We start from the raw sequence: 57,671 nt of genomic DNA on the forward strand, positions 1-57,671 counted from the left end.
GACACATCAAGGGGGCCACCCGATTCTCGGATCGGGTGGCCCCCTTGATGTCGTCCGGCCCGCCGCTGCACGGCCACGGACCCGTCGCCGGATCCGTGGCCATGGGGCTGGGTGGGGTGCGGTGGCCGAGGTCAGCCGGCCCAGACGTCTTCGTTGTAGCGGCCGGACTCGATCATGCCGGCCAGCCAGGCGGCTGCGTCCTCGTCGCTGGCCCCGGTGTACTCGCGGTGGATCGCCATGAACGCCTCCCTCACGGCGGGCGCCATCCGCCGACCGTCACCGCAGACGTACACCCGGCCGCCTGCCTCCAGCGCTGCCAGGACTTCGTCGCTCTCGCGCGCGATGCGGTCCTGCACGAAGCGGGCACCGTCCTCGGGGGCGTGCATGAAGGTGGGGCGCATGCTGGCGGCGCCCGCCGCGTCGGCGGCCTCGAACTCCTCCCGGTGGAGGTAGTCCACGTCCGGGTGGTCGCATCCGAAGTAGTTGAGCAGCGTGCCGGTGGACTGGTTGTGCAGCCGGTCGAGGACGGCGCCCCGGAAGGGCGCGACGCCGGTGCCGGCACTGACCAGGACGACCGGCACCTCCGGGTCGTCGGGCAGTCGGAACGACTCGGCGCACGGCAGCACCCGCGCCTGCACGGTGTCACCGGCGTTCACCGTCTGGAGATAGTGCGAGGCGATGCCGTGGAAACCGCCTTCACCTCGCCGGTGCGGTGCGGCGAGCAGCGACACCATCAGGTCCACCTCGCCGGGCGCGGTTTCGGCGGAGGAGGAGATGGAGTAGTGGCGGGGCCGCAGTACGGGCAGCAGCTCCAGGAAGTACTCGAAGGGCAGTTCGCAAGCGCGGTACTGCTCCAGCAGGTCGAGCACGCTGCGCCCGGCGTCGGTGACCTGCTCCCGGAAGGTGTCCGCGTCGGCTGCGGCGAGTTCGGCCAGCGGCCGCTGCTCGGGCGGGCATTCCGTGTGCTCGGCCAGGACGGCGACCTGCTCCGGGGTGGCGGGGTCCTGGAGCTCCACGAAGTCGGTGAGGAGCCGGCGCAGGGTCAGCGGGCGGTCGACGGGCAGGGCGGCGCGGGTGCGGCGGCGGGTCCCGATCCGGACGGTGCGGTCCAGGTCGAGTGCGAAGCGGCCGGCGACCCGGCGCACCAGTGCCTCCGGGTTGCTGGGCAGGACCGCCAGGTGGTCGCCGGTGCGGTAGGTCACGTCCTCGGGCAGGCGTAGCTTCAGGAAGCGCTTGGAGCGGCCGAGTTCGTGGTCCATGTCGACCAGTTCGTGTGCGTCGAGCACCTGCATCGGCTGGACGCCGTGCCTGGCCGCCAGTTCGCCTATCACCGAGTCGGTGGCGTCCTGGATCTCGTAGAGGCGCGCGTCGTCCTGCGGCTCTACCGCGGCCGCGAATCCTTCGGCCTCCTCGCCGTGCCGCTCCAGAAGGGCGTTCCACAACTCGTCGGTCCAGCGGTCCACGACGCTCGCGAAGTCGCCGGAGGCGTCGGCCGCGCAGCGCTCCAGCAGAGGGGTGGCACCGGCGGCTGCGAGACACTCGTCGATCAGGGCGGGGACGCGCTGGTAGGTCGCGGCCCAGTTGCGGTCGCCGACGCCGAGCACGGCGTAGGTGAGGCCATCCAGGGAGCCGGGCTCCAGGCCCTCCAGGTACTTCATGAACTGGGCGGCGTCATCGGTGGGCCTGCCGTTGTAGGAGGCGGCCACGATCACGACCGGTCCCTCCGCCTCGCCCAGCTTGCCGGCATGGTCGTCCAGGGATGCGACGGTCGTGGTGAACCCGTGCTCGTCGCCGTCCGCGGCGAGATCGCGGGCCATACCCGCGCAGGTGCCCAGGTTGGAGCCGTGCAGCAGGGTGAGGGCGGTGCCGGTGGCGCGGCGGACCATGGAGCCGTCCCGGGTGGCGGCGGGGATGGCGGTGCTCACGGCCGCGGCGGGCGTGCGCCGCTCGCCGCTGGAGCGCCGGGCCAGCTTGACGGTGAAGCCGTCGGGCTTGATGGTGAGCGATGACTTGATCTGCAACTCGTAGTCGGTGTGGTCGATCAGCCGGTAGCGGTGCACCAGCAGGCCCAGCATCAGGGTGGCCTCGTGCAGGGCGAACTGGCGACCGATGCATGCGCGTTCACCGTTGCCGAAGGGCTTGAACAGGTGGACCGAGCGCGCCGCCTCCCGCTCGGGCGTGAAGCGCTCGGGGTCGAACAGCTCGACGTTCTCGCCCCAGGCCGGGTCCCGGTGCAGGGACAGGCTGAGCACCATGATGGGCTGGCCCCTGCGTACCGGATAGCGGCCGCCGATGACCGTGTCCGCGAGCGGCTCGACGGTGAAGGCGGGCGCGGTGGGCCACAGCCGCAGGCTTTCGTTGAGCACCTGGCGGATGTAGGTGAGCTTGCCGACGTCGCCGTACTCGGGATCGGGGGTGTCCGTGTCGCCCCACAGGGCATCCACCTCGGCCTGGGCGCGGGCGAGCACTTCGGGGTTCTTGGTCAGGTAGTACAGGGCGAAGGTCAGCGCACCGCTGGTGGTCTCGTGCCCGGCGATGAGAAACGTGATCACCTGGTTGCGCATGTTCGCTTCGTCCAGCAGCTCGCCCGTGACCGGGTCCGGGGTGTTCAGCATCCGGCCCAGCAGATCGTCGGTGCTGGTGTCGCCGGACGCCCGGCGCTCACGGATGATCCTGTCCACCAGGTCCCTCATCGCCTGGTTGTCCCGCTTGAACTGCTCGGTCTGCTTGCGCCGGAACACCTCCGCGCCCGGAACCGCTTCGAGCGTGTCCTGGGCGTAGTCCAGTGCTCGGAGCGCCGCTTCGACGAACGGATGCGCCCGGTCACGGGAGAACGACTCGAAGTCGAAGCCGAAACCGCACAGGCCGATGGTGTCGAAGGTCAGCCGGGTCATGTCCTCGGAGACCGCCACGGGGCCGCCGTCGGCCTGGTCCCACTTGCCGATCAGCGATCGCGCCACGCGGAGCATCGGCTCGTGATAGCTGCGCATCGCCCCGAGCGAGAACGACGGCATCAGCACGTCGTGCGCCTTGCGCCAGTTCGGCTCGTCACCGTAGGCGGTGAACAGACCGTCCCCGCCGATCGGTCGGACCGAGCTCAGGTCCTTGCCGATCGCCTTGCGGAACCGGGTCTCGTCCGAGAGTTCGGTGACCATGTCCAGCCCGCCGACGACGACGAGCTCGTCGCCGAAGGTGCGGATCCGGTAGATCGGCCCCAGCTCCTTGACCTCCTTCATCAGGTGGTGGAGGAAGTCGGCTCCACCGGGAAGCGTGAGGGCGTGGCCGACAAGGGGCAGCCCCGGACGCTCAGGGATGGCCTGGGGCGTTGCGGAGGGCGCCTGAGTCATGAGCGTGCCTTTCGTTGCGCGTCAACAGTCGTTCCGCAACCAAACTAGATGAAGTGGTTCGAGTGACAAAGTCGAGTGACTGTGTTGTACGACATGGTCGAAGTGGGAACTGTTTGGCGATCAGCATCCCGCGCGTACCGCCGCTGGTCAGCCGGGTGCCTCGATGCCTGACGCAAAGGCGATGAGGGGCGGCATGAGCGGGGCCGCAGCCGCCGCGGTGGCGATGAGGATGCGCTTCCACGGCCCGAGCCTCGGCGGGGGCGCAAGAAGACGGTCCACCCGGTCGGCGAGCAGACGACGACCGACGGCGCGGGAGAAGACTCCGCGATGCCGGTTCAGCTCGATGAGGGCCAGCGCGGTCGCGACGTGCCCGCACCGCCGCGCGGCGGTGTCGTCGGCGGCCAGTTCCACGAGCCGATGGGTCCATTCGCGGAAGTGGACGAACAGCGGGACCTTCGTGAAACTCACGGCCAGCGCGGCGGACAGGTGCATCAGCCAGTCGTGGCGGGCTAGGGCATGACTACGCTCGTGGGTGAGGATTGCGTCGAGCTGCCGGTCGGTCAACCGACGCAGTGCACCCGTGGTGACGACGAGCCGGGACGGGCTGCCGGGCAGCCACCAGGCATCCGGGGACTCCTCCTCCAGAACCAGCAGCGGACCGGAGCACGCGGGAAGGCCGGTGGGCAGCTCGGGCGCCCGCTCCGCGAGCCGGGCACGGGCCTCGCGGCGGGCCCGCCGCACCACCCTGAACTGCCGGGCCAGCGCAGCCGCCGTCCATGCCGCGCCTGCCGCAAGGAGCACCGCGAGGGCCGTGACCCAAACGGGGGCGAACGACAGCTTGTCCGCGGTCGCAACACCGGACGGTACGGAATCAATAAGTTGCTCGCGCACCGAACGGAAGGCCGCAGCCGCGCACAGGCCCAGCGCGGCCAGACCGCTCAGCAGGACAGTGACGACCAGACACTGCCACACCCACAAGCCGAGCACGGGTTCCCGTTCCGGCCAGACCGCTCGGTCAAGTGCGCGGGCGACCGGTACGGCGGCCGCCGCGCCAAGGGCGCACAGCAGGAAGAGGCAGCCCGTCATGCCGGCACGCCCAGGGCCGGCAGGTGGGGCGGGCGGGCGGTCAGGGCCGCCGCTTCCAAGTGATGCACGTGTCTGGCGCCCATGTCTCTCGCGTAGGTTCGCCGGTCCTGTGTGGCGCGCTCCCGCGCAGCAGGGCCTGCGCCGGCCGCCCGAAAGCGAGACCAGCGTTCCCGGCCGCGCCGATCAGCGAGGTGCCGCAGTGCGCTCGGTCCACAGCGGACCGGCCTCGCCGGGCCACGCGCGACAGGACCTCAAGGAGTGAGTACGAGCCGGATCGGGTCGTCGATCTTCTTCTCCAGGCGGGCGACGGCGTCGGCCGCCTCCGCCAGGGGCACCTGGGCCGTGATCGAGGGCGCCAGGTCGAGCCGGCCTGCGGAGACCAGACGAATCAGCTGCTCCACGTGATCCTCGCTCGACCCGTAGTGGCCGCGAATCTGCTGATTCTGGAAGCAGAAGTTCACGCTGTCAGCGACGGTATGGGGCTCGGGGGTGAGGCCGGCAAGGACGAGGACGCCGCCGGAGCTGAGAGCTGCGGTGGCCTGGGTGCGGGCAGCGCCGACGCCGGCGAAATCGAAGGCGACCTGCAGGCCCTGCCCGGCGGTTGCCTGGCGCACGGCCTGGGCGAAGTCGGGCGCCGTCGGGTCGAGCGCCAGGTCCGCCCCGAAGGCCAAGGCCCGCTCGCGCGCGCCGGGCAGCGGATCGATGGCGATGATGGGGGCCGCGCCGACCAGACGGGCGATCCTGATGCCGTGGGCGCCGATGCCACCGGCCCCCCAGATGCCGACGGATTGGGCGGGGCGGACCGCGCCCGCTTCGACGATCGCGGCGTAGGGGGTGGAGACGGCGTCGGGGATGATCGCCGCCTGGTCGAAGGGCAGACCGTCCGGCAGCGGGACGAGGGTGTCCTCACGGGCAAGGGTGTACTGGGCCCAGCCGCCGTCGTAGTCCACGCCGCGGGTCAGTGGCTGCCGACATGTGCCGCGGCGGCGCACCACGCAGTCCTCGCACTCCCCGCACGTCTGGCCTGCCTGCAGGACGACCGGCTGCCCCTGCACCCAGGCCCCTCGTACGTCCGGGCCGAGGGTGTGGACGACACCCGCGACCTCGTGGCCGAGGGTGAAGGCGCCACTCTCGCGCACGGCGTCGACGGGGGAGATCGGGCTGATGCTGCCGTCGATCAGGTGCAGGTCCGACAGGCACACACCTGCGGCACGCACCTCGACGAGGACCTCGCCGGGGCCGGGGACCGGCACGGGGACCTCTTCGACGGCGAAGGTGAGGGTGTCCAGGTGAAGGCGGCCGGCAAGCATGCTCGTGTTCATGGGTGAACCTCGGTTCGTCGAAGGGCGTCACATTCGTTCACGCAACATTGTCACTTGATTATGTCGCTCTACCTTGTCGTCCGACTGGGTCAGCGTCAAGCAGGTCGAGCTGGGGCGTTGGCAGAGATGGGCAACCTTTGCCGGCCCCCACGGTCGGCCGCTCGGCACCGACCGCCACCAGGAGGGCCCGCCCGGCCGGACCGGAACACCCGACCCGAGAAGGGGGTGACCGGAGTGCGGCGCACCTGTAAAGTCGAACTCGATTCGACGTTTTGTTGTCGACGCTCGGGCCGCCGAGGGGAGTACAAGGCCGGCAGGGAGCAGCTGTGGAGGCCTCGCCAGGTTCGCCCCGGAGACGGGACCTGTCAGGGCCACGACATGAGCCGGTGGGTGCCGGCGGCGGCCCACGCACGAGGAGTTCACGCGTCCGTCGAGAACCGACCGTGATCACCGTCGACACGGCAAACCGCACCCTCGATGCCGGCTGTCCGAGCGGAAGACGACACGGAAGCCGTCCTGATTGCGAAGTGAGGAACAGCATGGCAAACGCGGAACCCGGGCTCGGCACGACGAACGAGGCGCGGCCCGTACGCGAGGAGAGCTGCGAGGTCGTCGTCGTCGGAGCGGGAATGGCGGGGCTGATGGCGGCCACCACGCTCGCCGGCAAGACCGATGCCCTCGTGCTCGAGGCGTCGGAGCGGGCGGGCGGACGTGTCGAGACCGTCCGGAAAGGCGACTACTGGATCAACGTCGGGACTCAGTTCACCGAGGGCACCGGACCGCTGATCGACGCTCTCCATCGTCACGGCATCGCGATGGGATCACTGTCCGACAAGAGCGCGGCGCTGGTTCTCAACGGCGTACTGGTGGACACGTCCAAACTGTCCGAGCTCATGTTCCGTACGCGGATGAGTCTTCTGGACCGGATCGGCCTCGCGGCGGTCGGCGCCCGTATCGTCTCGTCCGTCCCGTTCATGGAGTCGGACGGCAAGATGGCGAAGAGGGTGCGCGCCAAGCTGGACAGCCGCCTCGCCTCGGATCTTCTTCGGGGCGTCCGATCCGAGTTGGCCCATGACGTCCTCAGGTCATTGACGGGCCAGTGGATGGGATGTGAGCCCGGCGAAACGGCCGCGGGCCAGCTGATCACGTCGGTCGCCATCATGATGACGGACCCGGACAAGGAGTCCAACTTCGCGCTTCCGGTGGGAGGCAACCAGACGCTGACCGACATTCTGGCCACCGACCTCGGCGAACGCCTCCGGCTCGGGGCCGGTGTCCGGTCCGTACGGCCGGACGGGGCCGGCGTCGTCGTCGACTACGCCGACGCGGGAGGCCCGGTGCGGGTGCGCGCGAAGCGGGCCGTTGTCACGGTCCCCAGCGATGTCGCGCTGCAGATCCTTCCGGGGCTTCCGCAGAGCTACCACAACGCGTTCGCCGACATTCGCTACGGCCGCTACGTGATCGTCGGCTTCTTCACCGACGAAGTAGGGCCCCAGCCCTGGGACGACTTCTACGCGGTTTCCACGCCGCAGCTCTCGTTCCAGGCGGTGTTCAACCACGCCGCCGCCATGCGCGGGAAAGGCGCACGGAAGCCCGGCGGTGCGCTGGCCTGCTTTGCCGGAGGCGCACAGGCCGACAACTTGTTCGAGCTTTCCGATGAGGAGATCACCGCTCGGTTCGCAAAGGACCTTCTTTCGGTCTACCCGCAGCTCCGGGGGAAGTTCGGAGAGGGCATCGTGCGGCGGCACCGTCGCGTGGTGCCCTTCTGGGCTCCGGGAAGGCGCGCATCGCTGCCGACGCTGCGAGCCCCTCTCGGGCCGATCCACCTCGCCGGCGACTACCAGCTCCACCTGCCTACGCTCGCTGACGCGGCGACGTCGGGCGAGAACGCGGCAAAGGCGGTTCTCGCGAGTCTGGGGCGCTGACTTCAGCTCTCGGTCGATCTCCCCAGTGGCCTCCACACGCTGATTCACTGGTTGCAGACGGGCCATCGCGCGACGACGGCGGAACGGCTCACAGCCGGACCGTGCGGTGGCCCCCGAGCTCCCGCGAAAGGTGGAAACCGCAACCCGGCGGCTGTGGCGCCGTCGGTGGGCACCTGCAGGGAGGTAGCCGCGTTCGATCATTGCCGACCAGCCGTGCACGGCCTTGCGTGTCAACGTGTTGGTGAAGCCCGGGGCCACGGTGATGAGTTGCTCACCTCGTCAGATGCTGTCCAGGGCGGCGACGAGGCTGGCCACCGTGACCGTGTTGAAGACGAACGCGATGCACGAGTTGGCCGTCACCGTCCGGCGCATCTCCCGGGAGAGCACGGTGACGTCGGTCGTACCGAACGTCGTCATCACCGAGAAGGCGAAGTAGACGTAGTCGATCCAGAGCGGGCTCTGCTCGCCGGGGAACTCCAGAGCCCCTTCACCCTCCACGAGGTTGTCGGCCTGGAAGGCGACCGCGAAGGACACGGCGACGCAGATCCAGGCGACGGCCGCCATGACGAGTGCCACCGCCGCACGGCCGGCCGGTTCGAACGCGGAGCCGAGGTGCCCGGGGCGCCACACCACCGCCACCACGAGTGCGGCGGCTGCGATGAAGACAGACACTCCCGGGCCGGGTGCGGTCCCGTACACGTACCGCTGGAGCACTGTGCCCCGCGCCTCCCGGCGGGCCCAGTCGCGTACGCGTTCCGTAGACGCGGTCGAGAAGGCGACCACCGTGACCATGAGGTACGGGAAGAGGTAGGCGAGTAGTACCAGCACGCACACGTCCGCCCCCGTGACGCGCGCCCAGCTGCCGTCGAGGCCGAAAAGAAGTCCTGCCGTTCCTACGGCGACAAGCGCGCTCACAGTCGAACGGCGGCGTTCGGAGAGCCACTGGTTCCGGCGCCGTCGTGTGGGCGGCTGATTCATGAACGAGCTCCTCGAGCCGTTCGGCCCGTCACGGGCTGAGGCTTTCGTCGACGGTTCACCCAGCCGCGACGTGCGCACCATGGGGGTTGCATCCGCATGCCCTCACCATCTTCCGGCGGGAGCCCGGCTCCCGCCGATTTCGGCCTCCTTCGGCAAGGCGTACGAAGCGTGGTCAAGCAGCCGCGCGCCTCCGCTACCGGCGGGGGTTCTCGGCTACGTCCCGCCGGGGTGTCCTCGTCTCTGCCGCGTCCCGGGCCCTGTGTGACTCGTGCTGTGGCAGGCCATCGACTCGGTCCGGGGCATCAGCCCGCCTCCTACCGGACCGGGAAGCATCCGGGCGGAGCCGGACGGGTGAGGGGCCGGCTCCGCAGGCTGCGTCTTACCCCTTCACGTACTCGTGCGCGGTCCGCCGGGAGCCCTGTTCGGTCCGCGCCGGCGACCTCGTGCTGCCGAGCCACCCGAGGAGGAACGCGGCCGGTACGGAGATCAGGCCGGTGGTGTGGAACGGGTACCAGTCGAAGGACACGTCGGGCCACAGCGCGTACGCGCTCCCCGAGACGGTGGGCGAGAAGATCGTGAGGACGGTGCAGAGGAGCAGTCCCCCGTACACGGACCACAGTAGCCCCCGGCGATTGAACCCCGGCCAGAAGAAGGAGTAGACCAGCACCGGGAAGACGCAGGTGGCCGCGACGCCGAGCGAGAACGTGACCAGGAACTCGACGGGATAGCTGTGGAAGGCGGTGGAGAGCACCAGCCCTCCGAGGCACAGGACGACGACGGTGGAACGAAGCGCCCAGACCTGTCCGGTGTCGGTGAGAGGGCGCCCGGTCCGGGTGAGGACGTCGCGCGTGACGGAGACCGCGGCGGTGAAGGTGATGCTGGACACGGCCGTCAGCACCGCGAGGAAGGCGATGCAGGCGACGAGGGTGATGATCACGACGCGTGTGGTCGATCCGTACCCGAAGAGGCCGGAGGCGAGCAGGATCGGAGCCGCTTGGCCGTTCGCGTCGACCGCGCCGATCTGTCCGCTGCCGACCACGGCGGCCGCCGCGAAGCCGGTCGTGATCAGAAGGAGGTAGAAGATCGTTGTCAGACCCGCGGCGATGCTCGTGGAGCGCCGTGCCGCTCGTCCGCACCGCGAGGCGGCGACGCGGAGGATCAGGTGCGGCATCATCGCCATGCCGAGGATGACGACGATGTGGTCGCTGATCGTGTTCAGCGGGCCGAGGCCCGCGGTGTGCGCCCAGAGCCCCCGGCTCAGGTAGCCGTCGGGCGCGATGCTCTGCTGCACCGCGGCGTCGAGCAGACCTCCGGGGCTCCACGAGAACTTCCGCAGGGCGAGCAGGGTGACCACCGCGAGCGCCACCAGCGTGACGGGGACTTTGACAACCTGGACGAAGCTGGTTCCCCTCAGGTCCGCCACCCCGGCGAAGCAGGCGACGAGGCAGCCCATCAGCACCGTGCACGCCACCTGGGCCGTGTCGCTCGACATGCCGATCAGGAGCGCCGCGCTGATGCCGGCGGCCCGCAGCTGGACCATGAGCACGGGAACCGTGATGACGAGCGTCACCACGGCCGCCGCTGTGCGCGCCTCTCGGCCCGGCGCGCGCAGTGAGAAAAGGCCGCCGAGCGTGTACTGGCCGCTGTCGCGGATCCTCTTGGCGAGGAGGAGGAGTACCCCGAGTGCGATGACGCTGTCGACAGCGGAGGTGAACCCGTCGTAGCCGAAGAGGGCGATCGCTCCCGACGCGGCGAACAGCGTGACGACCGTGATGTATTCGCCCGCCAGGGCTACGCCGTTAAAGACCGGCGGGAGCGACCTGCCGGCCGTGTGGAGCCTTTCCGGGTGTTCGTCCTGGCTCGCGAGAGTGAAGACCCACAGCAGGCACAGGCCGATGAAGACCAGGAAGGTGGTGATCACGGGGCCCCGGGCGGCCGAGCCGACCGGATCGAGGACACCCGCACTCAGCAGGAGTGGAGCCGTCACCGTCTCACCACCCGCGCTCTCGGGCGGGAGACGTACCCGCGTTCCCGGCCGGCAGGTCCTCGGGGGCGAAGAAGCGCTCGGCGGGAGTGTCCGGCCGCACGGACCGGGCCTCGTACCACCACACGCTGACGAGGAAGACGCCGAGCTGCAGGGCGCCCCAGACGACGCCGAGCGTGAGACGCCCGTACACACGGGTTCCCGTCAGCGCGGTGGAGCAGGACAGCACGACACCAATGGCCAGGGGCACCGCGTTGGCGGCCAGGAAGGTACGCCCGACGCGCCGGCCGATCTCATCGGGAGAAGCGCCATGTCGGGGCGCGGGCGGGCCGCCGGGTGGGGCCGGCGTGGAGGGGAAACGCACGGAGACCTCCGTAAAGAGGGTGGTCGGGCGGGCATGAGGACATGCGAGAAAGCCGAGGCGACCCATGGGAACCCATGGCAGGCCCCGGCCGAGATCATCGGGGGCATCGCCAGAGAGGTGGTGTCACACGGCTACGCAAGGCGACCGCCCTCACGATCGGCCGATCGGGCCGAGGAATCGCGAGCGGTGCGTGTACCGGCGAAGAGTTCGATACAGAATCGAGTTCGTGTTTAAGTGTACGCATGGATGATCGCGCACCGTCAACCGCTGCCGACCCAGGACAGGTCGACTCTCCGCCCGGTGGCAGGCTTCAGACGCTGTACGGACAATTGATCTCATGAAGGATGATGTGGATGTTCTCCTTCGCCGCCTTGCCCGAGAATTCAGACCGAGGACGAACGAGTCGGTCGACGCCCTGCTGCTGCGCATGCGCGAGGAGCTTCCCGAGCCGTGGCAGCACGAGGACATCACCACTCTCGCCTCCGAAGAAACGATCGGACACCTCACAGCTTTTCTGGACGTGCTTGAGCACGGCCTCGACGCCGCCGAGGTCGAAACGCCTCCCCCGTCCCTCGAGATCGCCCGCAGGTTCGCCCGCGGCGGCGTTCCCATCAGCACGCTCCTGCGCGCCTACCGACTCGGCCACGTCGGCCTGTTCCAGCTGTTTCAGGCAGAGGTTCCCCGGCTCACCGACGATCCGGAACTGATCAACGCCGTGGCGATGCGACTACTGGCGCAGGGGTTCGTCTATGTGGACCGCAGTTCCGTGCGCGTCGTCGAGGCCTATCAGGAGGAACGCGACCGGCGGTTGCAGCGTCGGCTTCTCCTGACCAACAAGGCAAGCCTGCGGATCGGCACCACCCTGGACATCGGCCGCACCGCCCAGGAACTGGCGGACGTCGGAACCGACGACTTCGCCGATCTCGTCGTCGTCGACCTTCGCACCATCGTCCTCGACGACGAGGACGCGCTCCCTGCGTCGGGCCCGTCGCCGCTCCGCCGCGTAGCCCACCGGTTCGCGTCCGGCACCCGAAGCACGGAGCCGCGCACGCCGCCGGGACGAACGCACACCTACCCGGAGGAATCGGAGCCGGCCCGCGCACTGGCCACCGGCCGGGCCGCGCTGCACCACCTCCCCGGCTCCGAGGCCGAGGCATGGTGGCAGTCGACTCCGGAGAGCGGGGACGAGGCGTACGACCCCGACGGCTTCCACTCGGTGCTGCTGCTGCCCCTGCCTGCCCGCGGAGAAGTCCTGGGCCTCGTGCAGTTCTTCCGTGCGGAAAGCTCGGCCCCCTTCGACGAGGACGATCTCTTCCTCGCTCAGGAGATCGTCGCAAGAGCGGCGGTGTCCATCGACAACGCACGCCGGTACACCCAGGAGCGTTCCACCGCGCTCACCCTCCAGCGCAGCTTGTTGCCGCAGCGCACGGTGGAACAGCCGGCCGTCGTCGCGGCCACTCGCTACCTGCCCAGCGGGGCCAGGGCGGGAGTGGGCGGCGACTGGTACGACGTGATCCCCCTGTCCGGGGCGCGAGTCGCCCTCGTCGTGGGCGACGTCGTCGGGCGCGGTCTGGGCGCCGCAGCCACCATGGGCCGCCTCCGGACCGCCGTCCGCGCCTTCGCCGACATCGACCTGATGCCCGACGAGCTGCTCACGCACCTGGACGACGTAGTCATCCGCCTCCAGAACGAGGAGGGGCAGGAGGCGGGCGAGACCAGCGCCACCTGTCTGTACGCGATCTACGACCCCGTCTCCCGCGTCTGCTCCTTCGCCAGCGCGGGGCACGTCCTTCCGGTCGTCGTCACTCCCCCGGACGGCGAGGACGACACTGCGGGCTCCAGGCCGGTCGAACTGCTGGAGGCACCGATCGGCCCCCCGCTGGGCCTGGGCGGTCTCCCCTTCGAGACGACCCAGCTGACACTGCCCGAAGGCAGCCTGCTGGCCCTGTTCACCGACGGCCTCATCCGAAGTCGCACGCGTGATGTGGACGCCGCCCGTGCGTTGCTGGGCGACGTTCTCGCGGGAGGGCCGACACCGCCGAAGGCGGTGGACCGGGCGGAACCAGCAGAATCACCCGACGAGATCTGCGACCGGATCCTCGCCGCTCTCCTGCCCAGCCGCTCCTCCGACGACGTCGCCCTCCTGGTGGCACGCACCCGGGCACTCGACCCCGGTCACGTCGCTGCGCTGGACCTCCCCTCCGACCCCGCGGTCGTGGCCGACGCCCGCCGCTTCGCGTCCGGCGCGCTGACCGCATGGGGACTGGAGGAACTGTCCTTCACCACGGAGCTCATGGTCAGCGAACTGGTCACGAACGCGATCCGCTACGGCAGCGTCCCCATTCAGTTGCGGCTCATTCTCCAGTCCACGCTGACGTGCGAGGTCTTCGACGCCAGCAGCACCGCCCCGCACCTGCGTCGCGCCCGGACCTTCGACGAAGGCGGCCGCGGCCTGCTGCTCGTCGCCCAGTTCGCCGAGCGCTGGGGCACGCGACACAGCCGCGAGGGCAAGGTCATCTGGGCCGAACAGGCCCTCCCTACAAAGGAAAACGACTGACCCACGCAACTGCGCGCCCGGGTACACCAGGGGCGGGTCAGAGGCACGCACCAACTTCTCCGGCACTTCGTGGCGTCCCGCGAACCACAGTTCCGCACAGCTCGGATGCCGACGGAAGTAGCCGAGGTGCAGCCACGGCGGCATCGAGGACGGTCCGCCTGCGCTCATTTCCGCGGCGCTGCACCGGGGTGGTCCGGGTCGGCAGCAAAGGGGCCACGCCCTTGTCGAACGTGATCCGAGATCGCATCATCGGCGCTCGCACCTTCTCCGCGACCGCGGGGTTGACAGGCCCTGAGTGCGCCCTAAGATCGAACCCGAATCGATATCAATCAATACTCGGTTGCTCGGACAGGCCGGAACATCAGGCATTCGGTCGTGCCCACATGGTGTGGAACCGAGGCGGAGAGCCGTGTTCAGGAGGCATGACGTCGTGGCGACCGGTGCCTACTGCGAGGGGGCGACGCGGCGCGAGGCCTCGGCATGACGAGCCGCTCGGGGGCTCCGCTCGACGCACACGTTCGTGTCGGCGCCGGGCTCGGACGGGCACGACCTTCGGTCACCGGGCGAACTCGGCGACACATACGTGCATCGGCTCCAGCTACTCGTGCGGCACCGGTACCAGCGCCATGGCATCCCGCGCCCGCTTCCTCGCCCGCCAGACGAAGCGGCCCGGTGAAAGCGTGACACCGGCCAGCATGGGTCAACTCGACACACTCACAACGGGATTCACGGACGAAGGAGTACCTACCATGACCACCCCGGGATACGCGGAAGAGCGGTACGCCGGGGTCACCGTGCTCGTCGGAGCCGAGCGGGGCGCCTACCCGTACGCCAACTCCGTCCTTGTACGCGGCACCTCCGAAACGCTGGTCATCGACCCGTCGCTGTCGCTCGTCGGAGCTGCACCGCCGGCGGACGTGGTCCTGGTGAGCCATGCCCACGAGGATCACGTCGCGGGTCTCGGCGGCTACGAAGTGCCCGTCCACGTCCACGAGGGCGACCTCGCCGCGCTGCGCTCACGCGACGTCATGGCCGCCGGCTACGGCCTCCCGCCGGACGCCACAGCGGACACCGAAGTGATCCTGCGCGACCAGTTCCACGTGCGGGACCGGCCCGACGCAGCGGCATTCGCCGACGGAACGGTGTTCGACCTCGGCGGTCGCACCTTGACCGTCGTCCACCTCCCCGGTCACACGGCCGGCCACAGCGGCTTCCTGGTCGAACCGGACGGCTTCCTGTACGTGGCGGACATCGACCTGACCTCGTTCGGCCCGTACTACGGGGACCTCGGGAGCAGCCTCCCGGACTTCGAGGCGTCCATGCGCCGGTGCCGGGAGATCGGCGCCCGCTGGTACGGCACCGCCCACCAGAAGGGCGTGATCGAGGGCGCGGGCGAGTTCTCCGCGCGGCTCGACGCTTTCGCCTCCGTGGTGAAGCAGCGGGACGCGACGCTCCTGGCGTTCCTCGACGAACCGCGCACCGTCGAAGAGATCACCGCACACCGCCTCGTCTACCGCCCCCATATCGATGGCCCTCACGTGGAACCGGTCGAGCGGCGGACCGCGGCACAGCACCTGCGCCGGCTGATCAGCACAGGACTGGTCACGGAGGTCGGGGAAGGACGGTTCCGCGCCGCGTAACGCCTGCGCGAGCACACCGCCCACCGAGACCGGCCCGCCGCCGACAGCGGGCCGGTCGCTCGTGTGGGGTACGCGGCTCGGGCTGCTCACCGCCGACCGTCACCTCGCGCCCCCGCGGTCACCTTGCCGTCGTTCCCGCTTCGGCCGGAACGACAGCCGTGCCTCGCGCTCGGGTGGCCAGGATGGGTTCGGGGAGCACCTCGGCCCGGCCGCTGTCGTCGACGGCTCGGCAGATGATCCGCAGCTCGAAGTCGACGGTGCGGCTGCGCCTTCCCTTCGACGCCAGGCGCGCCTCCACTTCGACGACGTCGCCGCCACGGACCGGGGCCAGGAACTCGACCGACGCGTACCCGGCGAACAGGCTCTCGTGACCGTCGAGGGTGATCGCCAGGTGCGTTCCTGCGTCTCCGAAGAGCTTCAGTCCGAAGGCCCCGTCGACCAGGTTCCCCGCGTAGTGCGCCTCGGAGTGGGCGACGTAGCGCTGGTGTACGACCTTCACGCGATCTCCTTGTGAATACGGCCGAGGCGACGGGCTACGGTCTCGCCGTCCAGCTCGATGCCCGGGTAGCCGCGCTTGGCGAGCTCGGTACACATCCGGCGGTACTTGCCGACTCCGCCCACGTAACCGAGGAAGGTCGTCGGCTTGCCGGTCACGTTCGATCCCCGGTACCAGGAGTCGGTGGTCGCGTAGAGCGTCTGGCTGACCGTGTCCTCGGTGATCTTCACCCAGTCGTCCTGAGCTTCGGCCGTCGGCTCGATGACCTCGGCGCCACCGGCCTTCGCGTGCCCGATCAGATCGGTGATCCAGTCGACGGCTTGCTCGATCGTGACCACGACATTGCTCGCCAGCGCGGGGCTCTGCGGTCCGGCGATCATGAAGAAGTTCGGGAACCCGGCGGCCATGATGCCCAGGTACGTCCGGACTCCGTCGCTCCACGCGTCCTGCAGCCTGCCGGCCTCCGGGGTGGAGACGTTCAATGCGAACAGCGGGCCGGTGAAGGCGTCGAATCCGATCGCGAGCACGATGGCGTCGACCTCGTACGAGTCGGCACTCGTGACGATGCTGTCGCTCGTCATGGTGTCGATCGGCTCGTCGCGCAGGGAGACCACCGAGACGTTGGAACGGTTGAAGGTCTCGTAGTAGTCGGTGCCGAAACAGCTGCGCTTGGCGCCGAGCGGGTGGAAGCGGGGCTCGAGGACTGCGGCGGTCGCCTGGTCCTGGACGATCTGGCGGATCTTACCGCGCACGAACTCTGCCGCGGTCTCGTTGGCGCGCGCATCGGTCAACAGATCGGAGAACTCGCCGCCGACCCCGTTGAACCCGCTGCGCACATAGGCCCGCTCGTAGCGCTCGCGACGCTCCTCGTCGGAGACGTCGAACGCGGCGGCGTCCGGGATGCGGTCCGGGATGCCGCCGAGCGAGTGGCGGCACTCCTCGCGGATCGCCGCGTAGCTGCTCTTGATCTCGTCGACGTAGTCCGCCGACAGCGGGACGTTGCGGGCCGGGAACACATAGTTGGGGGTGCGCTGGAACACGGTGAGGTGCTCGGCGACCTCGGCGATGAGGGGAATGCACTGGACCGCGGACGAGCCGGTGCCGATCACGGCGACTCGCTTGCCCGCCAGATCGCTCAGCGGAATGTCCCACCGGCTCGTCGAGACCATGGTCCCGGTGAAGTTCTCCAGGCCCGGCACGTCAAAGTCCTTGGGCGCCGAGAGACCGCCCGAGGCGGCGAGCAGGTGTCGGCCCCGCCGGGTCTCACCGGAGTCGAGGGTCACCTCCCAGAGCCGCTCGTCCTGGAGCCAGGTCGCGGACGTCACCCGGGTGCCGAAGGTGAAGTGACGGCGCAGGTCGAAGCGGTCCGCGACGTGATTGATGTAGCTGAGAATCTCGGCTTGCGGTGCGAAGCGCTCGCTCCACGTCCACTCCTGCAGAAGCTCCTGACTGAACGAGTAGGAGTAGTAGATGCTCTCGACGTCGCACCGGGCACCGGGATACGTGTTCCAGAACCAGGTGCCGCCGACATCGGGCGCCACTTCGAATCCCGCGATCGTCCAGCCCTTCTCGACGGCCTTGTACGCCGCGTAGAGGCCTGAAAATCCCGCACCGACGCAGAGGAGGTCGACGACGGGTGCGGTGGATGGGGTGGTCTCAGTCATGCGTGTGCCTTCGGGTAGTCGACATGCGGTGGCATCTGGCCGTCAGGGCTTCGCCTAGGCGGGGGACGTCGCCCCTCGGCGCATCGAAGAACGCATCTCAGTCATCTGACTTAGTCGTTTGATCCACAGAATCTAGCCACGGGCCCGAGCGCCGTCAATAGTCGAATGCGATTCGATTCGCGCCGGTCGCGGCCGTTCAGGCATCGCCGTCGCGGCCGTTCAGGCATCGACCAGGTCTCGCAGGTGGCGCGCCACCTGCGAGATAGCCTCGTCCGTCCTGGCGAACACACCCACCTCGGTGAAAAAGCCGTGGAACACGCCGGCACAGCGGATCGAGGTGACCTCCGCTCCGTCACGCCGCAGCCTTTCGGCGTACGCCTCGGCGTCGTCGCGAAGCGGGTCGACCGCGGCGGTGAGAACCAGCGCCGGCGGAAGATCCCGCAATGATGCGGCGCGCATGGGGGCGGCGTAGTGATCGGCCGATCCCGTGTGGTCAGGTCCGAGGTACTGCTCCCAGAACCAGCGCGCATCCGCACTGGTCAAGAGAGGTGCGTCGGCGAACTCCGTCCAGGACGGGGTGGCGAATGCGTCATCGACGGCGGGATAGACGAGCACCTGGGACACCGGCCGAGCGAGCCCCAGGTCCCGGAGCTTGAGACACAGCGCCGCGGCCAGACTGCCACCGGCGGAGTCCCCCCCGACGGCGATCATGTGCGGGTCGATGCCGAACCCCGGAGCCGAACGGCGAAGCCAGGCGAACGCATCGAAACAGTCGTCGAGGGCTGCCGGATAGGGGTTCTCCGGCGCGAGTCGGTACTCAAGGGAGAGCACCGCCCACCCGGAGCGGGCGGCGAGCGCGCGACAGACCTCGTCCACTCCGTCGAGGGTGCCGAGGACGAAGCCGCCTCCGTGCATATAGACCAGCGCCGGACGCGGTCCGCCGGACGGCAGGGGGCCGTCCGGGTGGTAGAGGCGTGCGCGGAGCTCGCCGGAGCGGGCAGGCAGGGTCAGGTGTTCGACCCGGTCGAGGGGTGTGATCGGCCACTCCGACGGCGGGGTGGCCAGGAGCTTCCGCGCCGCTTCCGCGCCCAGCTCGCGGACCGGTTTCTTGAGGGTTCCGGCGATGAATCGTGCCGCGCCCTGCGCATCGGCATCCAGCTGCGCCCAGTACGAGGGCATCACTTCATTCACTGTGGGGCCTCCCCGAAGTCATTGACAGGTCGCGACCTGTACCCCACCATCCTAGTCACCTGATCTAGTCACTTGACCATGATGATCACGGTCCATCCGAGATCCGAGGCAGCCGATTCGCGGCGCGTGTGATCTCCCGAAGTCGAAAGGACTACGGATGACCGAAACCACGACGGCCCCTGCGGTGTCCGGCGCAGCGACCGCCACCGAGATCGACGTAAGGATCGAGGACGATGCGACTCCCCTCGTCCGGTTGATCGGCCGCACCTTGCGGGATTCCGTCCGAGCGGGCCACGCGCTCCCGGTACTGCGGAATCCGGCCGCCACAGTGGCGATCCGGTCCCACGAGACGCCGCAGGCGGCGACGATCACCTTCGGCGGCGGCGTCGTCGAGGTCTCGAGCGGAGTCCGCGTCGAACCCGATGCCGCGATCACCGTCGACCTGAACGCCAGGTTCGCTCCCGTCGACGCCCCCTCGGGGAACGCCGAGCTCGCCGCGGACGCGCTGCTCGCGCTGTCGCCGCCGGTGCCGGACTGGCAGTCGGCCGCCGAGCACTTCTGGACCGCCGCGCGCTCCGTACCGGGGATTCCGGACGTGCTCATCGCGGTCACCGAGGGTCCCGAAGGCCTGGAGCAGGTCGTTCTCGGCGAGGGCGCGACGCACTACCTGATCGCCGGAGCTCCCGAGGCCCTCGCCGGCGTGTTCTCCGGAGCCGACGACCTGCTCGCCGTTCTCTCCACGGGTGCGCTCGGGATCCAGGGCACTCTCTCTCAGCTGTCGGTCATGGTCGGCGCGTCCTGGAAGGTTCGTTACGATGTCTGAACTCACTAAGCTCGCCGCGGGAGTTGACGCCCGTGACTCCAGGACGCGAGCCGTCCGGATCGAGGCGACGAACCACGACGGCTCGTTCCTCGGCAAGACCCTGGCGCCGAAGAAGTTCGCCTCGGGCCTGAACTCGGGGTTCGCCTTCGCCGACCTCCTGTTCGGGCTCGACCTCGGAAACGCACCGGCCTTCGGTTTCGCCTTTCCCGACTGGCGCGGCCACCTGGACGACGTCTACTTCCGCCCCGACATGTCGACCCTGGTCGAGTGGGAGCCGGGGCTCGACGCCGTGATCGGCGACTACTGGCTGAAGGACGGCACTCCGGTCCCCATCTGTCCACGCAACCTGGCGAAGAGGATGACCGGCCGACTCACCTCGCTCGGCTTCACGGCGACCGTCGCCGTCGAGATCGAGGCGACGGTCTTCGAGGAGTCCGTCCACGAGGCGCGCGCACGCGGATACCGCGACCTGACTCCACTCGGCGGGAGCGCGGGCACGGCCTATCACCTGGCGAAGTCGAAGGACTGGACCGGTTACATGAAGGCCGTCGCCGACCGGCTCGACGCGGTCGGCATCGAGTGGGAGGCCTGGAGCGACGAGGACGCCGCCGGCCAGATCGAGATCAACTTGGCTCCCGGCGATCCGATCACGGTCTGCGATGCCTGGGCGCGGACCCGCCAGATCATGCGCGAGGTCGCGTTCGACCTCGGCCACACGGTCACCTTCATGGCCAAGCCCACCGCGGGCTACGGGCAGGCTTCGCACATCAATCTGTCCCTCCAGCGAGACGGCGCCAACGCGTTCTACGCGGTGGAGGGGCCGTCGGAGACGATGCGCCACGCCATCGGCGGTCTGCTCGCGACGATCGAGGGCAACACGTCGATCGTGCTCCCGCAGATCACCTCGTACCGGCGCCTGGTGGATCTCAGTGGCCCGCCGGTCACCGCCAGCTGGGGCATCAGCAACAAGACCACGGCGGTCCGGGCGGTCTGCGGGCACCCGGCGTACTCCCGTCTGGAGTACCGGGTCCCCGGCGCCGACGCCAATCTGTATCTCGCGCTCGCCGGCGTGCTGGCCGGTGTGATCGCAGGCCTCGAGCGCAAGATCGAACCGCCGGAGCCGGTCGCGGAGATGGCCTGGTGCATGCCGCCCGGGGAGATCACCCGGCTGCCGGACACCATCACGAAGGCCGCCGCCGCCCTCGAAGCGGATCCGATCCTTCGCGGCCTCCTCGGCTCCGACTTCGTGGACTACTGGGTCGGATCGCGTCGGTGGGAGTGGATGCAGTTCCACACCACGGGCGGTGATCCGTTCGCCGAGCTCTCCGAGTGGGAGTCCGTCCGATACTTCGAACTGCCGTGAACGCGAAGGCCGACACGCCGACCGCGGTGCGCCCTCTGATCGGCATCACCGGCCGGCGGATCCGACTGGACCTCATCAAGGGTGCGGACCGGCGGTACGGCGATCGCTGCGCCGACAGCTACATGTCCGACTACGCGATCCGGATCGCGCGAGCCGGCGGTCTCCCCGTGAACCTCTCGTACGAGACAGACGCGGAGGCGGTCTGCCACTGGCTGGCCGGCGTCGTCATCACCGGCGGGCAGGACCTGCATCCGGCGTGCTGGGGAGGGGACCCGTCCGTAGTCCGCGACATCGACCCGCGTGCGGACCCGATGGTCCACGATGCCGAGCGGGACGCGTACGAGCTCGCGCTCGTACGTGCCGCGCTCGAACGGCGCATCCCGGTGCTCGCGGTGTGCCGGGGCATGCAGGTCCTCAACGTCGCGCTCGGCGGCACGCTCATCGCCGATCTTCCGCCCGGCGAGGTACGGCACCTGTCGCAGGAGGCCGCGCTCACCGACGGCACCGATGATCACGTCGTGACCTTCGAGGCCGGCTCGATCGTCGCGGGACTGTTCGGAGCACGAGCTGTCACCAACTCGTGGCACCACCAGGCCGTCGACCGCTGCGGCACAGGGCTTCTCGTCACGGGCCGGACGGCTGACGGTGTGGCCGAGGCGGTGGAGCTTCCGGACGCACCGGTACTGGGAGTCCAGTGGCACCCGGAATGGATGGAGAGCGACGATCCGACGATGACGTGGATCGTTGAGGAATCCCTCAAACGCCTGTGACGAGGCCGGCCCGGGCGCGTCGGCGTGCCGCCGGCGGGTGGACGCACTCGGGTCCGGTCCCAGGTCACGTCCACGTTCGGTGATCAGGCGAGCTTCGCGGCCAGCCAGGCGTCGAGCACATCGATGATGACCTCTGCCTGCTCGGCGGCTCGGGAGCGGTCGGCATACGTCAGCCAATTCACCACGAAGCCGTCTGAAAGGGTGCCGATGACATAGCCGATCTGGTCGATCGTCTCGGGCGCGACGTCCTGTCCGGTGGCCGCTCTCGCGAGGATCGATCGCACGACATTGAACGCCTCGTTGTACACCGTCACCGCCGGATGCTCCGCCTGGCGTTGCGCCCAGCTGATCAGCTCGAAGCTCGCGGACGCGAATTCCGAATCGGACTCGAGATACCAGTTCAAGAGTCCGCGGAGGATCGCATGCGCAGTCGGGACGAGGTCGCCGTGCACATCGTTCTCGATCAGAACCTCACGGTACCGCTCCGTCAACCGCTCGAAGACGGCTGCGAACAGCAGCTCCTTGGTCTGGAAGCAGTAGTGCAGCGTCGCCAGCGGGGCGTTCGCCTGCTCGGCGATCCGACGAGTCGTAGCACCGTCGACGCCGTGGCTCGCGATCACTTGGATGGCGGCGTTCACCAGGTCGTTGCGCCGCTCGGCCGCCGGTACGCGTGCCACATCTGCCCCCTGCCAAAGTTGGACGATCGATCAAGTCAGACTCCAGGCTACCAGCCGGTATGTCCATATCGACCGAGGTCATAGCCCTCGTCCCAAAATCTTTGTTCAGATGACTTGATCGGTTGACCGTGATGAAGCAGCATGGCTCTCACCCCCTCGCGAGGAGCTGACGCTGCCGGCATCGACCGGAAACAGCCGTCGGAGCACTGCCTCGGCCGGCCCGAATTTCACCGAGCAGGTGTCTGCTCCCCGGGAACCCGGCGAAGCGGGACGCCTACACCTCACTCGACAGCGGACTGCCCACCGCGATCCGACCTATCGGATTCGCCCGGCGCACACCCGCAAAGGCGACACCTCGAATCGTGACCTCTCGATAGAGAACCAGAGGCCTACAAGACCTCAGGGAACGGAGGAAGAATGGCACTCAGAGACTTGCTTTTCCTGCTCGCCGACATCTGGATGATCATCGTCGGATTCACCTTCGGGTGGAAGTTCATCCGGAACTACGGGAACTATCTCCTCGGCCTCGAATGGATCATCGTCGCCACCTCCGGGTCGAACTTCCTCGTCTACGCGGCCGTCGGGGCGACCGAGGACAGCCCCATGTACACCGCCGCGTTCTTCTTCGACCAGTTCTCCCGGTCGGTCGGCATCACACTGATCCTCGTCATGGGCCTGATGCGCGTGACGCATCATTACAAGCCGTCCGTGAGGACTGATGTCGGGGTGTTCGCGTTCGCCGCCGCCGTCGGGATCTCCCTGCTGCTCTTCGGCGAGCGGCTCGGATCGGGAGTCGCGATCTTCCTCATCGTGGGCAACGTTCTGACCACCCTGTTCCTGATCTACTTCTCGAAGCGGCTCTGGGCGATCGGCGCAAAGGGATGGGCCATCGGCGCGGGGCTTGCGACCGCTGCCGGATGCGTCATCGCCTCGACGTACGACTTCGTCCACATCCCCGGCGACGACGAGGCGCACACCCTCTTCTACATCGGCGCGCTGAGCACCTGGGGATTCCAGATGCTCATGTACTACTTCGCCTACCGCGCCCTGCACAACCACAACGAGTCGGTCGACGTGAAGCCGCTCCTGCGCGAACAGAGCCGTGCCGACGCCTGACGATCCGCATTCAAGGCAGCGAACAGACGGACAAAGTCCCATGCAGAGGAAGCAGTCGTGGTCGTGAAAGAAACACCGCAGCGAGAGGAAGATGCGGCCTCTCGCCGCCCGCAGCCGGCCGTCGGGCCCGAGCAGATGGGAGAGGACCCGCCCACCGCGACGCTGACGGCTTTGCTGGCCGAGCGTGCGCGGCGATCACCCGATCGTGAGTTCCTCCGGTTCGGAGACGAGTCCTGGACGTTTGCCGAGATCGAAGCCCGGACCTCCAGGCTGGCGCACCGGCTGATCGAGGTGGACGGCATCCAGGCCGGTGACCGCGTCGCGATCATGCTCCCGAACATCGTGCACTGGCCGGTCGTGTGGCTCTCCGCGCTGAAGGCCGGCGCTGTGGCGGTACCGGTCAACTCCTCGTACAGGCAGGCGGATCTCACCCATCTCCTCCGGGATTCGGGAGCCCGGGTCGTGTTCACCGATCACGAACGCGCGGGTCTCCTGAAGGAAGTCACCGACGCCGAGACCGACCTGGCGGACCTCCGCATCGTCGACGTCGCCGCAGACGGGTCCGCGTCCTTCCCGGCGACCGCTCCGACGGTGCGCCCCACCGCCGAGACCTTGGCGAACCTGCAGTACACGTCGGGCACCACCGGCTTCCCCAAGGCATGCATGCTCACGCACGACTACTGGGTGCGGCTGGGCTGGAACTGTGCCGCGGTGACCGGCCTCGGGGCCGACGACGTCCTGCTCACCGCCCAGCCGTTCTCCTACATGGATCCGCAGTGGAACACCGTGCTCGCCCTGACGGTCGGGGCCCCGCTGGTCGTGCTCCCCCGGTTCTCCGCGTCGGGCTTCTTCGCCGACGTACGTCGCCATCGAGCGACCTTCTTCTACGTCCTCGGATCCATGCCGACGCTGCTCTTCAAGCAACCGCCGAACCCCGACGACCTGGACAACCAGCTGCGCCTGGTGCTCTGTTCGGGCATCCCTGTCGGAATCCACGCGCAGCTGGAGGAACGCTGGGGCGCGCCGTGGCGAGAGATCTACGGCATGACCGAGTCCGGCGTCGACCTGTTCGGTTCCGTGGATGACGCGAACTCCGTGGGGAGCGGGAGCTTGGGACTTCCGGTGCCGACGAAACGAGTCCGGGTGGTCGATCCGCAAGGAGTCGATCTGCCCGACGGCGAGCCCGGTGAGCTGATCGTCTCGGGCAAGCCGATGATGCGCGGCTACTGGAACCGTCCGGAGGACACAGCCCGTGTGCTGCGGGACGGCTGGCTGCACACCGGCGATGTCGCCGTCCGCCGGCCGGACGGCGGCATCCAACTGGTCGGTCGGATCAAGGACATGGTGCGCCGGGGCGGCGAGAACATAGCGAGCGCCGAGGTCGAGGCCGCTCTCGAACGTGACGAGGAGGTCATGGCCGCCGCCGTCGTCGCCGAACCCGACGAGATCCTCGGTGAAGAGGTCAAGGCCTTCGTTCAACTGGCCGCCGGGGTGTCGGCCGACCGTACAACCGCTGCGCGGCTCATCGACCGGGCCGGCCGGCAGCTCGCCCGTTTCAAGGTGCCGCGCTACGTCGAGTTCGTCGCCGACTTCCCGCGGACGCCGTCCGAGCGCGTGTCCAAACCGGCGCTCAAGGCCCGCGCCACGGCCGAGCCCGGCGTCACCTTCGACCTGGGCAGCCGGCGCAGGACCGGTGGCGTACCCACCACCCCTGCGGACTTCCTCGGCATCGACGTCGTCAGGGGGGTGGCGGTACTCACCCTGCGTCGTCCCGAGAAGCTCAACGCCATGGACGTCGCCACGCGGCTGCGGCTGGCGAACGCCGTCCGAGAAGCGGGCACAGGCGACCAGGTGCGCGGAATCGTGCTCACCGGCGAGGGCCGGGCGTTCTCCGCAGGCGAGGACCTCCGGTCCGTGCCGACCTCGTACGCGCAGCTCCGCACGGCCTTCGAGAGCTTCCACGACATCACCAGGGCCATCGTTCAGACACAGGTCCCCGTCATCGCGGCGGTGAACGGCCTGGCCGTGGGCGGCGCCTCGGAGATCACCCTCTGCTGCGACGCGCGGATCGGCACCCCGGCGACGGAGTACTACCAGCCGGAGAACGGCCGGGGCATCACGATCTCGAACGCGTCGAGCCTGCTGCTCCCCCGGATCGTCCGGAACCACGCGACGCGCATGATCCTCGGCTCGCCGCGGATCGGCGCCGAAGAGGCCCTGCGGATCGGTCTCCTGGACGAGATCGTCGCGCCCGACGAGCTGGTCGACCGCGCCATCGACCTGGCCATCGAGTGGACGCCGGAACACAACACGACGGCGCTTCATCTCGCGCTGCTGCGGCCGGGGCTCGACGAAATCGAGCAGGCCTTCGTCCGCGAGGACGAGGCCGCACGGAAGACCTGGGAGAGCGGGGTGTTCAGCGCCGGCATCGATGGCTTCTGGACCGCCAAGGACGCTCGCGGATAGCTCCGCGACAGGGGTCTGTACGGCCCTTCCCGTAAGGAACGACAGAGGAGAAGACGTGATCGACACAGAGGCCGCGGTGCTCACCGCGGTGAACGAGCCGCTCGAGATGACCGCGATCCAGGTGGACGGTCCCGAGCCGGACGAGGTGCGCGTCGCGGTCTCGCACGTGGGACTGTGCCACAGCGACCTGCACTACATGACCGGCACGGTGCCGACCGACCTGCCGGTGGTGGTGGGTCACGAGGTGGCCGGTGTCGTCGAGGCGATCGGCTCGGCGGTGACCGGACTGCGGGTCGGCGACCGCGTGGTCGGGGCGCTGACGCCGTCGTGCGGCCGCTGCGTCAACTGCGAGGCCGGCCGGTCGACGCAGTGTCAGCGCGTGGCGGAGGTCCGTCGTCGCCCACGTCCCGCGTTCCGGCTGACGAACGGCGAGCCGGTCGAGCGGCTCGGCGACATCGGCGCGTTCTCACGGCACACCCTCATGCGGGAGAGCTCGCTGGTGAAGCTGGACGACGGGGTGCCGCTGCACGTCGGATGTCTCCTGGCGTGCTGTGTCATCACCGGCGTCGGCGCCGTCTTCCGCGGCGCCCGGGTGCGTCCGGGAAGCACGGTCGCGGTGATCGGCTGCGGCGGCGTCGGGTCGGCCATCATCCAGGGAGCCAGGCTGGCGGGGGCCTCGGCCATCGTCGCGATCGACCTCGACGAGGCACGACTCAAGGCAGCGCGCGGCTATGGTGCGACCCACGTCGTGAACGGCGGCGTCGAGGACGTCGCCGCGGAGGTGCGGAACCTGCTGGGTGACGGCGTCGACTACTCGTTCGAGGCCGTCGGCTCGGCGCGCACCGCTGCCACGGCGCTCTCGGTGCTACGGGCGACCGGCACCGCCTGTCTGGTGGGCATCGCCCCGGAGGGCACCGAGCTCAAGGTGCCGGCGTCGGACTTCTTCTTCGGCGAGAAGCGCCTCATCGGCTCGTACATGGGATCGGGTCAGGTGCGCCAGGACATCGTCCAGCTCGCGCGCCTCTACCAGCAGGGACGGCTGCTGCTCGACGAGATGGTCACGCAGGTGATCCCGTTCGGCGAGATCAACGAGGGCTTCAAGGCGATGCGGAGCGGCGACGTGACGCGCATCGTCGTCGACCTCCAGGCCTGATCAACAACGGATGCAGAGGTGACTCACATGTCGAGTGCCGAGACGGCGATTCCCCAGCCGGTGAACTACATCGCGGACGCCTGGAGCGAGTGCGAGACGGTCCGGGGCGAATGGAACATCGACCCCAATACCCGGGAACCGGTGCACCGCATGGTCACGACCGGCTCCGGGGACATCGAACGGGCTCTGCGGCACGCCGAGCGCGTGTACAGCGTCGGCCAGTGGGACGACGAGGCCCGCCGGGAGCGTGCGGCCATTCTCGAACGCGTCGCCGCGCTCATCGAAACCCGCGTCGAGGACATCGCCCGCACCGACTCCCTGACCAGCGGCGTGCCGATCGGCCTCACCAGGAAGGTCGCGGCGTTCCTGCCCGCCAGGATCCGGGCGACGGCAGCGGACCTGCTGAGCATCCCCCGCGTACGGGCCCTGGCGGCGGGCGGCCGCGACGTCCGCCTGTACAAGGTCCCGTGGGGGCCTGCCGCGATCCTCACGCCTTGGAACGGGCCGAGTTTCATCCCTGCGGCGAAGGTCGTGAGCGCGGTCGCGGCGGGCTGCCCGGTGATCCTGAAGCCGTCGGAACACGCCCCGGGCAGCGCGCAGATCATCGTCGAATGCTTCGTCGAGGCGGGACTTCCCGCCGGCGCGCTGCAGCTCGTGCACGGCCGCGGCGACGTCGGCGCCGCGCTGACCGGTGACCCGCGCGTCAAGGCCGTAGCGTTCACCGGTGGTCCGGCGGCCGGCCGCGCGATCGCCCGGGCCGCCGCGGAGGACTTCAAGGTCCTTCAGCTGGAGCTCGGCGGCAACAACCCCGCGCTCGTCCTGGACGACGCCGATGTCGAGGTCGCCGCCGACGGGATCTTCGAGGGCATGACCAAGCTGAACGGCCAGTGGTGTGAGGGGCCGGGCAAGATACTCGCCCACAGGAGTCTGGTGGCGCCACTGCTCGAAGCGCTGACCGAACGCATCTCCAAGGTGGTGGTCGGTCACTCGCTCGACGAGGGCGTCGACCTCGGCCCGATCTCGAACGCGCCTCACTTCGCGACCCTGCAGAGCCGGATCGAGGGACTGCGCGCCCTGGGGGCCCGCGTCCACCAGCCGGCTCGGCTGCCCGAGCTCGACGGGTTTTTCCTCTCACCGGCTGTCGCCGCCGGGGCCGATCCGGCGAAGGCGACCGCGGAGTTGTTCGGTCCCGTCGTGTCATTGCACGCCGTCGATTCCGACGAGGAGGCGCTGCGCATCGCGAACGCCAACCCCTCGGGACTCGACGCCTACGTGTTCGGCGGCGACACCGAACGTGCCATCGAGGTCGGCTCCCGAGTGCTGTCCGGCGAAGTGCGGGTCAACGGCGCGAAGCTCGCCGACCTCGGCGACGATTCCGCGCAGAGCTTCTGGGGGCCGGCCGGCATCGGCGGTCACGGTCCGGCCGAGTCGGTGCGCGTGTTCTGCGGCGACCGGGTGGTCGGAGTCGACTCGCCGGACCTTCCGCTGTGAAACGTGTCGTTGTCGTGTCCGGGATACGGGTGAAGGACGCAGCGGCTGAGGGGTGACCTCCTTGACTCAGCCGTTGAGATCGCCCGATGCCCAAGAACCAGAGCCGCTGGAGAACCATCATGCTCAACGTCTCGATCCTTCTCGAAGACTCCGCCCGCGCGTTCCCGGACCGGGACGCACTCGTGCTCGGCACGACCCGGTTGACCTACCGTCAGGTCGACGCGGCGGCGAACCAGGTCGCCAATCTTCTCGTGTCCCGGGGCATCCGCCCCGGAGACAAGGTCGCCCTAAGCTGTCCCAATCTGCCCTACTTCCCCATCGTCTACTACGGCGTGCTCAAGGCGGGTGCGGTCGTGGTGCCCCTCAACGTCCTGCTCAAGGGTCGCGAGATCGCCTACCACCTGGCCGACGCGGACGTCACGGCGTACTTCTGCTTCGAAGGGACTCCCGAGCTGCCCATGGCCGTAGAAGGCCATGCCGGATACCAAGAGGTCGGAACGGTAGAGCACTTCTTCGTCGTCACCGCCGATCCGGAGGCTCCCAGCCCGATCGCCGGTATCGAGACGCTCGGTCGGGCACTCGCCGGCATGAGCACCGTGTTCGAGTCGGTCGTCACGGAGCCGAACGACACGGCGGTCATCCTGTACACCTCGGGAACGACGGGCCGGCCCAAGGGGGCCGAACTCTCCCACTCGAACACGATGTTGAACGTGGTGGCCAACAACCGGCTGTTCCGCAACGAACCGGCCACCGACAGCCACGTGGTGTGCCTTCCCCTGTTCCACACCTTCGGTGCGACGGTGCAGATGCACGCGGGGTTCTCGGTCGCCGCGACTTTGCACCTCGTGCCACGCTTCGCCGCCCGTGAGGTCGTCGAGCTGATGGGTCGCGAGGCCATCACGTTCTTCGCTGGTGTTCCGACCATGTGGTGGGGGCTGCTCAACGCCCTCACCGACGACATCGACGTCCACCGGATCGCCGACAACCTGCGGATCGGAATCTCCGGTGGGGCGGCCCTTCCGGTCGAGATCATCAGCCAGGTCAAGCAGCGCCTCGGCGTCACCGTACTCGAGGGATACGGGCTGTCCGAGACGTCGCCCGTCGCCACGTTCAGCGATTCCCGGCTCAAACCCCGGCCGGGCTCGATCGGCGTCCCGATCTGGGGTGTGGAGCTGAAGCTGATCCGATCGGACTGGACGGAGGTCAGCCAGTCCGGGGAGGTCGGCGAGATCGCGATCAGGGGCCACAACGTCATGAAGGGCTACTACAACCGCCCAGAGGCGACGGCGGAGGTGATCCGCGACGGCTGGTTCCGCACCGGAGACCTCGCACGACGCGACGAGGACGGTTTCTACTACATCGTCGACCGCGCGAAGGACCTCATCATCCGCGGCGGTTACAACGTCTACCCCCGCGAGATCGAGGAGGTACTGCTCACTCATCCCGCTGTGAGTCTGGCGGCGGTCATCGGTGTGCCGCACGACAGCCACGGCGAGGAGATCAAGGCTTTCGTGATCCTCGAGAAGGACGCCGTCGTCAGCGCCGACGAACTCGTCGCCTGGGGCAGGGAGCAGATGGCCTCCTACAAGTACCCCCGCCTCGTCGAGCTCGTCTCGAGCCTGCCGATGACCTCCACCGGGAAGATCCTCAAGCGCCAGCTGGCCTGAGGCCAAGCGGGATCCACGGAGTGCGGCACGCACTGTTCCGCAGGGATCACCGCAGACAGACCACGAAGCAGACCACACAGCGAAGTGCCGGCCATCGTCCACCGCCGTGACACTGACCGCCCAGTAGGAGCCGCAAGATGAATACGGACAGCGTCGAGTACACCACCTTCAGCGGGTGGGTCGACCCGCCCGGCAATGTCCAGTCGCCCCTCAACGAGGAAGTCACCTGCGAGGTCGCGGTCATCGGCGGCGGCCTGGCGGGCATGTCGACGGCGCTGCGATTGGCCGAGCGCGGCCGGGACGTCGTATTGCTGGAGGCCGAGTTCTGCGGGCACGGCTCCGCCTCGCGCAGCGCCGGGCAGGTGGCAGGCGCTCCAGGAGGCGACATCCAGCTCCTGAGCATGCTCTACCCCAGGAGGTTTCCCGGCATCGTCCGGTTCGCCGAGAACTCCGCGCACTTCCTGGAGCGGCTGATCGAGCGCCTGGACATCGACTGCGACTACGAGGCCACGGGCAACGTCTGCGCCGCTGTGTCCCGTGGGCAGATGGGCCGCGTGCGCCGTGTGACGAAGCTCCTGCGGAAGGCCGGCGCGGACGTAGAACTCGGCACGAGCGCGGAGCTCGGCATCCCCCGCGGATTCCTCGGCGGCATGCGCGAGTCCGTCGGCGGGATGATGAACCCCGGCAAGTTCAGCCTGGGCATCCGCCGCGCCGTCCTCACGTCCGGCGCCCGCGTTTTCGAGCGGACGCACGTCACCGAGGTCACCCCGAACGGCGATCACGTGGTGATCAGGACACCCGGGGGCGAAGTGCATGCGAAGAAGGTGGTGCTCGCGACGAACGCCTTCGGCGGCGAGCTTGCCATCGCCCCGAAGCGGCTCTCCGTGCCGATCTGGGTCAGCGAGGTGGAGACCGAACCGATCGATCCCGCGCGCCTGGCCGCACTGCGGTGGACCAGCCGGTCGGGGGTGGTGACCCAGCACAACATCATGGAGAACTACCGGCTGACCTCGCGGAACACCATCGTGTTCGGTGTCCGTCGGCTCCAGCGGGGCAAGAGTTACCCACTTCCTCCGAGGAAGCCTGACGAGGCTGTCGTCGCCGACCTCGCACGCGCCTTCGAGACGCGCTTCCCCGCCCTCGCCGACGTCGCAGCCGCGCGGGCCTGGGGCGGATGGGTCGCAATCACCCCGTCCTGGCTCCCGGTCGCCGGCCAGACCCGCGACGGCGTCTACTACTCGGTCGCCTGCAACGGCCACGGCCTGGCCCAGGCGCCGTACGTCGGTTCGCTCATCGCCGACCTCATCGTGGACGGCGAACAGCACGAGGACCTGAAAACGCTCTGGGCGAGGAAGCCGACCTTCCCTCGTCCTTTGATGATGAGCGCTGCGGGACTGCGCACGATCTGGACGGTCGACCGATTCAACGACCTGTTCAACGGCAGCCGGCGAAACGCCCGACGGGGCTCGGCTCCGACGAACTGACGCCGGGCCGGCCACGGGCAGAGGGCCCCGGGCGCTGCCGTACGAATCGGCCGGTCTGCGGGGCCCCTTCGGCATTTGTACACGGCTGTCGCCGACGGTTTGCCTGCCGCGGCCGCATGCTCTGGGGTCCTGGGCGATACCAGCGGCGCGCGGCGGCACCCTGGGCCGAGCTTCTGATCCATGAGGTCGCCCCCTGAGGGCAACATCCCGCCAGGTGCCGCCCAGGGCGGACACCCGGCTGACCACCGTAACGGTGTCAGACGCACGCGCTGCAGGCGTTGAACGTCACGGCCCCGGCTGCCGACAGACTTCGTCGCCGTCCGGGTCGGCGGAAGGCGCTGTCAGGACCTGCTGCCTCGGCCGGGGCGCCGCGACCGCCCGCGTCGGCGGCTCGCCGGCAGTGCGGGGGGTGCGGTCCGAGGTGACCAGACCGCACCGCCCACAGTCCGCTGTCTCTTACGTGAAGACGGGCGCGGTCGGCGAACCGAGCACCGCCCCGTACTCGCTCCGTCCACCCGGTCGTGCCTGGGCGGTAGAACAGTCCGCCGTCGTCGCGGCCTCCCGGTACCTGCCCAGTGGATCCCGCGACGCCGGCGTGGGCAGCGACTGGTACGACGTGATCCTCTGTCCGGAGCCCGAGTGTCCCTCGTCGCGGGCGATGTCGTCGGACGCGGACTGCGCGCCGCTGCCACTATGGGCCGCCTCCGAATGGCGGTGCGCGCGTTCGCCGACATCGACCTGATGCCCGACGAACTGCTCACACACCTGGACGACGTGGTCATCCGCCTCCAGCACGAGGAAGGGGAGGACGCGGGCGAGACCAGCGCCACCTGCCTTTACGCGGTCTACGACCCGGTCTCCCGCGTATGTTCGCTGGCCAGCGCCGGGCACGTCCTGCCGGCCGTGGTCACTCCCCCGGACAGCGAGGACGGCACCTCGGGCTCCCGGTCGGTCGAGTTCCCGGAGATGCCGATCGGCCCTCCCTTGGGCCTGGGGGGACTCCGCTTCGAGACCGTGCAGTTCGAACTGACGGAGGGGAGCCTGCTGGTCCTGTTCACCGACGGTCTCATCCAGAGCCGCACGCGCGACGTCGACACCGCTCGCGAGGTGCTGAGCGATGTCCTCGCCCAGGAGTCCGACTCGCCGGACGAGGTCTGCGACCGGCTGATGGCTGCGCTGTTGCCTCAGCGCCCCGTCGACGACATCGCCCTCCTGGTGGCCCGCACCCTGTCACTCGACTCAGACCACGTGGCAACCCTCGACCTCCCCTCCGACCCGGCTGCGGTGTCCGGGGCGCGCCGCTTCGCCTCCGACACACTGAACGCCTGGGGCCTCGGTGAGCTTTCCTTCACCACCGAGCTCATCGTCAGCGAACTTGTGACGAACGCGATCCGCTACGGCAGAATCCCCATCCGACTGCGGATGATCCTTTAGTCCCCGCTGAACTGCGCGGTCTTCGACGCCAACAGCACCGCCCCGCACCTACGGCATGCCCGCACCTACGACGAGGGCGGCCGGGGACTGCTCCTCGTCGCCCAGTTCGCCAGGCGCTGGGGCACACGGCACGGCCGCGAGCGGAAGGTGATCTGGGCAGAGGACCTGCACGTGGACGATCTCTTCGATATCGCCGCGATGTGACGCCGTACCCACGAATGATCCCCCAGGGCCCGCGTGAGCACGGTGGACAAGAGAGCCAGGACGCTCGCGCGGCAGCATGTCCAGTGGAACTCATGACAGGCGGGACCTTGACGGAATCCGACCGAGAGATAGAATCGAACTCAATTCTACATCGAGTCTTGCTGCAGCCTTCGAACCGGACCGCGACATGAATATCGCCGCACTCGGAGGCGTCGGCAGGACGGAGAATGCGATGACCTAGTGCACGCATAGGTACACCGCACCATCAAGTCGTCGAGTCGGTGCGCCAAGGACGCCCCCCGACTCGACCCTGACCAGGGCATCGCCTCGACCTCGCACCTGGGAGGTCAGGTCATGGCGATGCCCTGGTCACCCGCCGCCACCGCGTCTGCCGACGGGCAATCGTCGCGACGCCGTCGGGGATGCCGAGCTCATTCGCCTGACGCCCCATCTCGATCCAGCGCGCGGCATTCCAAAGACACTGACCGCCTGCGCATCCGTCCGCCCTCTACCTAATGACGCAGTACACCGACGCTGTGAAGCCGACCGGTGGGCCGGATCCACTGGACCGGCACCTAGACGGCCACGGCATACGACGGCTACCCAGGGGGGCCACGCCAGCGGGCGCGCTACGAAGGAGGTCGCCACCTCCCCCGCCGGAGAGTACGAGCGGCCGCCACACCCCCCTCGTCGCGCGGCACGGCTCGCTCGCGTGACGCGGGTCACCTGATCAGACGGTATAGGTCTCGAGGTACGCGGTCACCATGCGGCGCGCTTCGTCGATCGTGACGTCGTCACCAATCGGCGATTGCCTATATGCGATGTCGAAGAGACGGTTGCCCACCTCGAAGGCGAGCTGCAGGACGTGCCGGGGAGTGTCGGCGGGCAGCAGCCCACGCTCCACTAGAAGGCGCCAGAGCCGCTCGACCTGCGCCGCGTCGAACTCTCGCACCAGGGCGCTGACAATCTCGTTGCGCCTCGCGAACCACAGCTCGACACAGCTGCGGTGCGTGCGGAAATAGTCGCGCATCGGGTCGATGACGACGTCAGCGGCGTCCCTCAGCGTGGTGGGCAGCTCGGAGTGCTCCAAGACGGTGGCGAGGAGCTCCTCGACCGCCTGCAGATGCCGACGCAGGAGTTCGGCGTCGACCTGATGCCGGTCGGAGAAGTAGTGGTACATCGAGGCGATCGGGATGCCCGCCCGCTCACTGACAGCCTTCAGGGTGGCCGCCTCATAGCCCTGCTCGGCAAGTAGCTCCTCGGCGGCGTCCAGGATGGCCCGCCTTCGCTCCATGCCGCGACGCTGCACAGCCGGACGAGCCGGCGTCTGGGCTGTCAACTTTTTCTCGAACACAATTCGAGATCGTATCAACCGCACCTGCAGATCACCCTCACAGGGATGCGACGAGGCGCAGGAGCAGGACCACCCCTTCCACCGCGACCGCGATCCCGGCTTGACCGCGCGGGAGCTCAAATCTAAAATCGAATCGAGTTCGAGTTCTGACCGCCGACAGAGACCTGCCCCTCCGGGCCCCACTGTCACGACAGTCTCGCCCTCAGGCCCTCGCCCCCGCTGCGGCGGCTTCGAAGAGACCGCACACCCGTCACGGGGCCTGTCCAGAAATGAGATGAACACGAGTGACTACCCACAAAGAGCGTGACGTTGCGGTGATCGGCAACGGGCTCATGGGATCGTCGATCGCCCGAGCCTTGGCACAGTCAGGTTGGCTGGTCACCGCGTACGACCCGGACACGGCACGCGCTCGGGCCCTGGCCACCGAGTTGCCGGGAATCGATGCCGAAGCGGACCTCGAAGCAGCGGTCGCGTCCGCCCGTCTGATCCTGACCTGCGCCCCGTCCCACGAGGTCGTGCTCCGAAGCCTGGAGTGCGTCGGGAACTGGAACGGCAAGACACTTCTCAACACTGGAACGAGTTCGACGGACGAGTCGAAGAAGGCCGGTTCATGGGCCGCCGAGAAGGGCGTGCCCTACCTGGACGCCGCGATCCTCTGCTTCCCCCAGGACATCGGCACCGAACGCGGCTACGTCCTCTTCTCGGGGAGCGCTGAGGCCTGGGCGGAGCACGAGAAGCTGCTCGCCGCGCTCGGTCCGGCGATGCGGTTCGTCTCCGAGCAGGTGCAGGCCGCGAGCGCAGTCGACCTCACGATCGTCGGCGGAGTGTACGTTGCCGCGCTGGCCGCCTATGTCGATGCCGTGACGTATGCCCAGAGCCAGGGTGTTCCGGGCGATGTCCTCGACGAGGCAACCGACAAGGTCCTCGCGGCGTTGAAGGACGCAGCCGGGGAGGCCGTTGCGGCGATCGGCAGCGGCGATTTCACGACGGACCAAGCCACGCTCTCGGTGTTCACCCATGGAGGCGAGACCTGCGTCGACGGGATGAGGAGCGCCAGCTTCAACGCGAATGTCCTCGCGGCCGCCGTGGGCAATCTCAAGGCGGCCGAGGCCGCGGGACTCGGCCAGTCAAGTTTCTACGCCCTCGCGCAGATCGCTACGGGCGACCCCGCCGGCCAACAGCACTGACGAAGAGCCTTCGGGAGAGCACCTTCATGACCGACGATGCCTGCGGCTCCACTCACCACATCCCCCTTCAGGGATATTCCGGCAGAGCGCGGTCGTGGCAGAAGGCGAGCTGGAGCCGCGTTCTCCGTGAGGTGAGCGTGGGAAGCCTGATCATGCTCATACCCACCTTCCTCCTCGGGTTCTTCATGTCCTGGGAGATAGGCACGGCCATCGTCATGGCGACGGCGACGTCGGTGGCACTGTCCTCAATCGCGTTCTCCCTCAGGGGACATACGTTCGGCTGTGCGGTCAAGAAGGGCTTCGTTCTGACACTGGGGTGGTGGGAGCGGATCTGAGGGACCGCGGCGCGCCGCCAGAACGAGGCGTGGTGTCCGTCAGACGCTGTCCAGAGCGGGAACGAGGCTGGCCACCGTGACGGTGCCGAAGACGAAGGCGATGCACGCGTTGACCGTCACCGTCCGACGCATCTCCCGGGACAGCACGGTGACGTCGGTCGTGCCGAACGTCGTCATGGCGGAAAAGGCGAAGTAGACGTAGTCGCTCCAGGTCGGGTTCTCCTCGCCGGGGACCTCCAGCGCTCGTTCGCCCTCCACGAGATCGTCGGCCTGGAAGGCGACCGCGAAGAACACGGTGACACAGATCTAGGCGACGGCTATCAGAGGAAGTGCCACCACCACCCGAGCGGCCGGTTCGAACGAGGCGCCGATGTGCCTGGGGCGCCACACCACCGCCACCACGAGCGCCGCGGCCGCGATGAAGATGGAGACTCCCGGTCCGGGGGCCGTCCCGTACACGTACCGCTGCAGCCGCGTGCCCCGTGCCTCACGGCCTGCCCAATTGCGTACACGCTCGGGAGAGGCGGTCGAGAATGCGATCACCGTGATAAGGAGATAGGGGAAGAGATAGGCAAGCAGCAGCAGTACACACACGTCCGCCACGGACATCTGCGCCCGCCGCGGTCGAGGCCGAGGAGGAGCACAGCCGTGGCCGGAGTCACCGAACTGACCGGCGCCGGGCGAGGTGCCTACCCGTACGCCAACTCCGTCCTCGTACGCGGCAGCGCCGAGACCCTGGTCATCGACCCGTCCCTGTCGCTCGTCGACTCGGCGCCACCCGCAGACATGGTCCTCGTGAGCGACGCACACGAGGACCACGTCGCAGGTCTCGGCAGCTACGAAGTGCCCGTCCGCATCCACGAGAAGGACCTCCCCGCCCTGCGATCCCGCAGAGTCATGGCCGCCGGCTACGGCCTCCCACCGGAAGCCACTGAGCAGACGGAGACGATGCTCCGCGACCACTTCCACGTCCGGGACCGCACCAACGCGACGGGGTTCGCCGACGGAACCGTGTTCGACCTTGGCGGTCGCACGGTGACGGTCGTGCACCTGCCCGGCCACACGGCGGGACACTGCAGTTTCCTGATCGAGCCGGACGGTTTCCTCTGCGTGGCACACACCGACCTGACGTCGTTCGGCCCCTACTACGGGGATGTCGGCAGCAGTCTCACCGACTTCGAGGCATCTATGCGTCGCTGCCGGGTGATCGACGCCCGCTGGTACGGCACGGCCCACCAGCGGGGCGTGATCGAGGGCGCCGCCGAGTTCTCGGAGCGCCAACGAGATTGCCGACCGTCGACTGGTCTACCGTTCCGATGTCGAGGGCCCCCACGTGCTGCCGGTCGAGCGTCGGACCGCGGTGCGCCACCTGAGCCGGCTGGCCCGCACGGGCCGGGGCTCGGAGGTCGAACAAGGACGGTTCCGCGCCACGTAACGCCCACATGCCGTCTGGGTGTACGGGAGGTACCAGTTCCAGTATTCTCGAAATCGAGTCGAGTTTCATTTAACGCGCAGGGAAGAACGATCCAAGGAGTCGCGAGTCATGGCTGCAGTAGAAGACGGTGACGAGGAGACCTGCGACGTCGTGGTCGTCGGCGCGGGAATGTCAGGCCTCATGGCGGCCACGACGCTCGCAGACAGGGCCGACGTCGTGGTGCTCGAAGCAGCGAACCGGCCGGGGGGACGCGTCGAGACCGTCCGCAAGGGCGAGTACTGGATCAACGTCGGCACCCAGTTCACGGAGGGGACCGGGCCGTTGATCGACGCTCTTCATCGGCACGAGATCGAGATGGGGTCCCTGGCCGGCACGAGCGTGGCACTTGCTCTCAACGGCGCCCTGGTCGACACGTCCGACATGCTCGCCCTCATGTTCCGCACACGCATGGGCTTCATGGACCGGGTCGGCATGGCCGTGGTCGGCGCCCGCATCCTTGCCGCGGCCCCGTTCCTGGAATCGGACAGTCGCCTCGCGGAGAAGGTGCGCGCCAGGCTCGACACGCGTCCCGCATCGGACCTCCTGCGCGGTGTCCGCTCCGAGCTGACCCGGACCATGGTGCGCTCTTGGTCGGCGCAGTGGATGGGGTGCGAGCCGGATGAGACGGCGGCGACCCAGCTCGTGGTCTCGATCGGACTCGCTCTGACGGACCCGGCGAAGGTGCCGAACTTCGCCCTGCCTGCTGGTGGGAACCAGACCTTGACCGACATCCTGGCCACCGACCTCGGCGAGCGCCTCCGGCTCGGGGCGACCGTCCGGACAGTGGAGAAGAGCGGGGACGGCGTCGTCGTGGACTACCTCGCCGCCGGCAGCTCGACACGGATACGCGCGAAGCGCGCCATCGTCTCGGTTCCCAGCGACATCGCTCTGCGGATCCTTCCCGGACTTCCGAAGACACATCGCAACGCGTTCGACGAGATCCGCTACGGGCGGTACGTGATCGTCGGCTTCTTCACCGAAGAGGAGGGGCCTCAGCCCTGGGACGGGCTCCTCGCCGTGTCCACGCCGCAACTCTCCTTCCAGGCCATGTTCAACCACGCCGCCGCCCTGCGAAAGAACGGCCCCCGGAGGCCGGGGGGTGCGCTGGCGTGTTTCGCCGGCGGCGCCTCGGCCGACGCTCTGTTCGACCTCTCCGACGAGGAGATCGTCGCCCTCTTCTCCAGGGATCTACTCTCGGTGTACCCCGAGCTCGAAGGGAAACTCGGCGACGGTATCGTGCGACGCCACCACCGTGTAGTGCCGTTCTGGGGACCCCGGGGACGCGAGTCGTTGCCGACACTTCGCAACCCCCTCGGGCCGATCCATCTGGCCGGCGACTACCAACTCGAGATGCCGTCGCTCGCAGACGCGGCAACGTCGGGTGAGAACGCGGCGAAGGCGGTTCTGTCGGACCTTGGCCGCTGACCCTCACGCCAGCAGGCAGACCGGACCAGGCGTCCCGGCGCCCGGGCCGAGAGCGGCGCACGCGGAGTGTCCGAGGCCGACGATCACCCTGCCACCTGTGAGGATGTCACCGTCGGCTTCCGGGCCTCCACACCTCGCCCTGTCTTCTGTCCACTCCCGCTCTGCGAGTCGCCGTGATCGCTCTCCTCGTCCTGCTGTCCCTGCTGTTCCTGTGGACCGTCGTGTCCGACCGGCTCGCACGGTGGAACATCACAGCCCCGATCACTTTCGCCGCAGCCGGCATTCTTCTCAGCGGACAGGACCACCCCGTCGTACCGCTCGACATGGACACCCACACCTTCCAGCGGGCCATCGAACTCGTCCTCGCGGTGATGCTGTTCACAGACGCCACCGAGGCAAGGGAATACGCCCGGCTGCGGGGTCCGGTCGGAGAGGGGCGGCTCCTCGGGATCGCCCTGCCGGCCTCCCTCCTGCTCGCCACGCTGGCGGGCGCCCTCGTCTTCCCCGGGACGAGCTGGTGGCTCCTGGCGGTCACGGCCCTCGTCGTCATGCCCATGGACCTCGCGCCGGTCCTGATGATCCTCCGGGACGAGCGCGTGCCCCTGCGGGTGCGGGCGGCGCTCAACATCGAGGGCGGGTTCAACGACGGACTGATCTCGCCGCTCTTCGTCTTCTGCGTCGCCAACCTAGTCTCCGCAGAGGGCGACACGTTCGGCGACCTCCTCCTCAACGCCCTCAAGGGCGCGGTGTACGCGGCGATCATCGGAAGCGTCCTGGGATTCCTGGCCTCCCAAGCGGTGCGCCGGGCGCTGGAATCCGGGTGGGCCAAGCCCGCGAGCCTGCGTATGGCAGGGCTCGCTTTGCCGTTCCTGACGTACGCAGCGTCGGTCCTCGTCGAGGGCAACGGCTTCGTAGCGGCCTTCGTGGCGGGCCTCTGGTACGCGAACACCGTCTCCGTCATCGGCAGCGACTCCCTCGACCTGGTCCAGGACGTCAGTCACCTCCTGGCCCTGGCGGCCTGGTACGCCTTCGGCGCACTGGCCGCCGAGGCGTTCGCCGACGGCATCGCGCTCCAGGTCCTCGCCTACGCGCTCCTCGCGCTGACCGTGGCGCGCTTCGTCCCGGTGATGGTGTCGCTCACCGGCACCGACTTCACCTGCTCCGAACGCGTCGCGATCGGATGGCTCGGGCCACGCGGTGTCACCTCGATTGTCTTCGCAGTTCTTGCCTCTATTCAACTTCCGCAGATCGACGCGGACTTCGTGGTGAACGCGACCGCAGCGACGGTCCTGCTCAGCGTGATCCTGCACGGGGTGTCGGCAGAACCGGTCGCCCGCTGGTTCACCCGGCACCCGCAGCCCGAGGAGCGAGTGCCACCGCAGGATCCCGTGCGGTAGCCAGGCACATCGAGCAGCCCCGTTCAGCGCCGGGGCGACGCCTGCCACGGCGACCGAAACGAACGCGATGACGGCGTTCGACCGACGCATCCGTCACCTCGGTCGTCCCGAGCATCCTAAGAATCACCATCCACCCACGTCAGCCCTCCGCCTGGGACCACCAGGAGCAAGATCCGGGCCCATTCCAGATCCACCCGCGCCGAGGAGATGCAGCAACTGCCGTTTCCGCTGTTCAGCACGGGGTTTGACTGCTGTACCACCAGCAGACGAAGAACCTGTTGTCCCTCGGAAGGCGTGGAATTAGGCCGCCTCCCATAGACCCGCGTCCAGGATCCGGGCGGCCTTGGTGATACTGCCCGGCATCAGATGCCGGTACGTGCGGTACGTCTCCTCGATGGACTTGTGCCCCATCCACTCCGCCACGTCGGTAATGGGGATCCCGTTGCCGAGGGCGTTCGAGGCGAAGTAGTGCCGGAAGCCGTACATCCCCACCCCCTCCTCCGGCGGGAGGTCCATGAAGAGCCTCCTCACCCGGCGCCGCTCCATGCCTTCGGTGAAATAACCGCCCGGGCCGCGCAACAGATAGCCGTCCTTCGTGGTGCCGTGCTTCTCCCCGTAGCGCTCGATTGCCTCCCGCACCGACCTCGGCAGAGGCACTTCACGGAACTCCCCCGTCTTGCGGTGCTTCAGCTTCGCCGGCCTCAGCGTGTTGGAATGGATCTGCTCCCGCACCCGGTATACATCCTGGGCCACCAGGTTGTTGACGTTCACCGCCCGCGCCTCACCGTTCCGCAGACCGCATCCCGCCATCATCACGATCTCCAGCGCCAGGTCCTCGTCGGCGACCGTCAGCGCCTTTGTCACGTAGGCGAGAGAGGGAATGGCAACCGTTGCCCGCACGTATTCGGGTTCCTGGACTCCCTTCACCGGGTCGTCGACCATGGCGCCCTTGGTATAGGCGTCCCGCAGGATGGTCTTCAGGACCCGGAAGATGTTCACCTGGTTTCCCCGGCCGACCCCGTCGCTCTCCATCTCGTCCAGGAAGCGTTCGACGACCATCGGTGTGACCGAGTTCAGCTTCCGCGCTCCCAGGCGCGGGACGATATGCACGTTGATCGAGCTGTCGACGTGCTCGCCCATGGAATAGTCCGTCATCCTGCGCTGCCGGGGCCGCCATTGCTTCGCGTACTCCTCGACCGTCAGCTGACCCAACTCACGGCGGGCCGCCGCCACCGACGGCGCTGTGGTCTTCTTCTCCGCATACAGCTGCGTGAGACGTTCGATCGCGTCGTCCTGCGTGGCGTAACCGGACTCCTCGCGCTGCTTGCCGAGCGCGTCGCGGAAACGGATCGAGTAGGGGTGAGGGCAGCGGGTGGGCTTGGCGCAGCCGCAGTCCTTGAAGAAGGACCCCATGCCGCGGGCGAGCTGTCGGGCCATGTCGCGAACCATCCAATCCAGCCCAAGAATCATGCTCAGGCGCCTGCTGCGGGTCGAAGGTCAGCAAGTGGGGACACCATGCGGACGCATGCTGACCGTTTGCTGACCTAAGGGGGCACATGATGCCCCTGACCTGCGGCGACCCCAAATAGTCAGATCTTGGACTTGAACAGAGTACGCAGCACTTGGGACTCCTCTGAGACGGCTCCCTGCCTGCTTTCTGCAGGTCAAGGGCGGGCTCGACCCTACACCGGCACGCGCCGAACGATGATTGTGAGGAACATCGCTCCGGTCGGGCTGGACGGCTTTCCACCTGGGCTTTCCCTGAGCACCGGCGTCTGTTGGGACCACCACCCAGGAACGCTCGGGGCCTCATGCTGACCAAATGCTGACTTACCTGATGAGCCATCAGCCATGTAGGAGGCTTCTCGGCAGCATGGAACTCGCGAGCAAAGAGGAGTCAAGGCGCCGACATCAGCCCGCCAGGCCAAGGTCCATGTCACGCGCCCCTGCGCACTTGCGTGCGCCATTCCTCCCTTCCGTACGGTCAGCGCGATTGTGAACCGCTCGCGTACACCGTGAAGGAGAACTGTTGAAACCGACTGAGGAAGTGCTCCAGGACCTGACCCAGCCGTCGAACATCTCCATCCACTCCGACGACGCACTCGTCGGCACGGTGAAGGCCGCCGTCACGGCGGACGACACGAAGCGGAAGGAGAACGAGGACGAGCCGCTCCGCAGGAAGCCCGACCTCGCCTCGATCCCGCGGACGGAGCTGCCCCGTCAGTTCGAGGTGACCCTCTGGGACATCCTCCATACCCTCGCCCGAGCCACCGCTCTGTCGTGGCGGGGTGCAGGGCGAGGGCTGGCGGAACACTGGGGCGCGCTCAAGTACGCCCAAGCCCTGGCCGGCGGTCACGACTCCTTCCTCGGCCTCACCGACGAAGGCCACCGCATCGCGGACCACTACAAGTCGCTGCAGTCCGGCGAGCTCGGCATCGGCTTCGCGCTCACGCTCGCCAAGTACATGCTGGGCAGCCGCTTCCCCGACCACTCGGTGACGATCGTCCCCGCCGACACGGCGTTACGCGCGGGCTGGGCCCTCACCAGCAGAGACAAGGGCGAGAAGCTGAAGTACCGCTATCGCCCCCAGTACTTCGCGGAGGTCTGGCGGCCGGGCGAGCCGCCCCTCGTCATCCCCCTCGCCTGCAAGGGCAACCACGGGCGACTCCGCCACCTCCGCCGAGCAATTGGCCTCCGCCTCCGCCCACGCCGAAGCAGTCCACATCGGAGCGTGGAACGAGACCCCCAGCCTGCTGTTCAGCACACAGCTCCCGACGGACGGCGGCACGATGACCGTCCACGCCCTCCAGGCACGCGGCAGCGGAGGTCGGCTGTCCCCGGCGGAAGGCCGTGAGCCGAACCTGAACGCCCCACCGTTCCAGGCGAACGTGATGCCTGACATCCACCCGCCGGCCGAGGGCCCGGTGGCACCGGAACCCGTACGGGGCTGCCACGTACAGGCGAAGGACTACGCCTGGTTCCAGGAGTCACTGGCCCACACCACGGCGGCCGGGCTCATGGCCTTCACGGGATCCGGCACGCCACCGCCCGGCACCTGACGGATCGGCAGGGCCGCAAACGGTTCACCGGCCTCGAGCACGCGGCCGGCATGAGCGTCCGGGACGCCGCCCACACTCTCTTCGGCAACGAGTACGTCGGCACCGATCACGTCTTCCGTCTGAACGGCCCTCGCGTCGAGGCGTTCTCCGGCGTGGACGCGGAGGTCTTCCGTCTGCTCGCCCGGGGCGACGTCGAGGAGTACCGCGCCCTCGTCCACGCGAGCCGCCATGTCCGCCCCCGCGTCACCTTCGACAAGGATTGGGGCGGCCCTGTCTCCGTCCACGCCGACGGCTCGGTCTTCGCTTTGCGGCTGCTGCCGGGGCAGGACGAGGAGCCGCCTCCGGACTCCGACCGCTGACATGGGAAGGCCGCCGGGGCCAGCTCATCTCATAGCCCGCCCCGGCGACACCTTCAGGACGAGATCGCCTGGGAATGGCGATGTCTCGCCCCTGCTTGAGTGGCGGAAACGGCGCTCGACAAGGACCTGAACGGCGAAGGCGAGACGGGAAGCCCACCCGCAACCGGCCAGGGAGCCGGCCGGCGTTGCGGACAAGGCGACCTCCCGAAGGGGGATAAGGGGCGGGCAGCTGCGGAACAGCGACCGACGGCCGGGGGAACGGCCGCGAGCGAGTGGCCGTGCGCGGGCCGATGCCCCCACACCGCAATGCGCTACGCCCTCGCAGAGAAGCCCTCGGACAAGGCGGCCGACCGAGGCTGGAGCGCGAGCCTGACCTTCGCCGCAGATCGTGTACGGAACGGTCGGGCCGGGCGACGGCTCCCGACCCCTCACCGTTCACGACCGGCGCTCCCGGATTCCGCGTCGTCGGTGTCTCCCGTGGTCAGTCACTGTCCGCCGTCTCTGCCCTGGCGCGCTGCCCGGCCCTGCGGGGTGCGGCTCACCGGGCCGAAGGCGTCCCGGTCGTCCGAGAATCCTTGGAAGGCAAAGGCCGCCGCGCCGCGGACCGCTCCCCGCGGTAGGAAGCTGAGACGGAGGGTGACGGCATGCATGGGCTGGGCGAAGGGGTGATCCGCGCGGGCGGCCCGGGTCTCGTTCAGCTGGCGCTCGCCGAGGTGGGCGGCGACCTGGTTCCCCAGGACGAGGACCTCGGGGCTCAGGATGTTCACGAGGCTGCCGATGGCCGCGCCGAGATAGGTCGCCGGCCGCCGGACCACCTCCCTGGCGACTCCCTCTCCCTCCGCGGCTCGGGCCGCGAGGCCTTCGAGCAGACGGTGGTTCGAGTGAGCCGCGTCGAGGAGGGGGTCGTCGGGGAGAGCCGGAGTGTCAACGCGATGCCGGGGACTCCTACGTAGGCCTCGACACATCCCCTGTTTCCGCAGCGGCAGGTGCGTCCCTCGTACACCGGGCAGATGTGTCCCCCCACTCCCCCGCGCTATTGGTGAACCCCCGGTACGGCGAACCGTCCAAGGTGAACCCGGCGCCGACTCCGGAACGGAGGGGCACCATCGCCAAGTGGTCCGTGTCCCGCCCCGCACCGAACCACACCTCCGCGAGAGTGCTGGCCTTCAGCGGGTTGTCCAGGTGGACGGGGAGGTCGAGGCGCAAGCCGGGTAGGTCCTTGATAGGCACGTCCTGCCACGCCCAGTGGGGTGGGGACGCCCCGTTCCCTCTCCACGAGACCGGGAACGCCGATGCCGGCGCCGAGCACGTGCGCGTGGGAGTTCCGGTCGTGTCCAGAGCCGCCCCCACGCTCGCGTCGATCAGGTCCACGACCTGTTCCGGCGAGACCAGGTCCGGAGCGATCGGACGCTCGTCGACGGCGAGTTCCGCCAGAGCCAGGTCGAACAGTTCGGTACGCACCGAGGTCCCGCCGACGTCGACACCGACGAGTGCGCCGCGGGACGGAGTGCCCAAGGCCGACGATCACCCCCGCGTGTCAGGACGTCATCTTCGGCTTCAGGGCCTCCCGTCCTTCCGCACCTCCGCTTTGCGGTTCGCCGCGCTCCCTGCTGTTCCAGTGGACCGTCGGCGATCGACTGGCCACTCCGGTACGCGGCGCGTTCGTCGTCGGCTTGTCGGCCGCGAAGGCCGCCGGCGTCCGCACGTGTCGCCCTTGGCCTCGGCGGCCCGCAGCCCGTTCTGATCAGGCGACGGCAGGACTGCTCAAGAACTCACGACCGCTCTCTCAGAGACACGGCTTCGGTTGCGGCGTCTCCGTCTCGTTCCCGTCAGGACGACTGCCGTGACACACGCGGCGGCTACGGCGAGGACGGGACCTCCGACGGTGATCACGTGCTGCAGCGAGGCCGTCGCGGAGTAGCCCGTTGCCGCTTCGGCTCCCGCCCACAGAGGTGCGGCGAGGAGGCTGTGGGGCGCGATGCGGCGGTAGGGCACGCGGGTGGCCCCCGCGAGGTGGGGGGTGAGCGTGCGGACGACGGGAACGAAGCGGGAGAAGAACACGGCCTGTCCCCCGCGCCGCGCCATGAGGGACTCGGCCTTGTTCCATGCCGCCGCGGGCATGCGGCGGCCGAGGCCGCCTGTACGCAGGCGGCTGCCCAGCACGCGCCCGACGCGGTGTGCGAGGGCGTCGCCGAGGGCTGCCGCCGACGCGGCCGTGGCGATGACCAGGGTGAGGTCGAGTGTCCCGGCGCGGGCCAGTGCGCCCGCGGTCACGAGCAGGGTGAGGGTGGGGACGAAGGCGCCGATGACGAGCAGCGACTCGGCGAGCACCGCGGTGGCCAGGAGGGCGTAGGCGGCGGGCGCGGGGATCTGTCCGAGCGTCGCGGTGAGCGTGTTCACCGGGGCCTCCCCGCGGCGGCGTGGTGCTTCGCCCCGGGGCGGGTCGCGGGGCGGCGCAGTTGCCAGACCCTCGCGGGCGGCAGGTTGCCCCAGACGCTCCAGCAGCCGGTGGCGTAGCGGCGGTGGTAGTGCGCGAGCAGTTCCTCGACGGCGCGGTGCCGTCGGGCTTCGGTCGGGGCTGCCAGGGCCCGGGCGTACCGGGTGCCGCGGTAGGCGAAGTAGGTGAGGGTGCCGCCGGGGTGCAGGAGCTCCAGGTACCGATTCATGATCGTTTCGACCTGTGCCGGGGTGAAGTTGGTGAAGGGCAGGCCGGAGACGATGACGTCGTAGGAACGGTCGACGTCGAGGTGTTCGACGAGGGTGTGGTGGACGCGGACCTGGTCGCCTCGCGTGGCGAGGGCCGGGTGGCTGCGCACGAGGTGGCGCAGTCGGGAGGCGAACCGCGGGTTCGCCTCGACGACGTCGAGGCGGCTCCCCGTGGAGAGCAGGGGAACGAGGGTCCGGGTGACGGCTCCGGTGCCGGCTCCGGCTTCCAGAACGTTCAGGGGCCGTGTGGGGTGGTCGCGCACGGGGTCGGTGAGCAGACGGGCCAGTGCCCTGCCGCTGGGGGCGACGGCACCGGTCGTCGACAGGTCTCGGAGCGCTTCGACGAGGAAGGCCCAGCCCTCGGCATGGCACTGCGCGAGGTCACGGTCGTGCGAGGTGGTGGTCCTGTTGTCCATGGCTTCGACGCTAGGAAGGTCGCGAGCCGCGCAGATCGGCCCTTGTGCCACGTCGTTCTCCGACGAAAGTAGGAGGGCGGCGCAGCGGATCGTCGGAGGGGGCGGAGCGGGCCCTGTGCCTACGCTGAGCCCGTGAACACGGAACGCCGACACCGCTGGGCCTTCTACGGCCGTCTGGCCCTGGTGGGGCTGCTGACCTTGGCGGCCGTCCAGAACGGCGCGTCGAGTGCCGGCGGCGAGTACGTCTCCGTGCGCAGTGCGGTGGCTCTGGCGTGCGGTGCGGCCCTGGCGCTTCCGCGGGGGCCGTGGTGGCTCGCCCCGGCGCTGACGACGGCGGGCGCGGGGGTGTCGGGATGGACCATGCTTCCGCTGCTTCTCGTCGCCCTGTTCGATCTCTCCGCGCGTCGGCGGACCGGGGTCGCGGTGCTCTGTGCGGTCCTGGCACTGGCGGGGAACGCCGTGTTCCGTCCGGTGGTCTCCCTGTGGAGTCCGCAGCAGTACGGCTCGACGCTGTTCTTGCTGCTCGCCGTACTGGGCGGGCAGTGGATGGGCAACCGGCGCCGCCTCGTCCTGGCCCTGAACACGCAGGTGGAGCAGTTGCGCATCGAGCGGGACCTGCGCGAGCAGGCCGCGCGCCTGGCCGAGCGTTCCGCGATCGCCGCGGAGATGCACGACGTCCTGGCGCACCGCCTGAGCCTGATCGCCCTCCACACCGGTGTGCTGGCGGCCCGGAAGGAGACGCTGCCCGGGCCCGTGGGTGACCGGCTCGCGCTGCTGCGTGCTGCTTCCACCGACGCGCTGACCGATCTGCGGGACGTCCTGGGCGCGCTGCGCTCTGCCGACGCCCCGGCGGCACCGGACAGGTTGCGGCCGGCGCTGCGCGACGTCGAGGAGTTGATCGAGCAGGCCCGGGCCGCCGGGCAACGGATCGACATCGTGATCGAGGGCACGCCGGATCAGGCGCCGGCGGCGCACCGGCTGGCCGTGCTCCGGCTGATCCGGGAGGCCCTGACCAATGCCCGGAAGCACGCCCCCGACGCGCCCGTCCGGGTCCGTATCGACTACGGTCCGCCCGCCACGGTGATCGAGGTCGTCAACCCTCCCGGCAAGAGCGCCCATGCCGTGCCGTCTGGCTTCGGCCTGGTGGGGCTGCGTGAGCGGGTCGAAGCCCTCGGCGGACATCTGAGCGCCGGTCCCGGCGGTGCCGGAGCCTGGCGCCTGGCGGCCCGCATCCCCCACCCCGTCCACGAGCAGAACGGTCCCCGTACGTGATCCGCACCATGATCGTCGATGACGACGCGCTCGTCCGCCTCGGACTGACCGACCTTCTCGGCGGCGATGAGGGCATCGAGGTCGTCGCCGAGGCCCACGACGGTCTCCAGGCAGTCGAGCTGGCCACGGCGCACCGCGTGGATGTCGCCCTCGTCGACGTCCGCATGCCGCGCATGGACGGCATCACTGCCACCTCGCTTTTGCGCGCCCTCCCCCATCCTCCCAGGGTCATCACGCTCACCACCTTCGATCTCGACGAGTACGTCTACAACGCCCTCGCCGCAGGGGCGGACGGCTTCCTGCTCAAGGACACCGACCCGGCCGAGATCCTGCGGGCCGTCCATCTCGTGGCCAACGGCTCCGCGATGCTGCACCCCAGTGCCGCCCGGCGCCTCATCGACAGGTACCACCACGTCGGCCGCCCCCAGGCCGTCCAGGCCCAGACCCGTATCGACGCGCTCACGCCGCGGGAGAGGCAAGTGCTGGCGCTGGTGGCCGACGGGGCCACGAACGCGGACATCGCCGGGGCGCTCGGCATGCGGGAGAGCACCGTCAAGTCGCACGTGAGCCGGATCCTGGTCACCCTGGGCGTGAGCAACCGGGTGCAGGCCGCGCTCCTGGCCCATGACGCGGGCCTCATGCCGTAGCGGCGGAGCAGCCGGGGCCCGGGGTGGCGGAGGACCGGGCCCTCTCGCGGTGGCTGGAAGCGGCCCTGTCGGCCCGTCAGGGCCGAACGGCCGGATCGAAGCGGGCGAGGAACGCGTCCGCGTGCCGCGCACCGCCCTCGGCCGCCAGCTCTTCCATGGTCTGCGGTGCGCGCACCAGGGCGAACGTGACGGCTTCCTCGCGGTGCAGGAATCCGTAGACTCCCGGCCTCGGCAGGCTGTTGTACGCCCAGGGCGCCGAGAAGTAGTAGGCACCCGTGTCGTGCAGCACCACGAGGTCGCCTTCGGCGAGTTCGGGCAGCGGGCGCTCGTGCGCCACCACATCTCCGGTGAAGCAGAGCGGGCCGGCGATGTCCTGGGGCACGACGGGCGTCGTCCGGGGCGTGCCGTCCGGGGCGTGGGCGGTGATGCGGACCGGCCACGCCTCGGGCATGAACACCGTCCGGGCGGCCACCTGCGCTCCGGCGTGGGTGAGGGCGATCCGTCGGCCGCCGGAGGTCTTGACGTATTCCACGACGGCCGCGGTGAAGCCGTTCTTGGCGAGCAGGGAGCGGCCGAATTCCGTGACGATGCCGTAGCGGCCGTCCAGCAGGGCCGGTTCGGCGTCGGTCAGGGCCTGGACGTAGTCCTGGTACGTCGGGGTGACCTCGTCGTCGGCGAAGTTCACCGGCAGTCCCCCGCCGAGGTCGAGGCTGGTGACCTGGCGCCTGCCCACGCGCGCGTTGATCTCCTCGGCGAGCCGGTGGAGGGCGGCGAGGCCCTGCGCGATGAGCGGCAGCGGGCAGCCCTGCGAGCCGACGTGGGCGTGGAGGCGGGTCAGCCAGGGGCGTCGCAGAAAGGCCTCGTGGACTCGGTCGCGGACACCGGGGTCCTCCAGGGCCACCCCGAACTTGGAGTGCGGCGTCGCCGTGCTCATAGCGGCGATGCTGCCGCCTCCGACCTGCGGGTTGATCCGGAGGCCGACGACGGACCGGGAGTCTAGGGGACGCAGGGTGTCGATGCGGTCGAGCTCGCCGAGGTTGTCCGCGTTCAGCGCGATGCCCCGGATGAGGGCCTCCGCGATCTCGGCACGGGTCTTGGCCGGGGAGTCGAGGACGATGCGTTCGGGTGGGAATCCCGCGGCCAGGGCCAGGCGCGTCTCCCCCGGGCTGGCGACCTCGCACCCCATCCCGGTGTCGGCGAGCAGCCGCAGCACCGGAACCAGCGGGCACGCCTTCACCGCGAAGGCGTGGAGTACGTCCGGTATGGGGGCGAAGGCGGCGTGGAGGGCGGTGACGCTGTCGCGTACGCCTTGGACGTCGATGAAGCCGGCGACCGGTCGCTCGTGTCCCAGGAGTCCCTCGGCCGTCGCCTGTCTCAGGATGTTCCGGACTTTCTCCTGGTGGGACATGCTGGTCTTCTCCCTATGGGTGGGCACGGCGCCCGGTCGCCCGGGGGTGTTCGGGTGCCGGAGCGGGCGGGTCTGTGCGCCGGCCGGGGCGTCGGGCAGCACGTCCGGGTGGACGGTGGCCGATCGCGGGCGGTGCGGCGGCCGGGGGCCGGTCATTCGACGTCCAGTCGCAGGACGTCGTCGATCGTCTCCGCGCGGACGAGGAGGCGTGCTGTGCCCTTGCGGACGGCGACGACGGGCGGACGGGGCTGGCAGTTGTAGTTGTTCGCCATGGAGCGGTGGTAGGCACCGGAGGCGGGAACGGCGAGGAGGTCCCCGACAGCGAGGTCGGCAGGCAGCTGAGCGGAGTCCACGACGATGTCGCCGGACTCGCAGTGCCGGCCGCAGACGGTGACCGTCTCGAGGGCGGTCCGGCCCGTCGTCGGACCGGCGGGGGCCACCGTGTAGGAGGCGTCGTACAGGGCCGGGCGCATGTTGTCGCTCAGGCCGCCGTCCACGGACACCCAGGTGCGTAGTCCGGGCTGGCGCTTGATGGTGCCGACGGTGTAGAGGGTTACCGTGGTGGGTCCCGCTATCGCCCGCCCGGGTTCCACGGCGAGCCGGGGCATGGGCACGCCCACGGCACTGCAGGTCTTGCGGACGCGGTCGATGAGCACGGGGGCCAGGTCGCGGACGTCGAGGGGGTGTTCGTCGGGAAGGTAGGCGATGCCCAGTCCTCCTCCCAGGTCGAGGCGCGGCAGCACGGTTCCGTGGGTGCGTGCCGTGTAGGCCATCAGCTCAACGAGGCGATCGATGGCCGACTCGAAGACGTCGGGGCACAGGATCTGGGAGCCGAGGTGGCTGTGCAGGCCCACCAGTTCCAGGCCAGGCTCGTTCAGGACCCGGGAGATGGCACGGTGCGCGCTGCCGGTGGACAGGGAGAAGCCGAACTTCTGGTCGTCGGTGCCGGTGGTGATGGACGCGTGGGTCCGTGCCTCCACGCCCGGGGTCACCCGGATCAGTACCTGCTGGCGCACGGCGTGGCTGCGGGCAACCGCGGAGAGCCGGGATATCTCGTCCTCGGAGTCGAGCACGACGAGCGAGACGCCGTAGGAGACGGCCTCGGCAAGTTCGTCGGTCGACTTGTTGTTGCCGTGGAAGATCAGGGAGCTCCCGGGGACGCCGGCGCGCCGTGCGATGCGCAGCTCGCCAGCGGAGCAGACGTCGAGACCCAGGCCCTCTTCCGTGAGCCACCGGGCGACCTGGTGGCACAGGAAGGCCTTTCCCGCGTAGAAGACGTCGTGGCCGGCGAAGGCGTCGCGCCAGGTCCGGCACCGGCTTCGGAAGTCCTCCTCGTCGAGGACGAAGGCGGGGGTGCCGAACTCCTCGGCGACGTCGCTGAGAAGGACGCCCCCGATCCTCACGCCATGGGCTCCGCTCACGCTCGTGGCGGGCCAGAGGTGATGGGGCAGCTGCACGATGGGTCCTTTCGGAGGGGCTCAATAGGTGGTCAGGAACCGGTGGAGGACGCGGACACCGAACTGAAGGCCGGTGACCGGCACGCGCTCGTCGATGCCGTGGAACATGCCGTAGTAGTGCAGCCAGGGGTCGAGGAGGAGCGGGGTGAACCCGTATGTGCTGATCCCGATCCGCGCGAAGGCCTTGGCGTCGGTGCCTCCGGACTGGACGAACGGCACCGGGTGTGCCCGGGGGTCCTGGCTGCGGAGCGCTTCGGCCATCGCGGCGAAGGCCGGGCCTTCGTGGTCGGCCGAGACGGCGTCCTCGCAGTTGATGAACTCTCGTGTCACCTGCGGGCCGAGGAGGCGGTCGACGGTCTCCAGGAAGGTGTCCCGGGCGCCGGGGAGGTATCTGCCGTCCACCTCGGCGTGGGCGCGTGACGGGATGACGTTGACCTTGCCGCCGGCGGTGAGCACGGTGGGGTGGGCGGTGTTGCGGACGGTGCAGTCGAAGAGTTCCCCCAGCTGTCCGAGGCGGGCTGCCTCGTCCTCCAGCCGGGAGCGGTCGATGCGGAGGCCCAGGGCGCGGTCGAGGGAGTCCAGCAGGGCCTGGACGGCGGGGGTGAGACTGGTGGGCCACCGGTGGGCGGAGAGACGCGAGAGGGCGTGGACGAGTGCGGCCACCGGATTGTCGTCCCCGGGGCCCGAGCCGTGCCCGGCCGTCCCCCGGGCGGTGAGGCGCATCCACGCCGTGCCGCGCTCTCCGACGGCGATGGGGTAGACCCGTGCGTCCTGTTCGGCGTGGACGGGGCGCGTGGTGACGGAGAAGCCGCCGGACTCGCTGATCGCCTCGCGGACCCCGGCGAAGTGGTCCCGGTGCGCGGTCACCACGTGGCGTGAGCCGTACTCCCCCGTCGCCTCCTCGTCCGCCAGGAAGGCGAGGACCAGGTCGCGGCGTGGCCGGTGCCCGGTACGGGCCCAGGCGCGGACGAGGGCCAGGGTCATGGCGACGGCCCCCTTCATGTCGACGGCGCCCCGCCCCCACAGGCAGCCCTGGTGCAGGGCGCCGGACAGGGGGTGCAGGGTCCAGTCGCCGGGGTCGGCGGGAACGGTGTCGAGGTGGCCGTGGACGAGCAGCGGCGGCAGTGCGGGGTCCTGCCCCGCGACGCGGGCGAGGACGCTCGTGCGGCGGTGCCGGGGTTCGGTGAGCGTGGCGGCGATGCCGGCGGCGTCCAGGGCCTCGGCGACGTGCTCGGCCGCCTGCCGCTCACCTGGGCCGGTCCCGTCACCGGGGTTGGCGGTGTCGATGCGCAGGAGGTCCGAGCAGAGGTCGGCGACGTCGGTGGCGTAGCCGGCGTGCAGGCCATGCGGGGGTGCGGTGGTCACGGGTTCTCCGCGGAGGGTCGGGCGGGCAGGGCGGGGGCGGGGGCCGCCGGTCAGTCGAAGTGGTCTTCCATGGCGGCGCCCGCGACGGTGGTGCAGACCTTGAAGGTGCGGGCGGCCGTCGTCGCGTCGGGGGCCGTGAACGCGATGCCGCGCGGGCCGTTGCGTTCCACGGTCGGTACGGCGCCCACCGCCTCGGCCAGATGAGGCGCGTGGAAGTCGAGTTCGAAGCGGTGGGAGCGGGCGGAGGGACTGCCGGCACCGGCTGTACGGGGGCCGTCGCCGCGGGCGGCGTGTGCGCGGAGGGCGGCGAGGGCCTGGGCGCGCAGCAGCTCGGCGCTGCGGGCCGGCGGCAGGCACAGGGCGGCGTAGCGGCTGACGCATTCCTTGACGGCGACGACGCGCGCCTCGGGCGCCCAGGCCCGGGATGCCTCGCAGGTGAGGTCGTCACCGGTCACCAGCACGACGGGGACGCCGTGTTCCTCGGCGATGAGGGCGTTCATACGGCCCTCGTCGGCGGGTTCGCCGTCGATGCGGAACGCGGTCGGTCCGGTGCCGAGATAGGTGTGGGACAGCACGCCCCGCTCGCCCGCGCCCGTGTGGTAGCCGAGGAAGACGACCGCGTCGGCGCGGTCGATCCCCTCCATCATGCCCAGCGGTTTGTGCCGGCCGGTGAGCAGGCGGGCCCGGGGGTCGACCGCTTCCAGGAGCAGGTTGCGCTGGGTGTAGTGGGCGTCGTTGACCAGGACGTCGCTCGCGCCGCCGGCGAGGAGTCCGTCGATGACGGCGTTGACGTCGCCGGTGAGGAGCGGGCGCATGCGCTCCCAGGCGGCGGTGCCCGGCTCGACGTCGTCGGGGCAGGTGACGCCGGTGACGCCTTCCATGTCGGCGGAGATGAGGACGCGGGTCACTGTGGGGGCCTCTCTAGGAGGGTGATGCGGTGCAGGGCGGTGTCGAGGACCGCCTCCGCGCCGAGGGGGACGGTCAGCTGGCGCGGTCCGTGACCGGCGGGCAGGCCGGCGGCGACGGGGACGCCGATATCGGCGAGGCGGTCGCGCAGGACCGCCGCCACCTGGTCCGGGGGGCCGCAGCCGGTGAAGTCGCCGAGGACGACGGCCGCGGCGCGGTGCAGGGCACCGGTCCTTCTGAGCTGTGTCAGCGTCCGGTCCAGGCGGTAGGGGTCTTCTCCGACGTCTTCGAGCAGGAGTACGCGGCCCTCGGTGCGCGGTGGGGTGGAGGTTCCGGCCGAGGCGGCGAGCATCGTGAGGTTCCCGCCGGTGAGGGGGCCGGCGGCCCGTCCGGCGACGAGGACCGGCCCGGTGAGGGGCAGGGAGCGCGGCGGCGGGCCGAAGAGGGCCGCGTGCAGGTGGTCGGCGGTGGGGGCGTCCTCGTGGAGCGGACGGCCGGCCGGCATGGGCGCGTGCAGCGTGACCAGGCCGAGACGCTCGCCCAGCGCCTCGTGGAGGCAGGTGATGTCACTGGACCCGACCAGGAACTTGGCCCCCGCGCCGGCGAGGGCGCGGTAGTCGAGCCGGTCGACCGTGCGCTGCGTTCCGTAGCCGCCCCTGGCGCAGACGACCGCTCGTACCGCGGGGTCCAGCCACGCCTCGGTGAAGTCCGCGAGGCGCTCGTCGTCGGAGCCCGCGAGGTAGGCGCGGTGGACGCCGAGCAACCGGGGGGTGATGCGGACGCGCAGCCCCCAGTTCTCCAGGAGTTCCCGCGCCGCGGCGGCCCGGGGCGCGTCGACCGGTCCGGCCGGGGCGACGAGCGCGACGGTGTCGCCCCACCGCAGGAGAGGGGGGTGGACGCGGAACGGGCCGGCCGGGCCGGGCGCGGTGGTGCGGCGGGGACCGGCGTCGGCCGTCATGGCTGCCCCTCCGGGTCCGGGGAGGCGGGCGTTTCCCCGGACGGCGTGCGGTCGCCCGGAGGCTCGAAGATCCGCTCGTAGAAGCGGATCTCGGCGTCCAGGGCCGCGCGGATCGTCTCGGCGCGCCGCCAGCCGTGCCGTTCTCCGGGGAACTCCCCGTGCTCGCACGGGATGCCCGCCGCGCGCAGCGCTCGGGCCATGGCGGCGGACTGGTCCGGATCGACGATGGCGTCGTCCAGGCCGTGGAGGAGCAGGGCGGGGCCGCAGGCGTCGCCGGCCGCGAGGACCGGGGAGCGGTGCTCGTAGAGCGCGGCGCACTGCGGCAGGGGGCCGATCAGCCGGTCCAGGTAGCGGGACTCGAAGTCGTGGGTGGTGGCCGCCCAGGTGAGGGGGTCGGTGATGCCGTAGAAGGAGACCGCGCCGGCGAAGGTGTCCGTCCGGGTGAGGGCGGCGAGAGCGGTCCAGCCTCCGGCGCTTCCGCCTCGGATCGCCAACCGGCCCGGGTCCGCGAGTCCTTCGGCCACCAGGGCGCGCGCGACGGTCACGCAGTCCTGGACGTCGACGACGCCCCAGGCCCCGTTCAGGCGCTCACGGTAGGCACGGCCGTAGCCGACGGAGCCTCCGTAGTCCACGGTGGCCACGCCGATGCCGCGACTGGTGAAGTACGCGATCTCGAGGTCGCGCACCATCGGGTAGTCGCCGGTGGGGCCGCCGTGGACGAAGATCACCCAGGGCGCCCCCGGTCCGCCAGGCTCGGTGTGGTCGGGGTGGGTGGGCGGATAGGTGTGGGCGTGCACGACGGCGTCGTCTTCCGCTGCGGCTCCGTGTGCCGGCCGCGTCGCGTCACGAGGGAAGGTCCGGGCGGTGGGGCGCGGCAGCCAGGCCAGGTCGACGGAGGGACCCGACGGGGCGGAGACGGTCCGTACCGGGTGCTCGTCCGCGCCGGTGGGGACGAGGGGCGCGGTGAAGACGCCGTAGGGAGCGGTCGGGCTCGCTCCGACGGAGACGACACGGGTCGCGTCGGAGTCGATGCTGTGCACGAAGTCGGTGTAGGGGAGGTTCAGTTCGCTCATGACGGGTCGGCCGGGGGGCGCGTCGGGGTCCACCAGGGAGATCCGCCGGTGGGCTCCAGTGCCGTGGACGGCGACGGCCCGGCCGTCGGGCAGCGGGGCGAACCACGACGCGCCCGGCTTCCAGAGGGCACCGCCGAACTCCTCGTCGGCGGCGCCGACGGCCCGCGCAGGGCCTTCGTGTGCGGGCACGATGTGGAGGTTCCACCACCCGTCGGGGTCGGTGACCGCCCACAGGTTCTCCGCGTCCCTCCATTCGGCCTGCACGACGGACTCCCGGGGCCCGCCGGCCCGGACGGTGTGGGCGCCGGCCGTCCCCCGGCTCGTGAGGGGTGCGACGCAGAGCTCGGTGCCGTCCCACGGCATGTTCGGGTGGTCCCAGCCGATCCACGACAGGTGCCGCCCGTCGGGGGCCAGCCGGGCACAGGTCAGGAAGTGATGGGTCGCGACGAGCGTTCGCTCGGTGCCCGAGTCGAACGACACGGCCACGACGGCACGTTCGACCGTGCGCACCCCGTCGAGGCGCGTCTCGCGGACGGCCCACACCTCGTCCCCCGAGGGCGGTACGTACAGGTCGCCGTAGGTGACGTCTTCGCGGGCCGGGGTCAGCGGACTGGGGGCGCCGCCGGCGTCCGGGTGGTGAAGGTAGAGGCGCCGGTCGCTCCAGTGGGTGAAGACCAGGCCGTCGGACGTGGGGCGCCAGGAACGTCCGCCGTACTCGTGCAGGCTGTTGCGGGCGTCGAATCCGGGCGGGAGTACGTCCTCGACCGTGCCGTCCGGCTTCGCCCGTACGACGCACCGGCGCCCGGCCTCGTGGGGCCGGGGTTCGTCCCACCACACGTCGTCGCCCACGAGGGAGACCCAGCCCGGTGTGCCGTCCTGGCGGGCGACGGCCGCCGCGGTGATGTCGGAGTCCCAGGCCCGGAACGCCGGGGGCGTGGGGGGGACCAGGGAGGAGTGGTTCATCGGAGTTACCGCCTTGTGCCCATGCGTGGGCGTCGAGAAGGTCGTCACGGGGTCCGGGCAGAGACCGGTGCGGGCTGAGGGGCGGAATGCGCCGGATGGTCGGCCGCGGGCGGCCCGGCTCGCCGCTGCCGCGACGGCGTGCGTGCGGGAGGGTGCTCGGAGGTCCGCGTCAGGAGTGCGGCGGAGCCGTTCTCATGACGTACACGTTAGGGAGGCGACGCACGGCGCGGCGATCAACAAAAGGTCCTGCCGTCCGACGGGGGGCACGACATTTCGTCGCTCGTCCGTCGCTGCGCCGGTGACCCGCCGGCGGCTACCAGTTGGGGTCGAGGTCCGGCACGTTGGCGGGCAGGGGCAGGTCGTCCGGACGGACGAAGTAGACCACTCCCCCGCCGCCGGACGCCGACAGCCAGACGTGCTCGAACTCGCCGCGCGGGTAGACCCGGCGGACTTCCTCGTCGGTGGCCGACAGGGGGTCGTTGACGACGACGTCGCCCTCCGTCGTGAAGCCGCAGACGATCTTGATGCTGCCGGCGGGCGAGTAGCCCGCTCCAGCGAGTTCTCCGATGCGGAAGCTCTGGGCGGTGGCGATGGGGATGCCCGCGCAGATGAAGGCTTCCAGCTCGCTCAGCGAGCGCAGGCGCGTAACCGTGCCGAGGAGGCCGTAGCGCGCGGGATGGGCGGCGTTGAACGCCCAGTTGCCACATC

General features: G+C 69.6%; 46 protein-coding genes and 2 pseudogenes (1 of these 48 running past the window's edge). 23 read left to right on the plus strand and 25 right to left on the minus strand.

Annotation, left to right across the window (positions count from 1 at the left end; all coding sequences use genetic code 11):
* Positions 1 to 131: 131 nt before the first annotated feature.
* The 3 genes from ACFVGW_RS00005 to ACFVGW_RS00015 form a co-directional block, all read right to left on the minus strand.
* Positions 132 to 3,347, minus strand: coding sequence for a bifunctional cytochrome P450/NADPH--P450 reductase (locus ACFVGW_RS00005; RefSeq protein WP_385850036.1), 3,216 nt, complete (start codon positions 3,345 to 3,347; stop codon positions 132 to 134).
* A gap of 147 nt (positions 3,348 to 3,494) precedes the next feature.
* Positions 3,495 to 4,433: a M56 family metallopeptidase gene (locus ACFVGW_RS00010; RefSeq protein WP_385850037.1), complete on the minus strand. Its 939-nt coding sequence runs from the start codon at positions 4,431 to 4,433 to the stop codon at positions 3,495 to 3,497.
* Between the two features lie 251 nt (positions 4,434 to 4,684).
* Complete coding sequence (locus tag ACFVGW_RS00015; RefSeq protein WP_385850038.1) at positions 4,685 to 5,755, minus strand: zinc-binding dehydrogenase; 1,071 nt, start codon at positions 5,753 to 5,755, stop codon at positions 4,685 to 4,687.
* Between the two features lie 539 nt (positions 5,756 to 6,294).
* On the opposite strand from ACFVGW_RS00015, the gene ACFVGW_RS00020 reads away from it, so the two are divergent.
* Complete coding sequence (locus ACFVGW_RS00020) at positions 6,295 to 7,680, plus strand: flavin monoamine oxidase family protein (RefSeq protein ID WP_385850039.1); 1,386 nt, start codon at positions 6,295 to 6,297, stop codon at positions 7,678 to 7,680.
* Between the two features lie 279 nt (positions 7,681 to 7,959).
* On the opposite strand, the gene ACFVGW_RS00025 is transcribed toward ACFVGW_RS00020, so the two are convergent.
* The 3 genes from ACFVGW_RS00025 to ACFVGW_RS00035 form a co-directional block, all read right to left on the minus strand.
* On the minus strand, positions 7,960 to 8,658 hold the full coding sequence (locus tag ACFVGW_RS00025) for a DUF1345 domain-containing protein (protein WP_385850040.1): 699 nt from the start codon (positions 8,656 to 8,658) through the stop codon (positions 7,960 to 7,962).
* Between the two features lie 379 nt (positions 8,659 to 9,037).
* Complete coding sequence (locus ACFVGW_RS00030) at positions 9,038 to 10,645, minus strand: transporter (protein ID WP_385850041.1); 1,608 nt, start codon at positions 10,643 to 10,645, stop codon at positions 9,038 to 9,040.
* Between the two features lie 4 nt (positions 10,646 to 10,649).
* On the minus strand, positions 10,650 to 11,006 hold the full coding sequence (locus ACFVGW_RS00035; protein ID WP_385850042.1) for a hypothetical protein: 357 nt from the start codon (positions 11,004 to 11,006) through the stop codon (positions 10,650 to 10,652).
* A gap of 337 nt (positions 11,007 to 11,343) precedes the next feature.
* Between ACFVGW_RS00035 and ACFVGW_RS00040 the strand changes: the two genes are divergently transcribed.
* Positions 11,344 to 13,563 (plus strand): SpoIIE family protein phosphatase, encoded by a 2,220-nt coding sequence (locus ACFVGW_RS00040; RefSeq protein ID WP_385850043.1) that lies wholly within the window; start codon positions 11,344 to 11,346, stop codon positions 13,561 to 13,563.
* A 749-nt stretch (positions 13,564 to 14,312) separates the two neighbouring features.
* Positions 14,313 to 15,203, plus strand: coding sequence for an MBL fold metallo-hydrolase (locus ACFVGW_RS00045; protein ID WP_385850044.1), 891 nt, complete (start codon positions 14,313 to 14,315; stop codon positions 15,201 to 15,203).
* A gap of 118 nt (positions 15,204 to 15,321) precedes the next feature.
* Here the strand turns inward: ACFVGW_RS00045 and ACFVGW_RS00050 are convergent, their stop codons facing one another.
* From ACFVGW_RS00050 to ACFVGW_RS00060, 3 genes are all read right to left on the minus strand, one after another.
* Positions 15,322 to 15,702 (minus strand): hotdog domain-containing protein, encoded by a 381-nt coding sequence (locus ACFVGW_RS00050; protein WP_385850045.1) that lies wholly within the window; start codon positions 15,700 to 15,702, stop codon positions 15,322 to 15,324.
* Positions 15,699 to 17,363, minus strand: coding sequence for a flavin-containing monooxygenase (locus ACFVGW_RS00055; protein WP_385850046.1), 1,665 nt, complete (start codon positions 17,361 to 17,363; stop codon positions 15,699 to 15,701). The genes ACFVGW_RS00050 and ACFVGW_RS00055 overlap by 4 nt, the downstream gene beginning before the upstream one ends.
* A 219-nt stretch (positions 17,364 to 17,582) precedes the next feature.
* Positions 17,583 to 18,542, minus strand: a complete 960-nt coding sequence (locus tag ACFVGW_RS00060; protein WP_385850536.1) for an alpha/beta hydrolase — start codon at positions 18,540 to 18,542, stop codon at positions 17,583 to 17,585.
* A 169-nt stretch (positions 18,543 to 18,711) separates the two neighbouring features.
* On the opposite strand from ACFVGW_RS00060, the gene ACFVGW_RS00065 reads away from it, so the two are divergent.
* The 3 genes from ACFVGW_RS00065 to ACFVGW_RS00075 are packed head-to-tail and all read left to right on the plus strand — an operon-like array spanning position 18,712 to position 21,510.
* The gene (locus ACFVGW_RS00065; RefSeq protein ID WP_385850047.1) at positions 18,712 to 19,377 is read left to right on the plus strand and encodes a hypothetical protein; all 666 of its coding nucleotides are present in this window, start codon (positions 18,712 to 18,714) and stop codon (positions 19,375 to 19,377) included.
* Positions 19,370 to 20,740: a glutamine synthetase family protein gene (locus ACFVGW_RS00070; RefSeq protein WP_385850048.1), complete on the plus strand. Its 1,371-nt coding sequence runs from the start codon at positions 19,370 to 19,372 to the stop codon at positions 20,738 to 20,740. The genes ACFVGW_RS00065 and ACFVGW_RS00070 overlap by 8 nt, the downstream gene beginning before the upstream one ends.
* Complete coding sequence (locus tag ACFVGW_RS00075; protein WP_385850049.1) at positions 20,737 to 21,510, plus strand: gamma-glutamyl-gamma-aminobutyrate hydrolase family protein; 774 nt, start codon at positions 20,737 to 20,739, stop codon at positions 21,508 to 21,510. The genes ACFVGW_RS00070 and ACFVGW_RS00075 overlap by 4 nt, the downstream gene beginning before the upstream one ends.
* An 83-nt stretch (positions 21,511 to 21,593) precedes the next feature.
* Here the strand turns inward: ACFVGW_RS00075 and ACFVGW_RS00080 are convergent, their stop codons facing one another.
* Positions 21,594 to 22,187, minus strand: a complete 594-nt coding sequence (locus ACFVGW_RS00080; RefSeq protein WP_385850050.1) for a TetR/AcrR family transcriptional regulator — start codon at positions 22,185 to 22,187, stop codon at positions 21,594 to 21,596.
* 417 nt (positions 22,188 to 22,604) lie between these two features.
* On the opposite strand from ACFVGW_RS00080, the gene ACFVGW_RS00085 reads away from it, so the two are divergent.
* The 7 genes and pseudogenes from ACFVGW_RS00085 to ACFVGW_RS00115 form a co-directional block, all read left to right on the plus strand.
* The gene (locus ACFVGW_RS00085) at positions 22,605 to 23,303 is read left to right on the plus strand and encodes a transporter (RefSeq protein WP_385850051.1); all 699 of its coding nucleotides are present in this window, start codon (positions 22,605 to 22,607) and stop codon (positions 23,301 to 23,303) included.
* A gap of 171 nt (positions 23,304 to 23,474) precedes the next feature.
* Positions 23,475 to 25,769: an AMP-binding protein gene (locus ACFVGW_RS00090; protein ID WP_385850052.1), complete on the plus strand. Its 2,295-nt coding sequence runs from the start codon at positions 23,475 to 23,477 to the stop codon at positions 25,767 to 25,769.
* A gap of 55 nt (positions 25,770 to 25,824) precedes the next feature.
* Positions 25,825 to 26,922 (plus strand): Zn-dependent alcohol dehydrogenase, encoded by a 1,098-nt coding sequence (locus ACFVGW_RS00095; RefSeq protein WP_385850053.1) that lies wholly within the window; start codon positions 25,825 to 25,827, stop codon positions 26,920 to 26,922.
* A 27-nt stretch (positions 26,923 to 26,949) separates the two neighbouring features.
* Positions 26,950 to 28,413: an aldehyde dehydrogenase family protein gene (locus ACFVGW_RS00100; RefSeq protein ID WP_385850054.1), complete on the plus strand. Its 1,464-nt coding sequence runs from the start codon at positions 26,950 to 26,952 to the stop codon at positions 28,411 to 28,413.
* A gap of 86 nt (positions 28,414 to 28,499) precedes the next feature.
* Positions 28,500 to 30,080, plus strand: coding sequence for a long-chain fatty acid--CoA ligase (locus tag ACFVGW_RS00105; protein WP_385850055.1), 1,581 nt, complete (start codon positions 28,500 to 28,502; stop codon positions 30,078 to 30,080).
* Between the two features lie 137 nt (positions 30,081 to 30,217).
* Positions 30,218 to 31,564 carry an NAD(P)/FAD-dependent oxidoreductase gene (locus ACFVGW_RS00110; protein WP_385850056.1) on the plus strand — a complete coding sequence of 449 codons (1,347 nt, stop codon included), beginning with the start codon at positions 30,218 to 30,220 and terminating at the stop codon, positions 31,562 to 31,564.
* 535 nt (positions 31,565 to 32,099) lie between these two features.
* Positions 32,100 to 33,202 (plus strand): annotated as a pseudogene (locus tag ACFVGW_RS00115) (SpoIIE family protein phosphatase); the annotation flags it as partial.
* A 730-nt stretch (positions 33,203 to 33,932) separates the two neighbouring features.
* Here the strand turns inward: ACFVGW_RS00115 and ACFVGW_RS00120 are convergent.
* Positions 33,933 to 34,556: a TetR/AcrR family transcriptional regulator gene (locus tag ACFVGW_RS00120; protein ID WP_385850057.1), complete on the minus strand. Its 624-nt coding sequence runs from the start codon at positions 34,554 to 34,556 to the stop codon at positions 33,933 to 33,935.
* A 284-nt stretch (positions 34,557 to 34,840) separates the two neighbouring features.
* Here ACFVGW_RS00120 and ACFVGW_RS00125 point away from each other — a divergent pair, with 284 nt between their 5' ends.
* Complete coding sequence (locus ACFVGW_RS00125; RefSeq protein WP_385850058.1) at positions 34,841 to 35,743, plus strand: NAD(P)-binding domain-containing protein; 903 nt, start codon at positions 34,841 to 34,843, stop codon at positions 35,741 to 35,743.
* 26 nt (positions 35,744 to 35,769) lie between these two features.
* A complete protein-coding gene (locus ACFVGW_RS00130) occupies positions 35,770 to 36,078 on the plus strand; it encodes a hypothetical protein (protein WP_385850059.1) in 309 nt (102 codons plus the stop codon).
* A gap of 39 nt (positions 36,079 to 36,117) precedes the next feature.
* On the opposite strand, the pseudogene ACFVGW_RS00135 reads toward ACFVGW_RS00130, so the two are convergent.
* Positions 36,118 to 36,740 (minus strand): annotated as a pseudogene (locus ACFVGW_RS00135) (DUF1345 domain-containing protein).
* Between the two features lie 124 nt (positions 36,741 to 36,864).
* Between ACFVGW_RS00135 and ACFVGW_RS00140 the strand changes: the two are divergent.
* The 3 genes from ACFVGW_RS00140 to ACFVGW_RS00150 all read left to right on the plus strand — a co-directional run bounded on the left by ACFVGW_RS00140 (position 36,865) and on the right by ACFVGW_RS00150 (position 40,374).
* Positions 36,865 to 37,644 (plus strand): MBL fold metallo-hydrolase, encoded by a 780-nt coding sequence (locus ACFVGW_RS00140; protein ID WP_385850537.1) that lies wholly within the window; start codon positions 36,865 to 36,867, stop codon positions 37,642 to 37,644.
* Positions 37,622 to 38,977, plus strand: coding sequence for a flavin monoamine oxidase family protein (locus ACFVGW_RS00145; protein WP_385850060.1), 1,356 nt, complete (start codon positions 37,622 to 37,624; stop codon positions 38,975 to 38,977). The genes ACFVGW_RS00140 and ACFVGW_RS00145 overlap by 23 nt, the downstream gene beginning before the upstream one ends.
* 173 nt (positions 38,978 to 39,150) lie before the next feature.
* Positions 39,151 to 40,374 (plus strand): cation:proton antiporter, encoded by a 1,224-nt coding sequence (locus ACFVGW_RS00150; RefSeq protein ID WP_385850061.1) that lies wholly within the window; start codon positions 39,151 to 39,153, stop codon positions 40,372 to 40,374.
* A 300-nt stretch (positions 40,375 to 40,674) separates the two neighbouring features.
* Here the strand turns inward: ACFVGW_RS00150 and ACFVGW_RS00155 are convergent, their stop codons facing one another.
* Positions 40,675 to 41,811: a tyrosine-type recombinase/integrase gene (locus ACFVGW_RS00155; protein ID WP_385850062.1), complete on the minus strand. Its 1,137-nt coding sequence runs from the start codon at positions 41,809 to 41,811 to the stop codon at positions 40,675 to 40,677.
* 592 nt (positions 41,812 to 42,403) lie between these two features.
* Between ACFVGW_RS00155 and ACFVGW_RS00160 the strand changes: the two genes are divergently transcribed.
* Genes ACFVGW_RS00160 through ACFVGW_RS00170 form a run of 3 tightly spaced genes read left to right on the plus strand, consistent with a single transcriptional unit; the run spans position 42,404 to position 43,792 of the window.
* Positions 42,404 to 43,228, plus strand: coding sequence for a hypothetical protein (locus tag ACFVGW_RS00160; protein ID WP_385850063.1), 825 nt, complete (start codon positions 42,404 to 42,406; stop codon positions 43,226 to 43,228).
* A 37-nt stretch (positions 43,229 to 43,265) separates the two neighbouring features.
* The gene (locus ACFVGW_RS00165) at positions 43,266 to 43,433 is read left to right on the plus strand and encodes a hypothetical protein (protein ID WP_385850064.1); all 168 of its coding nucleotides are present in this window, start codon (positions 43,266 to 43,268) and stop codon (positions 43,431 to 43,433) included.
* Between the two features lie 50 nt (positions 43,434 to 43,483).
* Positions 43,484 to 43,792, plus strand: coding sequence for a hypothetical protein (locus ACFVGW_RS00170; RefSeq protein WP_385850065.1), 309 nt, complete (start codon positions 43,484 to 43,486; stop codon positions 43,790 to 43,792).
* Between the two features lie 485 nt (positions 43,793 to 44,277).
* On the opposite strand, the gene ACFVGW_RS00175 is transcribed toward ACFVGW_RS00170, so the two are convergent.
* The 5 genes from ACFVGW_RS00175 to ACFVGW_RS00195 form a co-directional block, all read right to left on the minus strand.
* Positions 44,278 to 44,661, minus strand: a complete 384-nt coding sequence (locus ACFVGW_RS00175; RefSeq protein ID WP_385850538.1) for an ROK family protein — start codon at positions 44,659 to 44,661, stop codon at positions 44,278 to 44,280.
* Entirely contained in the window at positions 44,556 to 44,816 is a 261-nt protein-coding gene (locus tag ACFVGW_RS00180) for an ROK family protein (RefSeq protein WP_385850066.1), read from the minus strand. Before ACFVGW_RS00180 ends, ACFVGW_RS00175 begins: the two co-directional genes overlap by 106 nt.
* Positions 44,738 to 45,307 carry an ROK family protein gene (locus ACFVGW_RS00185; RefSeq protein ID WP_385850067.1) on the minus strand — a complete coding sequence of 190 codons (570 nt, stop codon included), beginning with the start codon at positions 45,305 to 45,307 and terminating at the stop codon, positions 44,738 to 44,740. The genes ACFVGW_RS00180 and ACFVGW_RS00185 overlap by 79 nt, the downstream gene beginning before the upstream one ends.
* A gap of 249 nt (positions 45,308 to 45,556) precedes the next feature.
* On the minus strand, positions 45,557 to 46,192 hold the full coding sequence (locus tag ACFVGW_RS00190) for a DedA family protein (protein WP_385850068.1): 636 nt from the start codon (positions 46,190 to 46,192) through the stop codon (positions 45,557 to 45,559).
* On the minus strand, positions 46,189 to 46,914 hold the full coding sequence (locus tag ACFVGW_RS00195; RefSeq protein ID WP_376579637.1) for a class I SAM-dependent methyltransferase: 726 nt from the start codon (positions 46,912 to 46,914) through the stop codon (positions 46,189 to 46,191). Before ACFVGW_RS00195 ends, ACFVGW_RS00190 begins: the two co-directional genes overlap by 4 nt.
* Before the next feature lie 132 nt (positions 46,915 to 47,046).
* On the opposite strand from ACFVGW_RS00195, the gene ACFVGW_RS00200 reads away from it, so the two are divergent.
* Positions 47,047 to 48,186: a sensor histidine kinase gene (locus tag ACFVGW_RS00200; protein ID WP_385850069.1), complete on the plus strand. Its 1,140-nt coding sequence runs from the start codon at positions 47,047 to 47,049 to the stop codon at positions 48,184 to 48,186.
* Positions 48,183 to 48,833 carry a response regulator gene (locus ACFVGW_RS00205; protein ID WP_385850070.1) on the plus strand — a complete coding sequence of 217 codons (651 nt, stop codon included), beginning with the start codon at positions 48,183 to 48,185 and terminating at the stop codon, positions 48,831 to 48,833. Before ACFVGW_RS00200 ends, ACFVGW_RS00205 begins: the two co-directional genes overlap by 4 nt.
* 76 nt (positions 48,834 to 48,909) lie before the next feature.
* On the opposite strand, the gene ACFVGW_RS00210 is transcribed toward ACFVGW_RS00205, so the two are convergent.
* The 7 genes from ACFVGW_RS00210 to ACFVGW_RS00240 all read right to left on the minus strand — a co-directional run.
* The gene (locus ACFVGW_RS00210; RefSeq protein ID WP_376579642.1) at positions 48,910 to 50,241 is read right to left on the minus strand and encodes a diaminopimelate decarboxylase; all 1,332 of its coding nucleotides are present in this window, start codon (positions 50,239 to 50,241) and stop codon (positions 48,910 to 48,912) included.
* Between the two features lie 152 nt (positions 50,242 to 50,393).
* Positions 50,394 to 51,698 carry a diaminopimelate decarboxylase gene (gene lysA / locus ACFVGW_RS00215; RefSeq protein WP_385850071.1) on the minus strand — a complete coding sequence of 435 codons (1,305 nt, stop codon included), beginning with the start codon at positions 51,696 to 51,698 and terminating at the stop codon, positions 50,394 to 50,396.
* 21 nt (positions 51,699 to 51,719) lie between these two features.
* Complete coding sequence (locus ACFVGW_RS00220) at positions 51,720 to 53,063, minus strand: M20/M25/M40 family metallo-hydrolase (RefSeq protein WP_376579646.1); 1,344 nt, start codon at positions 53,061 to 53,063, stop codon at positions 51,720 to 51,722.
* A 50-nt stretch (positions 53,064 to 53,113) separates the two neighbouring features.
* On the minus strand, positions 53,114 to 53,971 hold the full coding sequence (locus ACFVGW_RS00225; protein ID WP_376579648.1) for a M55 family metallopeptidase: 858 nt from the start codon (positions 53,969 to 53,971) through the stop codon (positions 53,114 to 53,116).
* A complete protein-coding gene (locus ACFVGW_RS00230; RefSeq protein WP_385850072.1) occupies positions 53,968 to 54,927 on the minus strand; it encodes an LD-carboxypeptidase in 960 nt (319 codons plus the stop codon). Before ACFVGW_RS00230 ends, ACFVGW_RS00225 begins: the two co-directional genes overlap by 4 nt.
* Positions 54,924 to 56,963 (minus strand): alpha/beta hydrolase family protein, encoded by a 2,040-nt coding sequence (locus tag ACFVGW_RS00235; protein ID WP_385850073.1) that lies wholly within the window; start codon positions 56,961 to 56,963, stop codon positions 54,924 to 54,926. The genes ACFVGW_RS00230 and ACFVGW_RS00235 overlap by 4 nt, the downstream gene beginning before the upstream one ends.
* A 313-nt stretch (positions 56,964 to 57,276) precedes the next feature.
* Positions 57,277 to 57,671, minus strand: partial view of a C39 family peptidase gene (locus ACFVGW_RS00240; RefSeq protein ID WP_385850074.1) — the 3' end only. It continues 829 nt past the right edge of the window; the window shows 395 of its 1,224 coding nt (coding positions 830-1,224); its start codon lies beyond the right edge, outside the window — the gene reads right to left on this strand; the stop codon is at positions 57,277 to 57,279.

Source organism: Streptomyces sp. NPDC127129 (genome assembly GCF_042671585.1).
Taxonomy (GTDB): domain Bacteria; phylum Actinomycetota; class Actinomycetes; order Streptomycetales; family Streptomycetaceae; genus Streptomyces.

Coding starts and splice junctions, on each gene's coding strand:
- ACFVGW_RS00005 (WP_385850036.1), bottom strand. CDS start 3,347: ATGACTCAGGCGCCCTCCGCAACGCCCCAGGCCATCCCTGAGCGTCCG.
- ACFVGW_RS00010 (WP_385850037.1), bottom strand. CDS start 4,433: ATGACGGGCTGCCTCTTCCTGCTGTGCGCCCTTGGCGCGGCGGCCGCC.
- ACFVGW_RS00015 (WP_385850038.1), bottom strand. CDS start 5,755: ATGAACACGAGCATGCTTGCCGGCCGCCTTCACCTGGACACCCTCACC.
- ACFVGW_RS00020 (WP_385850039.1), top strand. CDS start 6,295: ATGGCAAACGCGGAACCCGGGCTCGGCACGACGAACGAGGCGCGGCCC.
- ACFVGW_RS00025 (WP_385850040.1), bottom strand. CDS start 8,658: ATGAATCAGCCGCCCACACGACGGCGCCGGAACCAGTGGCTCTCCGAA.
- ACFVGW_RS00040 (WP_385850043.1), top strand. CDS start 11,344: ATGAAGGATGATGTGGATGTTCTCCTTCGCCGCCTTGCCCGAGAATTC.
- ACFVGW_RS00045 (WP_385850044.1), top strand. CDS start 14,313: ATGACCACCCCGGGATACGCGGAAGAGCGGTACGCCGGGGTCACCGTG.
- ACFVGW_RS00055 (WP_385850046.1), bottom strand. CDS start 17,363: ATGACTGAGACCACCCCATCCACCGCACCCGTCGTCGACCTCCTCTGC.
- ACFVGW_RS00060 (WP_385850536.1), bottom strand. CDS start 18,542: ATGCCCTCGTACTGGGCGCAGCTGGATGCCGATGCGCAGGGCGCGGCA.
- ACFVGW_RS00065 (WP_385850047.1), top strand. CDS start 18,712: ATGACCGAAACCACGACGGCCCCTGCGGTGTCCGGCGCAGCGACCGCC.
- ACFVGW_RS00070 (WP_385850048.1), top strand. CDS start 19,370: ATGTCTGAACTCACTAAGCTCGCCGCGGGAGTTGACGCCCGTGACTCC.
- ACFVGW_RS00085 (WP_385850051.1), top strand. CDS start 22,605: ATGGCACTCAGAGACTTGCTTTTCCTGCTCGCCGACATCTGGATGATC.
- ACFVGW_RS00100 (WP_385850054.1), top strand. CDS start 26,950: ATGTCGAGTGCCGAGACGGCGATTCCCCAGCCGGTGAACTACATCGCG.
- ACFVGW_RS00105 (WP_385850055.1), top strand. CDS start 28,500: ATGCCCAAGAACCAGAGCCGCTGGAGAACCATCATGCTCAACGTCTCG.
- ACFVGW_RS00110 (WP_385850056.1), top strand. CDS start 30,218: ATGAATACGGACAGCGTCGAGTACACCACCTTCAGCGGGTGGGTCGAC.
- ACFVGW_RS00130 (WP_385850059.1), top strand. CDS start 35,770: ATGACCGACGATGCCTGCGGCTCCACTCACCACATCCCCCTTCAGGGA.
- ACFVGW_RS00140 (WP_385850537.1), top strand. CDS start 36,865: ATGGTCCTCGTGAGCGACGCACACGAGGACCACGTCGCAGGTCTCGGC.
- ACFVGW_RS00145 (WP_385850060.1), top strand. CDS start 37,622: ATGGCTGCAGTAGAAGACGGTGACGAGGAGACCTGCGACGTCGTGGTC.
- ACFVGW_RS00155 (WP_385850062.1), bottom strand. CDS start 41,811: ATGGCCCGACAGCTCGCCCGCGGCATGGGGTCCTTCTTCAAGGACTGC.
- ACFVGW_RS00165 (WP_385850064.1), top strand. CDS start 43,266: ATGCCTGACATCCACCCGCCGGCCGAGGGCCCGGTGGCACCGGAACCC.
- ACFVGW_RS00170 (WP_385850065.1), top strand. CDS start 43,484: ATGAGCGTCCGGGACGCCGCCCACACTCTCTTCGGCAACGAGTACGTC.
- ACFVGW_RS00195 (WP_376579637.1), bottom strand. CDS start 46,914: ATGGACAACAGGACCACCACCTCGCACGACCGTGACCTCGCGCAGTGC.
- ACFVGW_RS00210 (WP_376579642.1), bottom strand. CDS start 50,241: ATGTCCCACCAGGAGAAAGTCCGGAACATCCTGAGACAGGCGACGGCC.
- ACFVGW_RS00230 (WP_385850072.1), bottom strand. CDS start 54,927: ATGACGGCCGACGCCGGTCCCCGCCGCACCACCGCGCCCGGCCCGGCC.
- ACFVGW_RS00235 (WP_385850073.1), bottom strand. CDS start 56,963: ATGAACCACTCCTCCCTGGTCCCCCCCACGCCCCCGGCGTTCCGGGCC.